The sequence below is a fragment of the Vibrio antiquarius genome (assembly GCF_000024825.1).
Taxonomy (GTDB): domain Bacteria; phylum Pseudomonadota; class Gammaproteobacteria; order Enterobacterales; family Vibrionaceae; genus Vibrio; species Vibrio diabolicus.
This window is the reverse complement of sequence record NC_013456.1, coordinates 1,728,483-1,786,153: the sequence shown is the minus strand read 5'-3', so window position 1 is coordinate 1,786,153 and position 57,671 is coordinate 1,728,483. Positions and strand designations below refer to the sequence as shown.

Below are 57,671 nucleotides of genomic sequence, written 5' to 3'. Positions count from 1 at the left end.
AATGTACCCCCAAGAGTAATAGAAAAAGAAAAGCCACATTATAAAACAACAACTTATATAAAGATTAAGAATCCCTCTTAAATGCCTTGTTAGTTTTTGCTACTCAACACCTACAAAAACTTCTCTATGAGGACTTCGTCTACGTATTCCCCGCGAACTTTTGCATGCTTCTTCGCAGTACCTACAATTTCAAAGCCTTGTTTAAGATAAGCTGCCAAAGCTCGCTCATTATCACTACGGACGTAAGCAAATAGCTTTTCATAGCCCTTTTGCTTTGCAACTTCGAATGTCGAGTTGAAAAGCTCTTTTGAAACACCTTGACCACGAGCATTTTCACTGACAAACGTACCAATTATGCCCACGTGGTCAAAAGCTTTTGTGTATTGTGCGAACGGCTCAATATTTTGGAAACCAATAACCGTTGAGTCACTTCCGGACAACGCAACTGTAAACACACCGCGCTCAGGAAATTGAGCAATAAACTCTTTTTCTTCTTCAGGGGTAAAGGTTGTGTCCAATACTGTGTATAAGCCTTCAATAATGATGGGATTGAGGACATTTGTAATGCCTTCAGCATCATCGAGAGTCACCTGACGTACAACTAAACTCATGCAACTTAACTCCTATTGTAATTGGAATTGCTTTGTACATGAGTTCAAGATTTCCGGCAACAACTAACGCCCAATTAAGGGGTGAACAACGCCTCCACCCAACCTAAAGCACTGTGCCATAAACACTAAATTTGAAGTAGAAGCAAAAATGCCAAGCGTTGTGAATCCCTCTTAAATTGCTTGTTATGTAGCGATGCTCGCTAGGATGCAAACCAAGAATGCAGGCACCCCAGATATAAGTAGCTTGATGCAAAAAACTGTGTTTTCTGAAAACCGTTCTTCATCAACTTCATCCGCTACAGTACGGTCAACCATAGAATCTGTAACCGTATCAACTTTGTCGTCGGACTGCCCTATACCACCTAGAGGCGGGTACATGAAAAATAAGGCGGTTGTTCCCCATAAAAGCATTACGATGAAAAATGCGTAGTCCGACACAAACTTAAGTCCAAAGAAGCCTGTAGACATCTCAAGACCAACAACTATTACGACTGCTATTACATTCGCAACCAATACAAATCGAACTAAACCAAGCATTTATACTCCATTTCTTACCTAGCTACATAACGCCTTGTTAAGGTGTGAGGCACGCAATACTGAAGCTCCTGCATACCACCTTAACCACCAAAACTAATGCATAGTAAAAATGCCACGCGTGCCGAATCACTCTTGAACAATTTGTTATGTTGTAATTTTTGCCAAGTTTTTAAATTCATCATGTGTAACACTTGAGTTAAAGAACGAATGTTGTGGGAAGTTATTCCTTAGCAATTTGTGCATTTTTTCTTGTAGTTCAATAAGCGAGCTACCGAACTCTTCTAAACCATTCAAGCGCTCGGTAAGATATATTATATTCTCATCATCACTATGTTCTTTTTGATTTCTTTGCCAACGAAATATCCCCTCAATATAACGATTGTAGTTAAAAATAGCATAATAAGAATCCACATAGACGTGTGAATCAAGCTCAGAGATAAAGATGTTCGTCTCCAAATCAACTTCGACTAACCAATCAGAAATGTCACCATCCAGTAATTCTATATCGCCCGCTTGCTTATCAAATTGTTCAAGATAATTTTGCTTTATGCAGCCGTAGACTTCCAACATACAACTTAACTTGAACATAAAGTTATTTGAAGAATTAACAGCCGCATTAATTTCTTTAGATTGGTGCAAGTAGTGCTGCTGGAGAACTGTCAAAATAGCCACAACCACACCAATTGATGAAAGAAAAATACCTAAACTATTTAGCACCGACACAAAACTTTGCTTTGTATCTAACGAATAAACAAGAATGATAGCCATCAGATAAAAGCCGATAAAGATGGAACATATTTCCCTCAGATATAACCCTATTCTTTTAAGCAATGTGTGATATCCCCCATGATTACAACATAACGCCCAATTAAGGGGTGAGCCACGCTACCACGATACTCAATTTAGACGCCGTAAACACTAAACTTGACCCAAACCAAAAATGCCAAGCGTGGGGAATCCCTCTTAAATTGTTTGTTATATTTCTCGAAGTGCGATCTTTTTGATTACTTCATAACCTAGCTGACGAACTTCAGGTGTTGCAAAGATTTTCTTTAGGGCATTCGTGATTTTTGCTTTATTGAAACGCAGCCAAGCACCTTTAGGAAAAGATTTGGCATTAGTTTCAGCTTTATTCAATGCAGATTCTAATACTTTAATTTTTTCTTCAGAGATATCACATTCTTCGCGAATGGCTCTAACTCGCTCTTTTAGGCTATGAAGGCTATCTTTGAGTTTTACTAGTTCAGATTCATCAAAACGTTCATCGGAGTCGAACATTTCCGTTGGAAACATCTCCTCGATCTGTTCAGACAGCTTAACATCGCATGAAGGCTCTTCGGCATATATAACCAGTAATTCACGTTCGATGTTATTACACCATTCTTTTAGGTCATACTTGATATGGCTAAGATCTGAAATTTCGTAGATATCTGTTGCCTTTAATTCGCCTGGAACTAGAGTCACTTCAATTGATTGAACTTTATCCGTTGTATATTTAGTTTCATCTCCACTAAGGGTTCTAAATGTCGCTGAGTAAATATCTTTCGGAATTGGTTTAGTTACTTTGGTTTCTTTTTCGTACTCGATTTCACGCACAACGACTTGGAAAGAGTCATAGTGAAGAAAAGAAATGGAGAACAAGTAATTTTTGTTCTCAGAGCTAATCTCAAAGTCATCAGCACTAAATGATGACTCCTCTAGAGTAGACTTTAGCTCATTAATAAAACTATGATTTAATTGCACTTTACTCTCCTGAAATATAACGCCTTGTTAAGGTGTGAGGCACGCAATACCGAAGCTGCCGCATACCACCTTAATCACTAAAACCAACGCATAGTAAAAATGCCACGCGTGCCGAATCACTCTTGAACAATTTGTTATACGATTTCTCACAACGAGCGTTGAAACAGACCTTTTTGGGCTTTGAAACCTAATTTTTCAAACAGAGCTTTAGACCGAAAGTTACCTTCATCAATGTCTGCATACAATTTTTCAATGCCCACAGATTTTGCGTGAGAAAATAATAAACTGAGAGCTTCCAACATATAGCCTTGTCGCCAATATGCTGAATTAAGTAAGCATCCAACCTCACATGAACGACCACAATCACTAAAACTATGTAAACCGCAAGTTCCAATAACTTTGTTGGTCGATTGCTCTAAAACTGCCCATTCCAGCGATTCACCCGACTTTTCTAATTGGACGACGCTTTCTAGCATCTGAAATATCAAATCTTTCGATGGAAAAACCGGATCTGAGGCAAATTCCATTGTTTGAACATCACCATAAATCTCAAACAGGTCTTCAGAATCTTCCATTTGAATTGACCTCAATACAACCCTACTTCCGTGTAAATCAGGCTTCATTTTTCTCCTTAATCGTATAACGCCGCGTTAAGTAGTGAGCAACGCGACCACCCGACCTAAAACCTTACACCGTAGACACAAATGCTGAGTCGAAGTGAAACCGCCAAGCGTTGCGAATCTGCCTTAAACGCTTTGTTATGGTGATTTATTTTAGACTTGCTTGAATGATAAGTAACTCAATTTCATTGGCCGATGTATTAACCAAACCATGAGTGCCAAAACGTTTATTAACTATCATATCTCCTGAAGTCACTTTTCTTTCCTCACCTTCAATGGTCATAGTGCCTTCACCTTTCAAAATGATATACATTTCTTCATCGTCTCCGTGAGTATGCTCACCCATAGAACTTCCTGGTGGCATAACTACACGGATAGCGAAATCCCAAGCACCATCGAAATCTTTACGCCTAAATGCACGATAGATATCAATTGAACCTTCTCCATCATGGCTATTTTCATCGACTTCTTTATCACAAGTGTAAAAATTACGTATCATTTTTTCCGAATTCCTTTCTGATTATTTTCAGCAGATCTGTAAAGCGCCATAACGCCGCATTAAGGTGTGACCAACGCTACCGCCAAACCTTAACCATACCACCGTAAACACGAAACCCAACCTTTAACTGAAAGTGCCAAGCGTTGGGAATCACTCTTAAATGCTTTGTTATAAATATTATGCGAATAGGTCTTTAACAATACCCCAAACCCCAAATGCGATGGATGTTATTAAAGCAATGCTAGCAACCCACATAGCCTGACAGTGTCTTCTTTGATCTTCAGATTTGAACTTATTGTCAACGAGTTCCTTTAAAGAAGCACTTGGTAATATAAAATTACCCAATGTTGTATTAACGAATTTACTTAAAGATGAAGGAAGCTCGACAGTGGTTCCATTGCTGTGCTGGTTACCTATCGCTATTTTATTAGAATTGGTACTACCTACGAAAGAAACGTAACCATTTTCTTCTAATTCCGTTAATAGCTGAACTAGAGTTACTGTCTCTATTAGCCCATTTCTACAAACTTCTTTATCAAGTGAGTCAACTGATACGTATGTTTTACCTGCTGTTGGGTCAGCCAAGATGCTTTTATTGCTATTGTGACCAAAAAATTCATTTTCTAAAAATAAATCTAGCAAAATCATACCTTCATCTCGAAGTGTCTTTGATTTAACTAACTTACTAAGAATGGCTTTCTCTTCCTTGCTGAAGGTTCTCATTAAAACTCCTAAATATTTATAACGCCCAATTAAGGTGTGAGGCACGCAATACCGACGCTTCCGCACACCACCTTAACCACTAAAACCAACGCATACCAAAAATGCCACGCGTGCCGAATCACTCTTAAATTGTTTGTTATAAAGCGGACTCTACGTTAAACGCCTTTTCGAACCACACTGAGCTTATGTACTGCCCATGTTTCTTCGCATATTCATTGAAAACTCCGACTTCTCTGAAACCAAACCGTTTATGTAATGCAACTGATGCGTCGTTTGGTAATGCAACACCCGACAATACACGATGGACACCATAGGCACGAATTGATGAGAACAACTGAGTATATAGTTTAGAACCTAAACCTTTCCCCTTTGCTTCTTGTGCCAGATAAACGGTCACTTCTACGGTGTCGTCAAAAGCTGAAATTGCTCTGTACTGTTGGGAACATGCAAAACCTAGCAACACGCCGTTTTCTGTGGCTACATATAGTTGATATTTGGTAGTGCTAGAAAACTGAGAAAACCATTTCTGACGATTTTCCAGAGTAAATGGAACTTCCTCAAAACGTGAATTGGTGTGTTCAATATAAAAATTAAAGATGTCTGTGATACCAGCAACATCTTTAATTTTACCTGTTCGAATTTCCACGAAATTTCCTTTTTCTTCGAGCTTTATAACGCCCAATTAAGTAGTGAGCAACGCAATACAAAAGCTTCCGCATTGCGCCGTAAACACAATACTCACTGCAAACCAAAACTGCCACGCGTTGCGAATCTGCTTAAATTGTTTGTTATGCGATTTTTCGGCAATGCTAAATTGGCTAACGAAAACATTATCTTAAACACGGAAAACTACAAACGCGCAGATGACTTTTTGTGATTCAAGAACCAACGAACTCAACATTTTCAGGAAAGGCGAACACGAGCGCGGTACGCTGCCTTAAAGCGAAGATTTGGCTTTTACTTGAGAGAAACTTAACGAGCCAGGACTTCCGCAAGTATCGGCTTTCCATAAACTTGCCCTTTCCACACTTTAAGCCCGAAAAACCTTCCACGACCAAATACGATTTTTAATGAGGCAACTTCACGAACTTTGGCATGTCTTACGGTTTGAGTGATTCAAGGATTTGAGCCGAAAATACTGATTTGCCGAAACCAAAAAACGAATGGCCAAAGAGATTAAATTTAGAGAAACCTAAAAATTAGCCTTGTCGCATAACGCCTTGTTAAGGTGTGAGGCACGCAATACCAAAGCTTCCGCATACCACCTTAACCACTAAAACCAACGCATAGTAAAATTGCCACGCGTGCCGAATCACTCTTGAACAATTTGTTATGCGTATGGTTTAACGCCTAAACTCTTTATCACTTCATGACTGTGCATTACACGTGAGACTGCGCTCTCTGTCAGCCACCAATTATCCCTGCGAGTGCTTCTATCGTTTACAAAGTAACCATAAAGATCCAAGCTTTGCGGTAAGACGTTTTTAAATAGGTGCTTTGCCCGTTTTATGTGGAAAGCCGTTGTCAGTATTGCCACTGATTTTTTCGCGACTTCACTTTCTACGATAATCTCTGTGGAAAATTGTGCATTCTCTACTGTATTTTTTGCATGTGGCTCTAAGATAATATCCGATTCTGAAACACCATTAGTCAAAGCATACTCTCTCATCGACTCAAATTCGGGCTTTCGATCTATTGCCAAGTTGCCACCTGACAACAGAAGCTTGGAAACTTTTTTCTCTTTGTACAGTTGTACAGCAGTTGGCATCTTGTATTGAGTTGCTTTGTAACTACCAAGAACAACAAGTACTTCTGCATGTTGGAACTCATCTTGGTGTTTCGGAAAAACCACCTGCGTAATACTCTCGATTTCGTTTTTATTCAATCCTATTCCCTTACACGATTGAGTGAATACGCATAACGCCTTGTTAAGGGGTGAGCAACGCAATATAGAAGCCACCGCATACCGCCTCAAACACTAAAACCAACGCATAGTAAAAATGCCACGCGTTGCGAATCCCTCTTGAACAATTTGTTAGCAGTTTAGTCGCAGTGCCCCTTGATGTTACCTACGAACATATTTGCCCCATTAAAAGCCCCAAAACCATTGATGGACTTTGTATATACAGCTTTTTCTGAATCTGGATATACAGCCCACGTTTCGATAGTCGATTCGCCACTATTGCTAACATCAGCGCAGATTAATGTAGCTGCGCCAGCTTGAAAACAACTCATGTTATTTGGAGAGACGCTACTTTCATCACCTTTAAATTCAACAATGAATTTTTGAGATGAAATGCCATCTTTGCCTATTTCAAAACTTTCGATTTGACGTGTAGAAAAGCCTTTTAGGTCGCCAACAACATAGCAACTAGCTTGACTGGTAAATGATACTAACAAAAAAACAAAAGTGAGATACTTCATAACTTCTCCAAACTGCTAACGCCCAGTTAAGGGGTGAAGCACGCAATGACCGAGCCGCTGCATAGCACTTCAACACCGAAATCAACGCATACCAAAAATGCCACGCGTGCTGAATCCCTCTTGAACTGTTTGTTAACTGGATTTGCAAAGGTGGAGTGCTTGCTCTACCGATTTTGCGATAATTACACGCTTATTGCTTGTAAGTGTATTGAGTTTGTCCATTATTACGGGTTTCGAATTTTGAGGATAGTCCCATAAAAATTTGATGAATTCGATATCAAACCTTTCATCGCAACCTTCAGCTAAATCTGGACGCTTACTACTTAATAATGTTCTCTTTAGTGCTCGATAGATACAGGTATATCGGTTTACATCTAAGAATATTACTGTGTCACAAGCTTCAAACCTTATATCAAGGGTGCTCTGATAATTACCATCGATAATCCAACACTCGCTTTCACAAAGACTTTTTTGAATTTTGAGCCAGTCATCTTTTGGAGTTTTAACCCAATTTGGTTTCCAATATAGCTGATCGAGATGATGAACAGGCAAATTCAACTCTTTACCTAATAGTGCCGAAAATGTGGATTTACCCGAACCGCCGGAACCAATGACCGCAATTCTTTTCATCGGACTTACCTCGTCATCAATCCAGTTAACGCCGCGTTAAGTGGTGAGCAACGCAACCACCTTACTTAAACCATTGTGCCGTAAACACTAAAGCTGAATCAAACCGAAGATGCCAAGCGTTGGGAATCCGTCTTAAACGCTTTGTTAGTGTTGTAACTCCAACCATACTTTACATTCGTTAAATATAAAAAAATCCCGCTCTGAATCAGATGCGTAGAAATCATGAAATGCCCCATAAATCTTATGTATACCTATATTATCGCCTACAAAGAACTCAATATTTTCATGTAAATCAAATCGAGAAATATCGCGTAAAAGTAACTCAAATTGCTGACTAGGGTTGGCGCTTCTGTAAACTATTTGAGATATATGGTATCTAACTAAAAAATCTATAGCAGCTTCGAATGACGGTTTCTCATGCCCTAGAGATTTAATCATCACTTCAAACATCTCTGACACTACTTCCCATATAGGTTCAGCATCATATACCGCCAAAATTTCATCCGTATATACTCCAGACTTCAATTTGCTCTCAGCAAAAGCTAATAAGTCTTCGGTAGAGAGTCGCCCCGCTACATAGCGAGAAATAAATAAATCATCTTGCTGCACAAATTTTCCTTTCAACACTAACGCCCTGTTAAGGTGTGAGCAACGCAATACAAAAGGCTCTGCAAAGCGCCGTAAACACTGAACTCAACGCATAGTAAGAATGCCAAGCGTTGCGAATCACTCTTAAACAGTTTGTTAGCATGTTGTTTCCGCTACAAACTCATTCACTTGAGAGCGTGTTGTGAAACGTACTTTAGAACCGTGAAAATCTCTGAACAATTGCTGATGGAACTGTCGTGAACTTTTGGATTCGCGAACCGAGTATTCAGAAGCCCATTTTAATAGTTCACGAAAATTCTTCTCCGCCTGTTCCTCATTAAGTTGCTTCGAGCTCTCCGAACCACGAGCATAAAGAGAACTTTCACATTCAGACCATTCCAAATCCAAAAACAACAGCATGTCAGCAGAAAAAATAAGCTGTTCGGCTAAAGCACCAAATAATCCCTCAACTACCCAGTTGCATTGAGACTTTATACTAGCAATTTCATTTTCGATTGCTCCGGTGGAGCGTTTTTGATTATAGCCACCTGGCTCCCATACAATCGAGTCCAAGTTAACTTCTTGCAACTGAAGTTTTCGGGATAACTGTTTCGACAACCAACTCTTGCCTGAGCCAGAATTACCGATGATGAGAATTTTCTTCATATTACTCCCGCATGCTAACGCCGCATTAAGGTGTGAGCAACGCTGCCACAAAACTAAACCATACCACCGTAAACACAAAACCCAACGATGACACCGAAAATGCCAAGCGTTGGGAATCACTCTTAAATGCTTTGTTAGCAGTATATCTTACGAGAACTCGACTTCTTCAGCTTGTTTTTCATAGATATGTTTCTGCCTCAAAACGGATACTTGGATTACAGCAGGGATTGTTACACGGTATGCAGCACCAGCAACATCAACAGCAGTCCATAGACCAGTAATAGCCCAACCAATTGGTCCAGTCAAAACCGCCATTGTTCTAGTAAGCGCTGCATTACCCGCGAACGTCAAACCACGACCAATTAATGCTTTAGCCACGGCATTTACGATAATTAGTGTTAGCTGATATGACTTGAAACCTCCGGCACGAAATACCGCCTGAAAAACACCAACCATTGCTTCTTTCGTTATGCCTGAAGTATTTTTTACACCCGTACTCAATGCCAATTCTTTGAGCTCTTCCGGAGACATTTTTTCAATAGCCTCCTCGAGAATTTTCATTAACAAATTTTGCTCAATCTTTTCGACACTAGAGTTTTTATTGTAATTTACTTTCATCTTATCGCAGACATCAGTCAACACTTCCTTATACTCGACGCCTTTACCACCACGTAACAAAGTCACAAAAGTGTTGGCACCGAAGCATTGTATTTCTGCAGCTATTTCTTCCCAGTACATCGAATGATCTGGATAGTGTCTTTTATATTTAGCGTGCTGAGTTAGTTCTTCAGTAAAACGCTCCTCACCATCTTTATCATGAGTTAAACAATAAACTAAGTCACTAAGGTCTTCTGATTTAATTGCTCCTAAGAACTCTAAGTCACTATCATATCTGTAAGCCATTTTTTTTCCTTTATTACTATTTTACTTATTACACTAACTTGTACTGCTAACGCCCTGTTAAGGTGTGAGCAACGCAATGCCGAAGTCACCGCATACCACCTTAAAAACTAAACGCAACGCATAGTAAAAATGCCACGCGTTGCGAATCACTCTTAAACAGATTGTTAGCACTCTTGGACTCATTACATCGACGGCCCAAAGTCGTCGTCTCTACTAGGAGGCTCAACTTTCTTGTTTTGTTCTGCGGGGATATCTGATAGCCAATGCTCATGAGCCGGTGCGCTTCTTAAAATATCAGTGTTCAGCTCTGGCTCAATATTTGGGTTCAATGAAACTGCCGAATTTACGATAACTAGTGGCGAATGAGAGGTATTGAATGAGTCTCTGACTGCTTTAACTGCATTTGAGTCAAAATTTAAGTTTCGGCCAAGTAAGTTGTCACCGAGGGATTGAGCCCAAAAGCGACCAAGATGATGTAAGTATCTACCACTTGTTTTGATGAAAGTTTCATCTGCAAGTTCACGTACGAACTCAATAGGGACATCAGAAATGTATGCCCTTTTTTCATGATAATCAACATCATACAGGAGCATACTAGTACACTTGCTCAACGCTAATCTATTCAACTGTTCTTTTTTAACAGAAATGAAGCCTCTCGGGTTCAGGCTATCATTGTAAAACTGACGCTTTGCTTCATAAAACGCAACACCATCAACATACTTGTCTTGTGTCAGCCAAATCCTAACAATAAATGCGATATCACCATTCTTTGTTTCTAATTTACCTTTCAGTTTATAGCCTTCCCATTTCGCTCGATGGTTCATCCCCTCCCATGACAGGTCACGGCCAAGACTTTCTAATTTCTCTAGTAACCTAGTGGTAATTTGGTTTTCACTCCAAGCATCTAGGTGTCTATTGTTAAAACAACCAACTAGAGCTTCATTCCCCTTCTCATACACATTACGAACCCAATCTTCGTATTTCATTTCACCTCCATTTGTGTGATGTAACCTTTTGAGTGCTAACGCCGCATTAAGGTGTGAGCGGCGCTTGGCTATACTTGAGCGAAGCGAAACTGCCAAGCGTTGCGAATCACTCTTAAATGCTTTGTTATGGCACATTTGCTTCTATTAGCTTCAATGCCAAAGCAGCCTCACTGCGGACAGCACGATACATTTTGACATGGCTCCATTCAGGCGCAGACAGAATTGAACGTAAAGTAAATTCGTCAGATTTACTAATGCCCATACCTAGAATTACGCAGTCTATTGCGGCGCTCTTGAAACTTTGAAAACCATTCATCTCTGATATTACACGCACCTCGTTTTCGTATTTCCAACTTTCATGCTTTATAGTCAGTGCAGCTTCAAGCAACGCCTGACCCAGCATACAGTGGTTAGCAAAAACATTGACACTGTTGAATCTTGATTTTGATTGCAGATCTTCGAGGATCTTTTTAAATGGGTGTTCGCTCTCATAGAGTACTTCCATAACCCAAATTGGCCAGTCATAACCACAAAAATAATGAGTTATGTCTTCATTGAAACCAATACAGATACCAGTATGAGATTGCGCATAATGCGACCACATTAAAATATCATTGGGCTTTCTGCTGAGGCTGTAAATACCATAATTTTTCAGCCGTTCTTTAACGTAGGATTCATGTAAATCAAAATCATCTCTAGATGGAGTAGCACCCAACTTTCTCAATTCTTGCATGAAACTACTTGGAAGCAACTGAGCGTCGAACGGATCGTTGAATTGGCTCGAAACAGGTAAGTAAATCTGTTTGTTTAGAAAGATCTCAAGAGTGTACTTCGAGATATCTCTATATTTAAACAAAAGGTTATCCAAAATAAACTCCCGTGCCTTTGTGCCATAACGCCCTGTTAAGGTGTGAGCAACGCAATACCGAAGCTCCCGCATACCACCTTAAACACTAAAACCAACGCATAGTAAAAATGCCACGCGTTGCGAATCACTCTTAAACAGTTTGTTAAATTTCGAATTACTGCCGAGCTTCATGAGCTAAACCTGACTCTTCTGCTGCCAGATTAAAAATATTGTCCGCTTCTTCATAAGCATCACTCAAGTCAACACCGTGCTCTCGAAAGCAAAACAACAATGTGCCAATAGCGCTACTAGCCATAAAGTAAAGAAACGATAAACTATTAAACTTCTGTTTATTTTGCTCAGCGGCACTATCCAAATCCGTGCCGGGAACAAATATGCCTAAATGGAAAAGAGCGCCATACAACGTACCGTGTAATGCTTCGGAAGCATCAGCGTATATCATTAGGACGTGAAGCAATAAATTTTTCCCCGATTTCTTGTCCAAGAAATCAGCTCTTTTATCAATGTTAAGTTTTGTCCAACGCGGAATTTCACGCCCATTTGGACTAGTAAAGCGCTCAACCGCTTTACTGTAATCTTCAGACAATTGATAGTTCTCGTTTGCGAAGTTAAGTCTTACTTTCTCCACACCGTCAATCTCGATTTTCCGTGATAAGCTTCTGGCGGCTTTGTTCTTTGTGTATTCGACAAATGAGGAATATTCCTCTTCTGATGAGTACAGCAAGTAACTCAAATTTATAACCCTTTCCAATAATGCACGAGAAATTACATAACACCGATTTATTCGAGAATGAGTCGCCAAAATATCTAACGAAATCGAATCTTCAATGATTGCAGCGAGTAACGGATATAAATTAATTGGTCTTTCAAAACCACAATTTCTAATATTAATTTCATGAGTATGAAGAATTTCTATGTGCTTCTTAAAGCACTCTCGCCATAGAAGCATCCCCTCTTCAGTTTCCATATCTTTAAATTGTGCCATCGATACCTCATCGAAATTTAACGCCGCGTTAAGGGGTGAACAACGCAATGACACCTAACTCAAACTATTGTGCCATAAACACAAAAGCTAAACTTTGAACCAAAACTGCCAAGCGTTGAGAATCCCTCTTAAACGCTTTGTTATACCACTACTCAAAGTTTTTCACTGAACTCCCCGCACTGCTTACACTTGTAGCCATGCTTGTAAAAGAACAGTGGAAAACCCAGTAAAATAAATACTAAGAAAGCTGGGCGCTTACCTTTTGTAAATGAAAATAGCTCTGTGCTACCACAGTTAGGACAAACATCTTTTGCTTCATCAACGGCAACTTCATTTTCCAATGATTCTGAGAAGTCACTACTAAGTATTTGTTTCGCTTCCTCTGCATCACTCTCGGACACCATCAGACGGACACCGCCCATGGCGTTTGAATAAAGCCACTGAGTATTCACCGTGTGCTCATCAGCAATGTAACTTTCTATTCCGGCACTATCTAGGCTCGCTTTCGCAATATGGGCTTCATGAGGAAAAGAAAACCTTGCCACTACAATCACATTTTACTCCTTGTGGTATAACGCCTTGTTAAGGTGTGAGGCACGCAATACCGAAGCTTCCGCATAACACCTTAACCACTAAAACCAACGCATTGTAAAAATGCCACGCGTGCCGAATCACTCTTGAACAATTTGTTATGAGACATTTTTTCGCAATAGATTCTTTCTGTGCTTTTGATACTGCCTACTTTTAAAAAACCAATCACTGCCTGCGAGAAATACCGCGCCAATGACAGTAACTAAATAAAGACGGTACGAAATAAAAGGCGACAGGTTCAAGTAAAAATCGTTTTGAACAAATGCAGTACCAAATATAAATGGTACACAGAAAGCTAATCCATGAGTAAGACAGTGCCTTAGAAAGCCTCTCTTTTGAATCTTGAGCCACTGAACCTGTTTTTTCCGTTCCATCTATTCCACTCTATTCTGCATTTTTTATGGTGGCTCATAACGCCGCATTAAGGTGTGAGCAACGCTACCACGAAACCTAAACATAGCACCTTAAACACAAAACCCAACGATGGAATGAAAAATGCCAAGCGTTGGGAATCACTCTTAAATGCTTTGTTAGGCGCTTACCGTTTACGCCACTTGGGTAAGGATAACCTACCTTTTCTTGCGTCTGGAAATAGATATTCCGGGGCAAATCCTGTGTACCAATTAATTTGCTCTCTACAATGATTACGAAACTTTGGGTCACTCCATAAAACGTACATTTCCGCTTTAGTTAACCTATCTATTTCTTTCTTATCTTTATTGATAATGTAACCGGTGTAGGGGTTTAACTTTGTTTTCCCATTTTTGTTGTTTAAGTGGCCATGGGGTACTGATGGAAAGCAATCCGCGTCGCCAATAGTAAACATCCACTTTTTCAGTGCAAGTAAGCTTAGGCTTTCATCACGAACGTCATTCTGAGACGTAGAAGTTTGGCTTGTAAGTCCATTGACTTCTTCTAACTGACGCATCTCAGCTTCGGTGCTATCTTCTGTAGAAGTTAACCAGTCAATAGTTTCAAGCCTCTCTGCATACTCATTTAGTCCAATTAAGCCATGTTGGTAGCTTAGATCAGCTAATAGTAAGAGTGTTGTTTTCATTGCGGGCCTTTATTAAGAACAGTTCTATCGGGCGATCATACTTAAAGCCAACTCAATAAAAATCGTATACATCACAAAACCGCTTGGCAATGTTTGAACGGTTATATTATGAACTGCCGCCTAACGCCCTGCTAAGGGGTGAGTAACGCAATACCGAAGCCGCCGCATACCACCTTAATCACTAAAATCAACGCATAGTAAAAATGCCACGCGTTGCGAATCCCTCTTGAGCAGTTTGTTAGTCGCGAGGCACCGAGCGACAATTTTAAGCCAAACTAAACTTTGCGAACAACAAACTTTATGTGTTTTGATGCACTTAAGTCAGGCGTAGTCTCAAAGCGGCTATTCAATGAAACCACATGGAACAGCCAACGCCGCAGAAAACGGACTGACAACACCAAAAAAGCGCTTTTGGAAAACCCATTTCACAGTGCGGACTTTCAACAAAGTCACTGAAACCAAGTGGAACTTACAACACCAGAGAAAACGTCATTTCAGCGAGTAAATCTGCTTTTGTACCCAACAAACTCACCGAGCGGAGTTGCAACCAAAAACAGACTCTCGATTGCCCTGTTCTGTCAGCACCAAAGAACAAAAAATCCGCTTGGACACTTGCAAAACTTTGGACTTAAAACAGCTGAAACTGAGTTTTGACCATCGATGAAGAACCTGTATAGCAAACAATCATCAGCCAAATTTTAAGCTTAGAAACATGATTTTGATTGCTAGCTTTTTCTGGCGACTAACGCCGCGTTAAGGGGTGCAGGCACGCAATACATAAGTTTCTGCAAAGCACCTTAAACACCAAACCCAACGCAAACTAAAAATGCCACGCGTGCCAAATCCCTCTTAAACGCTTTGTTATATGCGGGGTTGACGCTGAAGTGAAATACTCACAACGCTATGGTTTGGCTCACATTCAATATCGACCACTGACCACCCTAGCGATTTGTATAACTGCGCGACATTTGTATAAGCATATAGATTATTTTGAAATAGTTCTGATACTTGATTAACACCATGATTAATCAGTTCGCTAGCAATACCTTGACCACGCCACTCTGGAGAGACAAATACTGCATTAAGCCAAATTACTTCTGAGTTACCGTGAGGCTCTTGATAGCGAGAATAAGCCAAACCACCGATAACTTGATCATTTCTAACAGCAACCAGAATTGGCGGAAGGTCTGCTTCTGATTTATAAGTATTTGCGAACAAAAAATCAGACCACTCAGTTTGAAACAGTTTTTCTAGTGCAATCCAATACTTAGTATTTTCATCGCAATTTCTGAATTCTACTTTGTTCATATTGGATTATTTCCTTAAAGCATATAACGCCGCATTAAGGTGTGAGCAACGCTACCACGAAACCTAACAAGACCACCGTAAACACCAAACCCAACGATGGAATAAAAAATGCCAAGCGTTGGGAATCACTCTTAAATGCTTTGTTATGCCCGTGCTCTTAAAGCATGCTGGACAGGAACTCTTTCGTCGGTTCAGGTAGTAAATCTTGCGGCTTATCCCCACCAAAAGTAGCTAAACCACTCTTACCTTCGATAATTCCAGATTTAACTACAGAACCAGATTTTACATCCACAACAACCATTTTTACTTTTACCTTGTCAGACTTTGCCGACCATTCTGTCGCTCGGTCTTCCCAGTGCAGAATTGTTGGATACACCAAATAGTCAAATTTTCGTGAAGACGCAAAGTTTAACGCAGTGTTGTAGTCTTCTGGTTTTTTAGCAATAACAACGTTATTTAGCGTTGCTACAAGCTCACCTTTTATGGTTTGGCTAACCATTTGCCCAGAACCCGGGTAATAATGACTTCCATACTGCCCATCTTGCGATAAGGCGATATATACTGCATTACTAGCGTTCAACTGAACATTGCTATCCGTTTTAGTTACATTCAATGAATGAGAATCAGCACAGCCAACGATTGCTGATAGAACGGCAGACAACAAGAGTATTCGTTTTTTCATTTTTATTTCCTATTACTAACATTCATCACAAATGATAGTAAAAATCTAGACTTGTAGGGCATAACGCCCAATTAAGTAGTGAGCAACGCAATACAAAAGCGACCGCATTGCGCCATAAACACAAAACTCACTGCAAACCAAAACTGCCACGCGTTGCGAATCTGCTTGAATTGTTTGTTATGCGAATTTTCGATAACGCCAAATTGGCTAACGAAAACATTACCTTAAACACGGAAAACTACAAACGTGCAGATAACTTTTTGTGATTCAAGAACCAACGAACTCAACATTTCCAGAAAAGTCCACCACAACCACGGAGCGCGGCCTTATAGCGAAGAATTGGCTTTTGCCTACGAGAAACTTAACGAGCAAAAGTTTCAGCAAATACCGGCTTTCCATGAACTTGCCCTTTCCACACTTTGCAATCGAAAAACTTTCCGCGCCCAAATACGATTTTCAATGAGGCAACTTCACGAACTTTGGCATGTTTTACGGCTTCAGTGATTCGTGAATTTAAGCTGACAATGTTGATTTGCCGACACCAAAAAACGAATTGCCTGAGACAACGTAATTGAAGGAGTATTTAAGATTTTACCCTGTCGCATAACGCCCTGTTAAGGTGTGAGCAACGCAATACCGATGCTACCGCATACAACCTTAACCACTAAACGCAACGCATAGTAAAAATGCCACGCGTTGCGAATCACTCTTGAACAGTTTGTTAGGCATTTAATGCCACGTGAGCTATGCCTTGTTAAACATTGGCCTTAATTTATAAATCAACTCATGCTCTAAAAACATTAATTCGCGTAAATCATTTTCCAGCCAAATCGCGACTTTAATGTCAAAGCTTGGAATTAGCTTACCCAAATGGTATTCACCTATATATCCAAGATCTATTTCATATTCTCCGTCTTGAAAAAAGACATCTTCAGAATACTTATCGATATGGTTATCGCTGGTTTTCCAATGACGATATAAACGTTTATTCAATTGCTTAGTTTTACCAACGTATAATGGTGCAAAATCTACAACATCACCGGCAAGTCGGTAGCTATCAAAAAAGAAATAACAACCTATATTTGATCGCAATTTTTCATCAGAAAACGGATAAGAAAAACTTTCCAGAAACCTATCCATATGATCGAGTGAGCTTGCTCTGATAAAACAATCTGGAAGTCTTACTAATTTTGACAGAAAGTAATCTTTTTCATCTTCAAAAAATTCTTCTTGATACCAAACCGAATTTTCCATACATCTCCAATATATGCCTAACGCCGCATTAAGGTGTGAGCAACGCAGCCACCAAACCTAAACCATTGCGCCATAGACACGAAACCTAACCTTGAACTGAAAATGCCAAGCGTTGGGAATCACTCTTAAATGCTTTGTTATATTTATGCTTCTACGAAGCTACTCGACACTTTATTTTTTAGTAAAGTTGCTAATAATTTCAGCATCACTTTTTTCTCGTTCACTGCTCGGTGAGTAGCAAAAACTAACTGTATAATCACCTTCGAACTTTTCGTATAGCTTAGGTCGAAGTAACCTAGATTTGTTATCGTTGAATATTGATCTTGTCCCACCATCTGGGTTTCTACGGACGCTGTAGCAAAATATTTTGTTTGGATCTTCGCTATCACTTTCAGAAAGTGATTTATTCATAGCTGTTTTGAATAAATTACTTTTTGATAAATCTATTTTATCAGGTATGAAATTAGCAAAGTACTCATTAAACTGGTGTAAGATACTGCCTAGATTTTCCGCCCACTCTATACCAAAATATTCTCTCAGTGTACGAGCGTCAGTCAAAAGCTCCCGAACATTAGCTTCTACCTCCAAGTTGTCGTCAATATCGTTCGCCTTTAGGAACTCGACTTTTAGGAGAGCATAACGATTTAGCTTAACTTCATGCTCTTGGTATAGCTTAACTAGAACCACATAATCTATGTTTTTATATTCAAATGGAAAAGCTTCGACTACCCAACCTTTTTCTTCCATATCTGATTTAAGTAGTTTGAAATTCTGAAAAAAATCCATACTAAACCTTAAGCAAGTGTTTGTTATAGTTAGTAAAACGTAGAAACCAGTTAAAGTACAGCCTCAGAGCGTTGTACATGCGTGACTAGCTTCACACACGTGGCTTGGTACGAAATAAATATAACGCCGCGTTAAGTGGTGAGCAACGCAGACCACTGCACCTAAAGTATTGTGCCGTAAACACTAAAAATGAAGCAAACTAAAAATGCCGAACGTTGGGAATCCGTCTTAAACGCTTTGTTATAGCGCATCTTCCGACGCGCGCATTACCGACAATACTTTCGATAGTACGCTTGGAATACCCGTACCTTTTAAGTAATTAATACTCGTATTTCGACTTGTGGTTTCATCAAACAATTCGTGAAACGAGCTTTGTTTTTCAATGACAACAGCAGGCAACTCATAACCATCTTCGTTGAATTGGTCTGCTGTAATATCAATGATATAGCCATTGCACACCAACCATGCATGGGACTGGTTGAAATTTTCACCTAGCCCACTGCCACAGACATATTCACTGTCTAAGTTGTGGTACTGCAATAAATACAAGCCTAATAAATCTGTGGCATCTCCACAGCAACCATTTGGAAAGCCAGAAGAGTGATAAAAGCTAGTCATGCTATGAAAGTCTGATTTCTCAAAACTAGCCAAAATATCTCTAATTTGATGAATCTCTTTCTTCACTTCTATATTCAAACTAAACTCCAATATTGCCTAGCGCTATAACGCACAATTAAGGTGTGAAGCACGCGACCACTTCACTCAACTTGACCACCGTAAACACAAAACTCAACCCAAACCAAAAATGCCAAGCGTGCTGAATCACTCTTAAATTGTTTGTTAAGCATTATTTTGAGAAGCCATCGTTGAATTGTTGGTGGATCTTTGACAGTTCAATCTCTTCTAGAGGCACATCTGCGCCGGGCATTGCATTACCCTTATAATTTATATTTCCATACGGAAAAACATATGGATTTTCTTCGGTAATTTCAGAAAGATTGATGTCAATTAACAGCTTTGATTTTGGACATCTCGTACTTCGAAAACCATTGCCATTTACATAGGGCATCTTTTTGATTGCTTGAGCCAGTATATTGTTAGAACAACGTAAAAACTCACTATTAACAAATATGTACGACTGGTTTTCTAAAGTTTCTCTGCCAACAAAAGCTATAAAACTGATGTTTTTGTACAGTTCATTGAACTCAAAGACAACAGGACGATTAAGCCCAAGTTGCTCAATATCATTAAACTGACATTTTCCACTGGATAATAAATCGAGCAGCTCTAATGTAGTTATCGATAACTGGAAAGCTCCAAGGTTATGCATTGTATTCTTGTGATGTTCAGGAACGCGTCCCTATTACAAGCATACTTCTTGTTGATTTTTATTAATTTTCTTTTGACACCCTGAATCAACGGCTTCACTTGCTTACTTAACTCTACAGAGCGAGTTTGCCCGACTGACATTTTAGACTGTATGCGAGCTATTTCTTTATCGAGTTCAATTTCTGTCTTAGTTAACAAACCACCTTTCGGACCGCTAACGTCGACAAACAATATGTCTTCAAGAGAGTCATTTACATCGTCTGAGATTACATAATCAGGAGTATGATAGCTCTCAAGTTGTGACATTTTTCGAAGAGAAAGGTAACGGCTGTTTCCTCCATTTTTTATCTCCTCCTCATAACGTTCTATATCTGAGTCTTTTAATCTAAATTTCTTTAGCAAGTATTCACCTGCAAACTCTTCACTATTCATTGAAACCTCATGTTGAGCAAACACCATAATGCTTAACGCCGCGTTAAGTGGTGAACAACGCAACCACTAAACCTAAGCCATTGTACCTTAAACACTTAATTCAACTGGAAGTAAAATCGCCAAGCGTTGTGAATCCGCCTTAAACGCTTTGTTATATTGATGCCGCCAAAACCAATTTATTGATTTAACTGGGATGCGAACAACAGTAGCGAAAAAATAGCAAAGCTGTACCTGAGATCATTTCTTAGTTTTATCAACCTCTTATTATTCAGTTGATCCAGATCTTTACCGAAAAGCATCGGGACAAATAAGAACATACCAAAATGGAACACTACGAACGGTGGAGCCCCTCTAGAACGCCAATGCTCATGCTCCATTTCATTCCATTAATCATAAAAACTCTTGCTGGATTTTATGAGCGGAAACATTGAAACCAACACCGCACAAACCATCAGAGTGTTAAATAACTCACCCATTTTAATCCCTGAACTTGAAAAACAATATAACGCCCTGTTAAGGGGTGAGCAACGCAATACCGAAGCCGCCGCATACCACCTTAATCACTAAAACCAACGCATAGTAAAAATGCCACGCGTTGCGAATCCCTCTTGAACAGTTTGTTAGGGCGCAGAGCCTATTGATACACGCTGACTTCTATTAAGTTTTTATCAAGATCCAAAAAATAGACCGATTGGATTGCACCGACAGCTCCTGATTTTTCGACTGGACCCTCTATGATTTTGACATTTTCTTTGACTAAATGGTTTACCACTGATGTCAACGGCCAATCTGAAATTAAGCAAACATCACCTGAACCAACATTAGCTACATTTCGCGGTTCTTGGCCAAGAAACTGAAAGTTAATCTTTTGATTTCCGAACGTTACAGCCTTACGGCCATTGGCAAAAGTCACCTCTTCCATGCACAAAACCCGTTTATAAAAGTCCACTGATTTTTCTATGTCGGAGACTGTGAGAACAATATGATCTATGTGATGAATCATCATTTTACTCCTTGCGCCCTAACGCCCTGCTAAGGGGTGAGCAATGCACTGCAAAAGCCACTGCACACCACCTTAATCACAAAACTCACCGCATGCTGAAAATGCCACGCATTGCGAATCCCACTTAAGCAGTTTGTTAGTTTTTCTGCCGCCTAAGCTCAAACTCTTCAAATCGATGGCCAAGAGAATATATGTAAATCAATAAAGCTTCGGTCAAATCGAGGCAGTCTTTAGCATCCTCTTTACTGACATTGGCAGTGATTGCGTGAGCAGCATCATTGCCCAAGGCACGAATGCCATGCGCCCAAGAGAGCAAGCGTGCATCAATGTGCCCCGCCTTGTGAAGACTTTCTAGTCTATCGTAAAAATTATGTCCTTTCGCTGAGTACAGTTGACACATGATTTCTAGTGCTCGACGACACATTAATGCACAAGGTTCATATAATGATGCTGAAAAACACTTCGTTGCTTGCTCGTAAGCGAGGTTGATCTCGTTAGGTAAGTTCACCAATTCAGTAGATTTAAGTGCCGGGTATAACAGCTCTTCTTCTACCACTTCTTCAAACTCTGCAGGGATTCCCATTAATTTTTTTCTTATGAAAAACGGATGATCACACTTTTTACACAATGAGACTAGGTAGTAATCAGAATGGTAAATAGAATCAACTTCATCTAGTGGGTTTTTGGCTTCACTCTGAAATCGACCTACCCCCTGTAGCACTACATTACTTACAACCATCATATTGCAGTCAGGACAAAATACATCTATGAACTCTTTACTCAAACTTTAGCTCCGATTCCTATTAAAAAACTAACGCCTTGTTAAGGTGTGAGGTACGCAATACCGAAGCTTACGCATACCACCTTAACCACTAAAACCAACGCATACTAAAAATGCCACGCGTGCCGAATCACTCTTGAACAATTTGTTATACGAATTTCTCCTTCAGTGCCAACACTTGTTGTTCAAATAACTCACAATCTGACTTTGAGTATGACTTAGCGACATTAACCCATTGAACGCCCGTTTCATCTATGTGGCGAAACTCGACTTGAAGCGCATATTTAGAACAACGAAGAAGAGCAAAAACGAAACCTACAGCCGTCAAACTAAGAACTAAAACTTGTAGCCATTGCGGTGCCTCTTCAAAGCTTGGAATGGCTAACCAAACAGCCCCTGAAAAAATAAACACCCAGAATAACACTTGACCTAAATTATCAAGAAAACTTAACTTTTTAACCCTAGCATTGTTTATCTTAGACAAAGGATATGAATTTTTCTTAAACCTGAACTCTTTTGAATCCAAGCTAAAATCAGTACTCTTGTACATAAATTCCCTCTATTCGTATAACGCCCTGTTAAGGGGTGAGCAACGCAATACCTAAGCCGCCGCATACCACCTTAATCACTTAAACCAACGCATAGTGAAAATGCCACGCGTTGTGAATCCCTCTTGAACAGTTTGTTATGTAGCGATGCTCGCAAGGACACAAACCAAGAATGCAGGCACGCCAGCTATGAGCAGTTTGATACAAAAGGCTGTATTTTCTGAGAACCGCTCATCATCGATTTCGTCCGCAACACTACGGTCAACCATTGAGTCTGTAATCCTATCAACCTTGTCGTCAGACTGCCCCATACCACCCAGAGGTGGATACATGAAAAATAAGGCTGTCGTTCCCCATATAAGCATTACGATGAAAAATGCGTAGTCCGATACAAACTTAAGTCCAAAGAAGCCTGTAGACATCTCTAGACCAACAACTATTACGGCTGCTATTACATTCGCAACCAATACAAATCGAACTAAACCAAGCATTTATACTCCATTTCTTACCTAGCTACATAACGCCGCATTAAGGTGTGAGCGACGCTTGGCTATACTTGAGCGAAGCGAAAACGCCAAGCGTTGCGAATCACTCTTAAATGCCTTGTTAGAACAATAGAGATCGCGGACTAAACAATTCTTTATGCCAGTCTAGCTCAGAGTCTTCGATGTAAGCTTCAATACCGTACTTTGTCATAATTTCAGATACAACATCTTTAAACCAAGGAGTTGCATTGGGAGCAAATATGATTTCATCTATAAAGTCTTTACTGACAGGTAAAGTAATCCCAAAATTTCTATTTCGCTCGTATGGTTCGACAGTCGTTTTATCGACAACACAAAGTCGAATTTCCTGTTCGTGACGATACGCAGGATGTTTATAGAAAAAGTCATCAAGCTTGCCGTCAAACAAATATTCGCACTCTCTTGAGGAACTTCGTGCGCACTCCCTTTGATACAATGGCTTAGGGTACTCAGAGAAACTAAAGTACGAAACAAAATTTAAGCGACAAGGATATGATTTGTATTTTTTTGAATGTTCAATAAGACCTTGAAGTTTGGCTGTTGTAGTCTTGATCATAAGTGACTCGGCATTCGAGCCATATAAGTTCCACATAGCCATAGACTCACCAGTAGATTTGTACCAACAACTCGTATAAATCCACTCTTTAGCCCAATCATTTTCCATTTTTGGGGCAATTCCCTGTCCATCAGAGTTGAACATAACAGATGCAAGCCCCTCTAACTCATCTTCAAATAATGATGTTTTAGGTATAAACAGACCTTTTGTGATCAGACTAATAAACTGGGGCAATTGAATATACCTTGCGATTTCCATTAATATCCTACTTCTATAATTAAACTATGTTCTAACGCCGCATTAAGGGGTGAACAACGCATTCCACCCAAACTAAACCATTGTGCCGTAAACACTAAAGCCAATTCAAACCAAAACTGCCGAGCGTTGTGAATCCCTCTTGAATGCTTTGTTAGTTGCCAAACCTAAAGCTTTGATTTGAAGTCGATTGCCGTTTTGCCAACACTTGCTTTACGTATTTTTGAAAACTCAAATCAGGCGCAGTTTCAAAGCGTTTGTCACTGAAACCACTTGGAACACGCAACGCCGTAGAAAGCGAACTGACAACACCAAAAAGACCTTTTGGAGAAACAATGCCACAAAGCTGACTTTCAACAAGTAAATCAGCTTCTGAAACGGCAAACCAAACTAGAAAAAGATCGAAACTCAATTCCGCAAGCCAAGATCCCGAAGTTCGAAGTGCATAATCGAGCAAAGCACACGAACGATTAGACCTAAACACTCTGTTTTAGCTGCGATTTTCTCGTTGGCAACTAACGCCGCATTAAGGTGCGAACAACGCTAAGCACCTACACTAAACCCTTACACCTTAAACACTAAAGCCAAGTTTAAACTGAGATCGCCAAGCGTTGTGAGTCACTCTTAAATGCTTTGTTATGCGTGATTTTTGACGTACTTTGTCATTGCTGTCTCTGAAACTGATAGACCATCGATTCTATATTGATCTTTGAACTCTCCGACAACACTGAAACCTGTTTTAAGATAGAGGTTCTTTGCCGGAATATTTTCCGATAATACACAAAGATCGAGCCAATCAATTTCTGCTTTTTCTTCGCAGAAGTTTATGACTGTATCAATCAGCCTTTGACCAAGGCCTTGCTTGCGACAAGTGGCATCTACGCCCATGCCAAGTAAAACTCTGTGAGAACGGCTTTCATCGCCATGGTAGCGAAGATCAATGTGTCCTTTGATACTTCCAGAAGTGTCTTTTACAACCCAGAGCTTTCTCCAACCTAAATCGCCGAACTGATGTGAAAAACCTTGGATAAACTTATCTTTTGTTGTTTCTGGAATTTCACTTTCCTCTCTGGAAATTGGTTGGAAAAGAGGAACTTCGCCATTACCATTTTCATACAGCTGATTTTCAAGATACGCAAAGAATGAATCTAAATCCGATTTTTCAGCTTCTACTACTTTCATCTAATACTCCATCGATTACGCATAACGCCCTGTTAAGGGGTGAGCAACGCAATACCGAAGCCACCGCATACCACCTTAACCACTAAACGCACCGCATATTGAAAATGCCACGCGTTGCGAATCCCTCTTGAACAGTTTGTTATGCGATAACTGTTGAGTGCGCAGAGATAACCTGCCAGTTACCCTTTTGCTTTGTCCAAACACGAGAAAATGCAAACTCACCGTTTGCTACAGCCCCATTATAACTGCCTTTGATTTCCGCGTTTACGTAAACCAAAACGACATTATTCTGAGGCACTACGTGAAGATCATGGAATTGAATTGACTTAATAGCTAGTAAGCCAGAGCCATGCAGTGCTATATCGTCTTGTTTAGAAGTTCGATGACCAAGGTGATTAACAAATACCAAGTCATCAGACAATAAGTCTTGCAAGGCAATCATATCTGAATTGAGCATTGAAGTTTTTAACTTCTCCTCTGCTTCAATTATTTCTTTAACTACATTGCTTTCCATACTATCAACTTCCTCATATCGCATAACGCCCTGTTAAGGGGTGAGCAACGCAATACCGAAGCTACTGCATACCACCTTAAACACTGAACGCAACGCATAGTAAAAATGCCACGCGTTGCGAATCACTCTTAAACAGTTTGTTATGTGAATTTTTACAGACGTATTGTGCGAACTGGGTTGCTATTGTTCCATGTTACGAATTTAGCCAACTCATCGGAATCAATATGGCAAGGATCCCTGAAATAGATATTAATTCGTCCTTCAAGCTCTTCATGTGGCTCAACACCAACAATACTCCCTATTAAAGCAACACCTTTGGCATTCGTTAGTACCACAAAAGAAGAATCTCTAGCATTACTAATACTGGCTTTAAAACCATGAGCTCTAAGCTTAAATGTGCTTTCTTGAATACTATTTTTTTCTGTCAGGTCATCATTTAGCCGTACAACAACACAATTTTTATTACGCTCACCAAAAATAGGCTTCGCTAGTCGACGTTCAACCTCTGCCAACAAAGGCTCTTTCCTTATTTTATTCACTCTTTTTCCTTTTCTACAATTTCCATTTTGGGTAGGAATTACCAAATTCACATAACGCCCTGTTAAGGGGTGAGCAGCGCAATACCGATGCTTCCGCACACCACCTTAAACACTAAAAACAACGCATAGTGAAAATGCCACGCGTTGCGAATCCCTCTTGAACAGTTTGTTAGGGCGCAGAGCCTATTGATACACGCTGACTTCTATTAAGTTTTTATCAAGATCCAAAAAATAGACCGATTGGATTGCACCAACAGCTCCTGATTTTTCGACTGGACCCTCAATGATTTTGACATTTTCTTTGACTAAATGATTTACCACCGATGTCAACGGCCAATCTGAAACTAAGCAAACATCACCTGAACCAACATTAGCTACATTTCGTGGTTCTTGACCAAGAAGCTGAAAGTTAATCTTTTGATTTCCGAACGTTACTGCCTTACGGCCATTGGCAAAAGTTACTTCTTCCATGCACAAAACCCGTTTATAAAAGTCCACTGATTTTTCTATGTCGGAGACTGTGAGAACAATATGATCTATGTGATGAATCATCATTTTACTCCTTGCGCCCTAACGCCCTGTTAAGGGGTGAGCAACGCAATACCGATGCCGCCGCAGACTACCTTAAACACTAAACGCAACGCATAGCAAAAATGCCACGCGTTGCGAATCACTCTTAAACAGATTGTTATGCATTTACACTACCGAAGACCGCTTTACTTCCCAGTACTTAAGCTCTGCGTCATCAAATTTTTGTTCGAGCGCATCTAGGTCATGCTTGATTTTGAAATTTCGTTCGTCGTCAGTGATAGGAAGTAACCAAGCTACGTGAGCGTGGGAACTATTTAGAGGCATTATTTCCAAGTCCTCTCCAAATGGATACGGCAACGAAATTAGCCAGTTTTCACAGTTAGAACCCTCAAGCCAAGGCTCACCAATAGGCAAGGTATGGCCAAAACCCAAATTATGATTCGAATGGTAATAAGTTACCATTGCCAGCATTTCAACTAGACGATTTGACTCGATCGGTGATACGACAACAAACTCGTGAAGAGCAGAATCACTGTGTGTAATCTCTGATGCACCTACTGAGCAATACACCCACATATTAATTTGAGGGCCAGGTGCAAACCTGACAACCTGAAAATCGGGTACAATTTTCTTAATTGGCCCAAGCTCCCAAGACAATATCTCGAAATCATGACCTTCAAAGAACTCTGCGTAATGTTTAATAATCTTTTCTTTAGTAGACTTCATAATATCCTTGATGCATAACGCCCAATTAAGGGGTGAACAACGCCTCCACCTAACCTAACGCATAGTGCCATAAACACTAAGTTTGAAGTAGAAGCAAAAGTGCCAAGCGTTGTGAATCCCTCTTAAATTGCTTGTTATGAGAACATTTACGGCATATAAAACTTCTTAGCTTTCTCTTTTTTGTCTGTCCAACAACTGCTTATATTACGTTCTCTACAGCGACGATACGCGGCTTCACCAAGTAACTCTTTTGTTTTAAAAAGGTTGGACTCCGTGACGTCATCACCTCTTGCTGTATTATCACGCCACCCTAAAAAATACTTCTTATGTGCCTCTTCAATGTCATTGGAGTATTGCGCAACTTCGTGTGGCTCAGCTTTTTGACGTAAATATGCCTTATCAGGAATGCGACGATTAAAATCTACAAAAAACTTACTAGGACTAAAAGGGTTCTCAGGATCATATTTCAGTCCTAACACTCTACATAGTTCTCGATATACTGGCTTGTCTAAGTGTGTAGAGATCTGAAAGCCTCTTTCCATAGGGATTTCAAAACTAAAGTTTTCGCCCTTAGCTCCAAAAAGAAGCAGAAAATTACTAGAATCAATAAAAAAGAAAACATCAAACACACCTTGATTGAGTGAGAATTCAAACTTGTATCGTTCAATGCCTTGCTGTTTCATGCTTTTATATAAAGGAATAATTCCCTCAAGTTTCATAAACTCTCCTAGTGATAGATCGATAATTAATGTTCTCATAACGCCCGCTTAAGTGGTGAGCAACGCAATACGATGCCTCCGCACACCACCTAAATCACTAAATTTGCCGCAAACCACAAATGCCACGCGTTGCGAATCCGTCTTGAAGCGTTTGTTAGGCGAATAGCCAAGTAATCCGATAAACTATTGTAAGTGTAAAAACTGATCTCGAACCTCCAAGCCTTGTGGAAATTCATTTTTAGCCGCAATAAGTACTTTTAATGTATGAGGTGCAGAGACATCATCTTGCACACTTTTTACGATATACCCTGATTGTTCAAATTCTGTATTAGGTTCGCATTTCCAAGAGTCAGGTAGTTGAGTGTGACATGCCGAACTAAACAGCTCTTTAACTAGTTTTTCAAAGTTAACTTCAGCTTCTGATAAAAATTCAGGGTTACTCTTACCTAAGGTTAGTTCAAGCATTGTGGCACTTTCATGAGAACCGTAGATATAGTAAGCAACCACATTTCGCTCTAATGAATCTGATGTTATAGAAACTTGCGGACTACTTAATACTTTCCCATATGTGCAATTATTTGACTTTGTAAGATGCAAACCTTTATTAACTAACAAAGCTCTTACATCGTTAAATTTCCAACTCATTCGTCTCTCCTTAAGTTTAAATTTTCCATTTCGCCTAACGCCCTGTTAAGGGGTGAGCAGCGCAATACCGATGCTTCCGCACACCACCTTAAACACTAAAAACAACGCATAGTGAAAATGCCACGCGTTGCGAATCCCTCTTGAACAGTTTGTTAGGGCGCAGAGCCTATTGATACACGCTGACTTCTATTAAGTTTTTATCAAGATCCAAAAAATAGACCGATTGGATTGCACCAACAGCTCCTGATTTTTCGACTGGACCCTCAATGATTTTGACATTTTCTTTGACTAAATGATTTACCACCGATGTCAACGGCCAATCTGAAACTAAGCAAACATCACCTGAACCAACATTAGCTACATTTCGTGGTTCTTGACCAAGAAGCTGAAAGTTAATCTTTTGATTTCCGAACGTTACTGCCTTACGGCCATTGGCAAAAGTTACTTCTTCCATGCACAAAACCCGTTTATAAAAGTCCACTGATTTTTCTATGTCGGAGATTGTGAGAACAATATGATCTATGTGATGAATCATCATTTTACTCCTTGCGCCCTAACGCCTTGTTAAGGTGTGAGGCACGCAATACCAAAGCTTCCGCATACCACCTTAACCACTAAAACCAACGCATAGTAAAATTGCCACGCGTGCCGAATCACTCTTGAACAATTTGTTATGCGTATGGTTTAACGCCTAAACTCTTTATCACTTCATGACTGTGCATTACACGTGAGACTGCGCTCTCTGTCAGCCACCAATTATCCCTGCGAGTGCTTCTATCGTTTACAAAGTAACCATAAAGATCCAAGCTTTGCGGTAAGACGTTTTTAAATAGGTGCTTTGCCCGTTTTATGTGGAAAGCCGTTGTCAGTATTGCCACTGATTTTTTCGCGACTTCACTTTCTACGATAATCTCTGTGGAAAATTGTGCATTCTCTACTGTATTTTTTGCATGTGGCTCTAAGATAATATCCGATTCTGAAACACCATTAGTCAAAGCATACTCTCTCATCGACTCAAATTCGGGCTTTCGATCTATTGCCAAGTTGCCACCTGACAACAGAAGCTTGGAAACTTTTTTCTCTTTGTACAGTTGTACAGCAGTTGGCATCTTGTATTGAGTTGCTTTGTAACTACCAAGAACAACAAGTACTTCTGCATGTTGGAACTCATCTTGGTGTTTCGGAAAAACCACCTGCGTAATACTCTCGATTTCGTTTTTATTCAATCCTATTCCCTTACACGATTGAGTGAATACGCATAACGCCGCGTTAAGGTGCGAGCAACGCAATACAGAAGCCTCTGCAATGCACCGTAATCACTTAACCCAACGCATATCAAAAATGCCACGCGTTGTGAGTCGCTCTTGAACGCTTTGTTATGTGTATTTATACATTTCTATATCTTTACCGTGCTGAAAATAGCCCCAAATTCTAACACCACACTCTGTGAGAGATATTTTAGCATTTTGCTCTTTACATATAGCAATGACCTTATCCCTATGATCTAGAACTTCTGGCTCCAGCAAAACGCCTCTTGAATGAGAGATACGAGCATCAATATCAATAAAATGTATCGCTCGAAAGTTTCCCCATATTTGTGCCAGTTCACTGGTATATTGATAGCTAGAGTCACTTTCCGGCCATGTTGACCCGTCAATGTAGGTAACTCGGTAGCTTAGTAGCTCATCGATATCGCTCAACGCTGCAAGCAAATTGTTCCACTTAGTGTTATTCATAACACCAAAAAGACCATTACTATCAATTAGTTTAATGATATTTGACTTTAAATCTAAACGCATAAATTCCCAATACACATAACGCCTTGTTAAGGTGTGAGGCACGCAATACCTAAGCCACCGCATACCACCTTAACCACTGAACCTAACGCATAGTAAAAATGCCACGCGTGCCGAATCACTCTTGAACAATTTGTTAGCTTTCTAGCCAACGAAGTACGCTGAATCATTTTCTGCAAACAAACAATCCAACGGGTAAGGCAGCTCAAGCCTTGGCATATTTCCTTTTGAAAACCATTTAAGGCATACCGTTTCATCATCAAGTGCGGATTGAGAACAACTTTCTACTACACATTTGAACATGATAACTGTGTATTCAACTTAATCACCATTTGGGTATGTAAAACCAAAACCCTCACCGCCGAATACACCAAGTAGGCGATCTACTTTTACAGCCAAACCTGTTTCCTCGCGAACTTCCCTAATCAATGCTTGCACTGGCGACTCTTGAGGTTCAATCATTCCGGCTGGAAGGCTCCATGTGCCATCTGATTTTTGCTGAAGTAGTAGCTCTTTGTTTTCATTTAAAATGACACCCGCAACGCCGGGGATAAGAAGTGGCATTGTTCCAATCTTAGAACGAACCTCTTTGATATAGTCACTTGAGCTCAATTTTCCTCCTTGAAAGCTAACGCCCTGTTAAGGGGTGAGCAACGCTATACCAAAGCCGCTGCATACTGCCTTAACCACTAAAACCAACGCATAGTAAAAATGCCCCGCGTTGCGAATCCCTCTTAAACAGTTTGTTAGGCATTTGCACCCACCGACTCCAATAAAGTACTAAATCTATTACTGAAATAAGCACCAACCTGTAAAACCACACTCTGATAATTTGAGTTTTCTACGAGAATATCGTAGGACATGATTTTCATAGAAGAAGGATGAATTAATTTTGAACTTAATTTGTATATGAACAAGTAGTCGTCAAGATAACCATACTTTTCGGCTAAGTTTCTCACTTGAAACGCCCCTTTCGATTCAAACGGGCTTTGTTTTAATGCTTGATCCTCGAACAACTGAATGTCTTTCAGCTCTCTAGTATCTAACCCCTTTTTCTCCATTAACTTTATAAAACCATCGCGGACTTCTTTTGAATCTTTATGGGATTGTCCATACCAACTGTATAAAGCCTTTTGATCGGAGGATATGTGTTTTGAAATTAGGTAGATTTCAAATATATTTCGTACAGCGAGACTGGAGAAAGTAAGGTCGTTGAACGAAGCTAGTAGACGATGTGTTTCCCTATGAGCTTCTCTATACAATCCAAGCATTGCGCTACTTTGAGTCGAGTAAGGCAAATTTGATAGGTGAGTAATTGCTGCTGTCAAATTGCTTTCCAAAAGCTCAATACACTCTTTCGTATTTGAATGATTCACCAATTCTTTCTCCTAATGCCTAACGCCGCATTAAGGTGTGAGCAACGCTACCACGATACTAAAACATTGTGCCGTAAACACGAAACCCAACGATGGAATGAAAAATGCCAAGCGTTGGGAATCACTCTTAAATGCTTTGTTAGTTGCTTTTGATACGCTTGAATTTATTCACCAAAAAGTATAGAGACCACAAAACTGAATAGCTTAAATACCAGGTATATTATAAAGCCCAATGAACATAGACTAATGACCCCCCAAGCACCAGAATTTACGTTATAAACAGCCACATTTACGGATTTAAAAAAAGATTGAATAGGAGGATATTTTAAAACTTCCTGGCCGCTTTTGAAAATTATATTGTTACTACCATTTTTATTTACGTCCAATATTAATGGTACCGTTAATGCTCCAACTACAAAAATAAGAATAAATAACATCACCTTACTCCTTCGTAATTAAAACCAAGACATAAACACCAAGTAATGCCGCGCCTAATACACTGCTTATAAATGAAAGAAAGTATTTACCATCGGGATTATCATGTTTAATAGCTGCCGCTAGCTTACCAGTAAGAATCATACTAACAAGAGAAATAAGTAATAACGAAAAAAATTGACATAACCTTTGACTAATTGGCTCAGTTGCAAAAAATGTCATATGTTTAATGATAGCTATATTATCTAAACTAGGAAAATGATCGACAGACGATGTTAGCTGTAGTGAAAATGCTGTCAATATAGAACCAAAAGTTAACACACAATTATCATACCCAAATTTATAAAAAAGAAATTCACCTGCAACCACATCTCCTATGAGAGACTTGATAACTAAGCCAAGTGTGGCGACCATTAATATCAATGGAGCTTTATCAGCTAATGGGTCCATCCAACCTAACTTTGAAGCTAGCATTGGGAAAACAACCATTAATAAAATTGTCATCATGATTCCGGCAAGTAATTTATATATATTATTATTTACCATTAAAATTATCTCCTTATAATTTAGCTAAATACCCTTTGGCAACTAACGCCGCATTAAGGGGTGAACAACGCCAACCACCTAACCTAAACCATTGTGCCGTAAACACTAAAGCCGATTCAAACCAAAACTGCCAAGCGTTGTGAATCCCTCTTGAATGCTTTGTTAGTTGCCAAACCTAAAGCTTTGATTTGATGTTAATTACTGCTTTGCCAACACTAGCTTTACGTGTTTTGGAAAACTCAAATCAGGCGCAGTTTCCAAGCGCTTGTCACTGAAACCACTTGGAACATACAACGCCGTGGGAAACGAGCTAACAACACCAAAAAGCTCATTTGAGAATGACAATATTACAAAGCTGACTTTCAACAAGTAAATCGGTTTCTGAAACGGCAAACTAGAAAAGGGAGAATCACAATTTCCGCAAACCAAAGCCCAAAAATTCAAAACACAAAACCGAGCCAAATACACACAGACATTAACCCTAAACATTCTGCTTTAGTTGCGTTTTTCTCGTTGGCAACTAACGCCCTGTTAAGGGGTGAGCAACGCAATACCGAAGCCGCAGCATACCACCTTAATCACTTAAACCAACGCATAGTAAAAATGCCACGCGTTGCGAATCCCTCTTGAACAGTTTGTTATGTGCGTGGTTGAAACCTACTCTACACTTGGCTCTGGTAAAACTGGTGGAGTACTGTCCATATAAGTTAAAAAGTTTTCCCATAACTCATGCGTTCTTTGCTTAGTTAACTTAGTTTTGCACGATATCGCCATAATTCCACGAATAGTTCCATCACGCCATTGCGTATAAACCGAATCACAGTGAGAGGACACATATGCTTGCCAATCTTGTTGAGCAAGCTTAATTGCTGCGATCAGTTCTGGGTCATGAGAGTTGTGCTCAACGCTAGTGTTTAGATATTTGTCTAATTTAACTTGTGCTGACTCTAGTTCAATAGCGGCACATTGGTTTATCTCGATTGTGGTCATCGCATTATTACAGTCAATGGACTCTTCTTCAGCAAGAGCACCAAATGAAAGACTAGCTAATATGATGATTAGACACTTATTCATCGTTTTCTCCTAAAGCACATAACGCCGCGTTAAGGGGTGCCGGCACGCAATACAAAGCCCTCTGCAAAGCGCCGTAAACGCTGAACCCAACGCATACTAAAAATGCCACGCGTGCCAAATCCCTCTTAAACGCTTTGTTATGTGCGTTGTTAAACGTTGCCACAGCTCGACGTATTGAACGAAAACATACGCACCTCATCACGAGGAAACCACCCTAGTTTTTCATAGAAGGCTTGAGCGTTGATATTTTCATTGGCAACGAAAAGGTGTGTTTTGGCTATACCGATTTCTGATAATGCGTCTACAGCACTTGATATTAGTGCTGCACCAATACCTTGACCACGACAACTTGAATTTACAGCTAAATGTTGGACATAACCCCTGCGACCATCTGTACCGACCAATATTGCACCCACAACATTGTCACCATCTAGTGCGACAAAACTTAGGTTGGGATTGCGCTCCAGGTATTTGCCTATGTTTTCTCTGGAATCTGCATCTCTCAACAACATTGCTTCAGTTTCTGACCATAACTCAATTACTTGCGGGTAATCTGAGATATCCATTTCTCGTATCACTACTAATTTTCCCTCCAAGCAAATAACGCCGCATTAAGGGGTGAACAACGCCACCACCCAACCTAAGCTATTGTGCCGTAAACACTAAAGCTGACTCAAACCAAAACTGCCAAGCGTTGTGAATCCCTCTTGAATGCTTTGTTAGTTGCCAAACCTAAAGCTTTGATTTGAAGTTGATTTCCGCTTTGCCAACACTAACTTTACGTACGTTGAAAAACTAAAATCAGGCGCAGTTTCAAAGCAACTTTCACTGAAACCACATGGAATTTACAACGCCGTAGAAAACGGACTTTGAACACCGAACAAACCTTTTGGAAAGACAATGCCTCAGGGCTGACTTTCAACTAACAAAGCGGCTTCTGAATCAGAAAACCCAAACCGAACAAGAAGCCAAAGCATGATTTTCACAAGCCCAAATAACTAGAAATTGAAAGACGAAAACCTAGCCAAAAACACACGAACATTAGCCCTAAATATTCTGCTTTAGGTATGTTTATTCTCGTTGGCAACTAACGCCCTGTTAAGGGGTGAGCAACGCAATACCGATGCCGTCGCATACCACCTTAATCACTTAAACCAACGCATAGTAAAAATGCCACGCGTTGCGAATCCCTCTTAAACAGTTTGTTATGACTGTAGCCAAAGAGGGAGATCAATTGGTTTAGGCTTTGAATTGTGGCTAGGTTTATAGGCTTGAATTAAAAGCATTTCGAGCAATAACCTACTACTTTCCTCTGGCTCTTGAACAAAACGCATTTCCGACCACTGTTCCCACCAACCTTTATCTTTATGAGGGGAAGTCTTGTCGTGTAGCCTCGCTTTCACTCTTCGACCAGTCTGACCTACATATAAACAAGTGCCCTCTGTGTCAAAATACGCATAAACAGCACCAGTCCCATTATCACCCAAGCCATTTCGTTCAAAGAATACCGTTCTGTCAATACCGCTTGAGTTTTGAATAAACCAATCTTTAGATAGTGATGCTGTGTGTTCAACTGCACCTACAAGTTCTTCAAGTAATGCGCTTTTCATAAATTCCCTTGAAAGTCATAACGCCGCATTAAGGGGTGAACAACGCTACCACCCAACCTAAACCATTGTGCCGTAAACACTAAAGCCGATTCAAACCAAAATTGCCAAGCGTTGTGAATCCCTCTTGAATGCTTTGTTAGTTGCCAAACCTAAAGCTTTGATTTGAAGTTAATTACCGCTTTGCCAACACTAGCTTTACGTGTTTTCGAAAACTCAAATCAGGCGCAGTTTCCAAGCGCCTGTCACTGAAACCACTTGGAACATACAACGCCGTAGAAAACGAGCTAACAACACCAAAAAGCGCCTTTGGACAAACAACGTTACAGAGCTAACTTTCAACATATAAATCGGTTTCTGAAATAGAGAATACAACCACAAAAGAAACCAACGCACGATTTTACAAACCCAAATAACTAGAAATTGAAATACGAAAACCGAGCCAAAAACACACGAACCTTAGCCCTAAATATTTTGTTTTAGCTGCGTTTTTCTCGTTGGCAACTAACGCCCTGTTAAGGGGTGAGCAACGCAATACCGAAGCCGCCGCATACCACCTTAAACACTAAAACCAACGCATAGTGAAAATGCCATGCGTTGCGAATCCCTCTTGAACAGTTTGTTATGTGCGTGGTTGAAACCTACTCTACACTTGGCTCCGGTAAAACTGGTGGTGTACTGTCCATATAAGTTAAAAAGTTTTCCCATAACTCGTGAGTTCTTTGCTTAGTTAACTTAGTTTTGCACGATATCGCCATAATTCCACGAATAGTTCCATCACGCCATTGTGTATAAACCGAATCACAGTGAGAGGACATATATGCTTGCCAATCCCGTTGAGCTAGCTTAATTGCTGAGATCAGTTCTGGGTCATGAGAGTTATGTTCAAAGCTAGTGCTTAGATATTTTTCTAATTTAACTTGTGCTGACTCTAGTTCAATAGCGGCACATTGGTTTATCTCGATTGTGGTCATCGCATTATTACAGTCAATGGACTCTTCTTCAGCAAGAGCACCAAATGAAAGACTAGCTAATATGATGATTAGACACTTACTCATCGTTTTCTCCTAAAGCACATAACGCCGCGTTAAGTGGTGAGCAACGCATACCACTGCACTTAAAGTATTGTGCCGTAAACACTTAAATTGAAGCAAACCAAAAATGCCAAGCGTTGTGAATCCGTCTTAAACGCTTTGTTATGTGAGTTTTTTAACTTTAACACGAGACCGCTCTTTATTAGAAAGTTCCAAGCTTTTCAGCTGTGCTTTCCTCATAGAGTCCTCAACGGGATATACTTCGAGCAGCCAATGACGAAAACCGTAAAAACCGAGAAATAAACCTATTGCAGAGAAAATGGCGCAACCGAAAGGTAGAAATTTCCGATCATTCTCAATTATTTCTATTTTCCGTTCTTCAATCGCAATACGATAATCTTTGTCAGACCCAGACAACTCAGCATTTGATGAAATAATCGAAATTTTTTCCAATGATTCAAAAACAGAGTCATTGAATCGGTACGTTTGATATCCGAGAAAATAAAGACTTAGGATAAATATCACCGAGCCAATTATAGCCATCAATTTGTAAGGGTTGTCCGTTGGGATGCTCAATGTAGAGTTCATAATACTCCTTATTATCTCCTAGCACATAACGCCCTGTTAAGGGGTGAGCAACGCAATACCGATGCTACCGCATAACACCTTAAACACTAAACCCAACGCATAGTAAAAATGCCACGCGTTGCGAATCACTCTTAAACAGTTTGTTATAAGAATTGCCACAGTTGAGCCATTTCGTTCAGGGTCCAAATGATATTTTGTGTCATTACACCTAAAAACAGAACAAAGCCAATTAAGTAAAAGAATGAACAAACTGCGCGCGCACTTTTATTTATAGCAATGCGTTCATTAAAAACTGCCCAAAACTCACTTTTTTCTTGCTGTGTCGCATTATGAGATTTGTTTGGGCTTTCTTCTTCGGTAAAGGTTCGTTTATGGCTAAATTGTGCAGCATTTACAAGCTGCTTTACTCGCTTATCAGTTTTCGCTTGATCCGTAGCCTTATAATTACTGATATCATGCCTTAGCTTCCCTTGAGATCGAAAGTCACCATAATTTCGAAATTCTTTCGCTATTGACGGAGCAAAGCATAAAAATACGACATTCCCTAAAACAAAACTTAGAGCTGACAAGTAAAATAATTGCCAAGAAAAAGGCAAAACTAAATCAAAGGTTAACGGCTGCCCTGCAACTGTGATAGTTACAGTATCTCCTAACTTTGAAAGGAGTTTAACAGCGATCGGAACAACGACTAACCATACATATGTTGACTTTACTAATCTCACATCTTCTACTGATTTCAACACAGCCCATGATGGGATTTTTTCTATCACAGCTACCTCAATATTTCTGATTCTTATAACGCCGCATTAAGGTGTGAGCAACGCTACCACCAAACTAAACCACTGCGCCTTAAACACGAAACCCAACCTTGAACTGAAATGCCAAGCGTTGGGAATCACTCTTAAATGCTTTGTTAGGCGCTTAACCGCATATCGAACGAGCTTCTTGTCGATAATGAAGTATATTTTCACACTCAGCACTGGTACAACTCAAAACTCGCTTGAGTTCATCCTCAGAATACTTTTTAGTAAGGTGATCTATCATTCTTAATGAAGTATCAAAATATCTACACTTTGTATTTTCCTTGTCAAGATAGTTGCTAAGTTGAAGCTCAATATCGTCCAACTTAGAAAGTGCTGCGACCTTTTCTTCTTTAGCTTTTTCAACTTTTTCTTCTGCGCTTTTCTCTGCTTTTTCCAATCGTCCACGAATATCCGCTATTAGCTTATTATTGTTAGTAATTCGAGATATTTTAAGTTGCTCTTCATTGTATTTTGATGAAAAGTACTCTTTTTGGAACCTTTCGAGCGGTTTTATATCTGTCTGCCAAAATCCATCCCAATTCCATAACATTGTTGAAGCGATAACCAACCAAAATATTAGGGTTGCCAGCGTTGATAAGAACCCACCACTTTGTTCCTTTGTCTTAATATCTTCATCAGCTCCTTGATTTGAAGATTGATTTTCGTCTACCACTACATACTCCTTTTAAACGTCATTGTGATATTTGATAATTTTTGGCGCCTAACGCCGCATTAAGGTGTGAGCAACGCTACCACGAAACTTAACCATACCACCGTAAACACCGAACCCAACGATGGAATGAAAAATGCCAAGCGTTGGGAATCACTCTTAAATGCTTTGTTATGTGACTAGCGCCTTTGATAGGCAAATTGACCGTTTTACACTAACGTATTTTCCATATGCACCTGACTCTGAATAAGAGTTACGTTTATAGAAGTTCACCGCTTTTAAGTTAATTCTACGTGTAGACAGAACGGCTTTTTTATAACCTTTTTCAACCGCATAACATTCTAGTTGTTTGAGTAAATAACCACCTGCGCCAGGTTTATTTGAGTACATTCGCTTTAATTCACAGACTTCATTTTGATGGTGCCTAAAAACCCACACGCTACAGCAACTTTGTTTAGGTAGACCACAATACATCCATCTTTCGACGGTTCGAAAGCATCAGATGAAAACGAGCTTTCGCCAGAATCATTAGTGTTCTGGCTAAGTGACGAGTTCAATTCAGCCACGAGTGACTGAAAATCAATGTTGCTTGGTTCTACTTTCTTGTGTTCGAATCTCATACCTGTCACATAACGCCCAATTAAGGTGTGAGGCACGCAATACGGTGCTTCCGCATACCACCTTAACCATTAAAACCAACGCATAGTAAAAATGCCACGCGTGCCGAATCACCCTTAAATTGTTTGTTAGGTATTATTCGTCATTGTCAGATTCATCATCAAATAACTGACTTTGTTTTAACCAATAGGACTTAGGAAATTTCTTATTGATAATTTCTTCGATTGCTTCATCAGGTACCCCATCAGCTTTGAGATCTGAAACCATCTTGCTACGTGTCATATTACTTGCAAAGTTACTGAATGACTTCTTATATTTTGCATGCTCGATGACTCTGCGGTCATTTTCGATATTTCTAACTCTCTTCTCCATCGCTCGAGTTGAACTTAAAATTTCCAACAAAATATCATCTTCACTTCGCTTCTGTGCGTGAGCTGCTTGAGGTGTCAACTTTAGTATTTGTTGAAACTCTGATTCGAACTTTGGCCAATAAGTTTCAAAAACCAGCTCAAGTGTTTTTTCTTTTAGCCCTCTATCTTTTAGTGAGTTGTTTAATGTTCTTACTAGTTCCCATAATCCTTCTTGAGACGGGAAAGTATGGTTAAATTGTGATAATGGAGTACCAACATCTGTAGGCTCTAGATCGACAAGAAATGTACATACTCGGTTATTACTCAGACCCTTTGCTAAAGCCCCTGCCTCAAAGAGTATCCAAGGCTTATTTTTATTTTCCTGGGTTAAGCAAATTATACCAATTGTAGTATTCTGTAATTGATCATTAATTTCTGAAAACCACAATGAGCCTCTATCAATATCTTTACTAGACATCCAAGGGTCTACAGCTTGAATTACACACTGTAACCATGTATCAAGCAACTCCGCAACGGCTTTGCTTCGCTCACCTGACCAACTTAAGAATACATTCACTCTCATTTCCTCATCATTATTAATTGTTGTTCCAATATAATACCTAACGCCTTGTTAAGGTGTGAGGCACGCAATACCTAAGCTTACGCATACCACCTTAACCACTAAAACCAACGCATAGTAAAAATGCCACGCGTGCCGAATCACTCTTGAACAATTTGTTAGCCCTTTTTCAAAAGGTTAAGACTTGTATACGACAACCAAACCACCAAGATTGCCATTAAGTTTAGAGAAACTGTTACTTCATTAACATTCACACTTATCGGTACTTCAACTCCAAAAGAAAAGGCTAAGGAAAAGTTAGGTGTCTCTATGTCTATAATCTGAATTAAATAAAGAACGATCATTAACTTAAATACCCAAAGCTTCTTTTTTAACAACCCGTAAAAACTAGATAAATTCAAACTTAGCATCACTAAAACAATTGCAAATGTGAGAAAAAGACTCGAAGAGCTCAATTGATTTACTTGGGCAAGCAAGGTAAATAATAGAAACAGAGTAACTGCAACAGATATACCCTGCAAAAACAGCAAGAACTTTGTTCTTTTTAAATGATTTTCAAACAATTTTTTATATTCTCCTTGAGGGCTAACGCTTTCTATACGGCAATTTGCCTCCTTTCTGGCAAGCTACCGCCCTCTTTCTGATCAAAAGCGCTATAAATCGTAGCACCTATATGCATGAAACAAATAGAAAAACAGTATGAATATGTGTGGTCGCGCGCGCAATTAGACGGCGCAATGCACGCTAATTGCAAAAGAGGTGATAGATTTAAAGGGCTGTATAAATAAACAGGTCAATTTTATCATGAAAAGTCAGTTTTTACTTAGTGTAAAAGAGCACATGCTTACTCGTCATTATGCGAATAAAACCATCGAAAGTTATCTATTTTGGATAAAACGCTTTATCACTTTCCACCAGCTTGCCCACCCTTCAACACTAGCAGAAGATGATGTAGTTCAGTTCCTGAGTTACTTAGCGGTAAAAGAAAAAGTTGCGGTAAAAACGCAAGCTTTGGCACTGAACTCAATATCATTTTTATATCGTGATTATTTCAAAACTCCACTATCACTTGATATGAGATTTCAGAAATCCCTGACCGAAAAGAAACTTCCCGTTGTATTAACTAGGGAGGAGATCCGACGATTCGTTCAACATATCGACCCGAGGTATAAACTCCATATTCAGCTGCTTTATGGCTCAGGGCTTCGAGTCATGGAGTGTTTGCGCTTAAGAGTTCAGGACATCGATTATGATTATGGCGCAGTTCGTGTTTGGCAAGGAAAAGGAGGTAAAAATCGTACCGTAACGTTAGCAAAAGAGCTACATGAGCCGCTTAAAGCTCAGGTTAATTTAGCAAGAGATTACTATTTTAAAGATAGACACATGCCTGGTTATGCGGGTGTATACATCTCTGAAGGTTTACGACGTAAATACCCAAAAGCGGAGCTAGATTTTAACTGGCACTTTTTATTCCCATCAACAAAGTTAAGTACAGATCGGGACACCGGAGAGCTCAGAAGGCATCATATCAATGAAAGTGCAATACAAAGAGCGGTAAAGCGCGCTGCAACGGATGCGTGTATCGAGAAAACAGTAACATGTCATACACTCAGGCACAGCTTTGCCACGCATTTATTAGAGTCTGGTGCAGATATTAGAACAGTACAAGAGCAGCTTGGTCACACCGATGTAAAAACCACCCAGATTTATACTCACGTTATCGAGCGCGGGGCTGGCGGCGTGTTGAGTCCATTATCCAGCCTTTAGAAAAACAAAGCCACCTCGAAAAGGTGGCTTTGCTGTATAACTCGCTATTGACGAACACCGAGTTTCACATTGCCTTTTGAATCAAACCAAAGCGCTTGTGAACGGCGACGTCCAATCAATATTGGACCATCGTCATAAAAGAGAAAGTTCTTCCAATGCTTTTTAAAAATCGACCATTTAGTTTCGATGACATTGTACTTCTCGTAGCAAAAGTAAACGGTCACATCGTCTTGCCAATCGATATGTGCTTCTACTTCCGCTGGCATATCCGGATCATCTAACTCCCACGCAGCCATCCAATCAACGACTTCCGACCAATTCGCCTCATTCATTGGCCAATCTTGGGAGCTAAGTCGATCCATATCAGGGCTTTGAGCACTAATATTTTCTTTCCAAAATTGTGCTGAACGAGCTTGGCTCATCGGCTTAATAAAAGCCAAATCTTCTTCTGGCACAGGCATCGACTGATGCGTAAAAATCCATTTTCTTTGGTATTCATCCAAAGGCAAATAAGACATTCAGTCTCCTTTATTACGATTTCAGCCAACCTTTCTCTGTGGCTTCTTCTATCAACTCTTTCGCTTTGTCCCATAAGGTAACAGAGCCAAATTTAATTCGTTTATTAATAGTAAGTGCTTGTTCACGAGAGACGCCATGCTCCTTCCAACTCTGACCATTATTATGGCAGTTCAAGAGCATTGGAATTAACCGATCGAGTGCTTTTGCATACTTAGCATCATCGGTCTGCGCGGCTTCAAATTCATGCCAAAGCGCCAATAACTCTTGCTCCTGATCGCTGGGTAACATACCAAACAAGCGCTCTGCGGCTCTAACTTCTTTTTCTGCTTGCTCTTGAGACGCGGCAGTATCATAAACAAAGGTATCACCCGCGTCGATCTCTACTACGTCATGTATCAATAACATTTTCATCACTCGGCAAATATCTACAGGCGCATTCGCATGCTCTTCCATCAATATTGCCATCAGTGCGACATGCCAACTATGCTCACCACTATTTTCGAGACGCCCTTCAGCACTTTTAACTCGGGTTCGGCGCAAAATACTTTTGAGTTTATCGAGCTCGATTACAAGTGCTAATTGCTTTTCCAATCGCTCCATACTATCGCCCTTCTTGTTGCCAATTCGGATTAATAAGTGACGTTAGAACGTGGTCTTGCCATTCACCATTAATCAAAAGGTAATCTTTTGCATACCCTTCTCGGTTGAACCCTACATGCTCTAGTACAGCTTCACTACGTTTGTTGTGAGGCATGTAGCCGGCTTGAATACGATGCAACTTCTGAACGTTAAACATGTAGTCGCAAGCCATAGTTAATCCACGACGCATATAACCATGCCCTTGTGCTTTTTCAGCGAGAGAGTATCCTACGTTACAAGAATAAAAAGGGAAACGACTCAAATTGCTAAAGGATATCGTACCTAGCATTTCACCCGAAGAGGCTCTGACCAAGAGGCAATAATACCCCAACCCCATTCGATGCAGCTCATTGAGCTTGATAAGCTTTTGCAACCAACCGTTAACTGAGAAAAAAGCCTCTTCACGTTTCGGCTCAAACGGTTTCAGGTATTCTCGGTTCGCTTGAAAATACTCGGCAATCATATCTGCGTCACCGATTTCAGCGGTACGAAGAAGCAAGTCACCGTCCAACTTATGAACGGCGATAGATGAGCTGTTATCTTCCATTACAAATGATTAATTCCGTCTTTTCGTTCAATTCGATTAATTCTTGCGGATACCGTAATCACGCAGTTTATTAGCGATTGAGGTATGCGATACATTTAAGCGCTTAGCAAGCTTGCGGCTTGATGGGAATGACTGATACAAACGTTCCAGAACTTGAGATTCATAATCACGCATGATCTCATCCAATGAACCGTCGATGTTAAGCGTTGCACTACCAGCGCCGACTGACTGAGGCTGAGGTAAATTGAAGTGCTCCGCGTTTAGTATACCACCATCCATTTCTGTGAGCGCTCGAAGAACCATGTTATCCAGCTGGCGCATGTTTCCTGGCCACTGATAATTTGCAAGGGCATCAACTAGACCATCATCAAACTCTGGCTTATCAATACCAAGCTGTTGAGCATGTTTCGCCACAAACAAATCAAGCAATGGCGCAACGTCGTTTGAGCGCTTACGTAACGGAGGAATGCTGAGCGTAAGTACGTTGAGACGATAATACAAATCTTCACGGAACATACCCGCTTCAGAAAGCTCGGCAAGGTTATGTTTTGTTGAAGCGATGATGCGAACATCGACATGCATCTCATCTTCTGCACCAACACGACGGAAATTACCATCCTGTAGAAAACGTAACAGCTTGATTTGAAGATGCGAGCTCATTTCACCGATTTCATCAAGAAATACCGTACCGCCGTTTGCTTGCTCAAAGATGCCTTTGTGACCTTGTTCGTGGTTAAACGAGCCCGGAGCATGACCAAAAAGTTCGGTTTCTGCTACATCGTCAGGCATCGAAGCACAACTCAAAACTAAGAATGGCTTGCTCGCACGGCTAGAACGGCTGTGGCAAGCTTTAGCAAGCATTTCTTTACCGGTCCCCGTTTCGCCCTCAATCAACAGTGGTTGATCAAGCACAGACAGCTTCTTAGCTTGGTTCATTAGCGCTTTATGACGGTTCGATATACCAACAAAGTGCTCAAAACCCAGAGGATTATGCAGCGGTAGCGCTTCTTCAATTCTGGCAACTTGCTGACTAGAGCGAATCGTCATTAGAGTACTCGCTAGAGTCGAGTTTTGCGCTTCGTCTCGGATATAAACTGGCATCAACTCTAGAACATAGTCCAAGCCATCAATCACAAGGTTTTCCCGCGTTCGGCCATTAACACCTTCAGACCAACGAGAGAAACGAACACTTGGTAACAAAGCACCGATTTGAGTACCAATCACTTCTTGCTTGTGAAGGCCAAGCAATGAAAGTGCAGACATGTTTGCCATGTCTACGGCACCTTTAAGGTCGATGGCAAAGACCGGATCGGGCAAGTTATCAACTAGCGAGAGCAGCTCCGTATTGTGGCGCTCCATCGGCATAAACTGGATTTTACGTACGTCTTTCACCCCCGGAATACGGCGGATTTCAGCCATCAGCTCACTAAACGTATCAAAATCAATATCTGGGCAATTCAAATAGATAATACCGCTAATATCGATTTCGATACCACGCAAGTCGATGCTTTTAGACGCTAAAATATCGAGCAGTTCTCGGGTCAAGCCGAGTCGATCTTCACATAAGACTTCAAGACGCACTGAAAATATCCCAATTCACAACTGTCAGGAAAAGTTGACAGTAGTTTCTATCATGCTTGGAATCGCGTCAAGCAATCCTATCCATCAAAGTTGATATTCGTTACGGTTTAATCGTAATTGATGCAACTTTCGCCGCCACAGCCTTGCGTATGGTGCCCAATTTAACCTGACGGTCAGGATACCAAGGTAGTGGACGCAATAAGGTCATCGCTTTCAAGCCCAAACGTGCAGTGAGAATACCAACGCCTAGCCCCTGCCCCGCACGAGCGGAGACTTTGCCTGCAAGGTCCATCGACATCAAGTCCATACTGGCATCAATAGCTAGCTCACTGGCACCAGCCGCCGCCATATTGACAAATACCGCTTTTAGTAGCTTGATGCGAGAGGCATAACCTAGCTCTACCCCATATACCTTGGAGAGGTTGTCGATCATTTTGAAATTTCGCCACGCCACCAGCAACATATCAGCGGCAGCCAGAGGGCTCACCGCGACTAGGGCCGCACACTCGGTTGCGTGCTGCGATACGACTTTCGTTGCCAATTTGTCTTGTTGGCTCACAACCATCGAGTCATACATATCAAGGATTTCAGCATCACTATGAGCAGGGTTAATGCTGTTCTGCCAACGATCAAAGCCCGGGTTCTCTGCCATCACACCACTTTGTTCTGCCACTGTTTCGCAAAAGGCTTTCCCTTTCCCCACACTCTCACTATTAACAAGTGCTTCGGCTTCTTCTTGAACACTAAAATGATTTCGTAGTTTGCGCAGTTTCCAAAGCTCTTTACCCATCGCCCCTAAACCAAGCGAAGCGATCGCAGCAATAAACCCCGTCCAGCTTAAAGCCAGCCAATCAGAAGTTTGAATTGCGGTTATAACCGAGTCCACCGCTTGCCAGCCAACCAAACCAGCAAAGGTGGCAAATGCGCCAGTCGCAAGCCATTTTCTGCCCGGTTTTGGACGAATGACATGCTCGAGTTGCAATTCCTGTTCGGTCTCCTGGCGCTCTTCTTTAAGTTCAACAGGTACGAATGTTTCTTTTTCGCCGAATGTTTGCTGCGCCGTCAACTCCGGTTGATTCGATTGCTGCTCTTTTTCCATTGCCTTTTCAGAGAAAACTTGTTTTTGCTTCAACTCACTCATTTCAATTTATCTCCAATCAGGTAATCCAGTGCTTTGTCTAAGCGTATGTGCTTCACTGGCTCATCATTCGGTGAGGGCATTGGACGGAATGACGTAAAATCAAACCCGTTGTTTTGCCAATAAGCCGCATTTGGTAGCTTTTTCGGCACTTCTCCCGGAAACATCGTCATCGGCTCACCATCCAGCGTCGTACCCTGTAACGCCGGAATCGTCTTATCTCCAGAAGAAATAAATCCCGTCGTGGTTGATTGGATAGAAGCGATACTCATGCAACTCATCTCGATATTCTCGTAGGCTGCGGTTTGCCACGCTGGATGCACCATTTGTTGTAGCAAAGACACTAAATTGGGATGCTGATCGGGCGTTATGTGATCCGCTTTTGTGGCAGCAAACAGCACTTTGTCGATTTTTGGTGAGAATAAACGGCGCAAAAAGCTACTACGACCATAACGGAAGCTATGCATGATCTGCTCTAGCGCTTGGCGCATGTCGTAAAACGCTTCATCGCCGGCATTGAGAGGCTGCAAACAATCCACCAGTACAATCTGGCGATCGAAGGTCGCAAAGTGATGCTTATAAAACGCTTTCACTACTTTCTGTTGGTATTCCTGAAAACGCGCTTCGAGCATCGCCAAGTTGCTGCCCTTAAGCGCCTTGCTTTCCGAATCAGCACGACACGGGAAAAACTGTAGCACTGGCGCGCCTCCGAGCTCACCAGGTAATACGAAGCGGCCAGGCTGTACCCAATGAAGACCTGCGTCTTTACAGGCATGAAGGTACTCGGTGTATGTATGCGCAACTTTCTCGAGTAGTTTCTCGTTCACTTCAGCAGAAAGATCCACCTTTTCTAATTCAGACAGCCAAGCTTTGGCTAAATCGCCACGCTGGCCTTTAAGTGCATCAAACTGAGTTTGCGACCACGTCGCAAAGTCCATGTCCAATAAAGGCAGGTCGAGCAGCCACTCTCCTGGATAGTCGATAATATCAACATTTAAAATTGCGGTTTTACTCAACAGCTTTTTCGTGGTTTTATTTGGTTTGTACTTGAGCGCTAAGCGAATCTCACTCACATCTCGTGTTGGTACTGGCCATTGAGGTGGGGTCGCATGGATCTGGCTCATCGCTTCGTCGTAAGCAAAACGTGGCACCATCATATTCGCTTGAGGTTCACGCTTCGCTCCAATAAGACGCTTATCTCTGGCTGCAGTCAAAAGAGGCAAATTATCATGGGTAGCGGTATGGAGAAGCTGATTCACTAATGACGTGATGAATGCCGTCTTACCGGCACGAGAAAGCCCGGTGACGGCAATTCGAACATTGGAGTCCATACCTCTGTTGATAAAGTCATTGACTTCTTTCTTTATTCTTTTCATTGCGCTTCTTTATCTTGCTCCGCTCTAAAACAACGTTATCAGCCACTTCGGGTATTAATCTATGAATACTTACCTTTCAATACTGAACTCTATGAGTCTAACTTTATATACCTTAATAAAAGATGAACAAAACATTCGCTTAAAGCAGGATGAAAAAAGAAAAGCCCCTGAGTGGTTCAGAGGCTTACTTAATCAACACTAAAGCATTAGTGACCCTATTTATGCTGATTACTGTGTTGAACAGAAACCTGCTTTCTTTGAGTCTAGTCGTCTTCGATTAATTTATAGATAACAAATAGAGCGATTTCTAAAATCAGCCACAATACACACGTGATGGTCACGTACTTCTCATCAAAGATGCTGATGCCGTGAAGGATCAAGTCGTAGCCAACAAAGCCACCTACCACTACAGCAAGAATAATTTGTAGAATCTGAATAAAACGAGGCATGCCGTCTCCTAATTATTGTTCGCATAACGTTTGATTGCTATGCCCTGAGGTTTATATCTACATTATATAGACAAAAAGTGCAGTTTTCGCTGCACTTTTGTCAAATGTTTGCTAGGTAAATCAGCACCTTGTCACATTCTCTCTACTGAGACAATGTAAGATTACCGTTTGCCTTACGCTTCCATCTCTTGGATTTTCACTTTCCAAGTGTCAGGACCGATTTGGTGCGCGTTAACGCCATTTGAGTCGACAGCCACTGTTACTGGCATATCTTCAACTTCAAATTCGTAAATCGCTTCCATACCTAAATCTTCAAATGCGACAACGCGAGCTTTCTTGATCGCTTTCGCAACCAAGTACGCAGCACCGCCGACAGCCATTAGGTAAACCGCTTTGTGATTCTTGATAGATTCAACCGTTGCAGGGCCACGCTCAGCTTTACCGATCATGCCCATGATGCCGGTTTTTTCTAGCATCATATCGGTGAATTTATCCATACGCGTTGATGTTGTTGGGCCAGCAGGACCAACGACTTCATCACCAACTGCATCGACAGGGCCTACGTAGTAAATGAACTTACCGTTTAGATCTACGCCTTCTGGTAGACCTTCGCCATTATCTAGCATGCCTTGAATACGTTTATGCGCAGCATCACGGCCAGTCAGAATTTTACCTGATAGAAGAACGGTTTCGCCTGTCTTCCACTCTTGTACTTCTTCTTTAGTAATCGTGTCTAAGTTTACGCGACGCGTGTTTTCTCCCGCTTCCCAAGTAATGTCTGGCCAATCTTCTAGTTTAGGTGGCGTGAGCTCTGCTGGGCCGCTGCCATCAAGCGTGAAGTGTACGTGACGAGTCGCCGCACAGTTCGGGATCAAACAAACAGGCTTAGAAGCCGCGTGCGTTGGCGCCGTTTTGATCTTAACGTCGACAACAGTCGTCAAACCACCAAGGCCTTGCGCACCGATACCAAGTTTGTTCACGCGATTGAAGATATCAAGACGAAGTTCTTCTTCTGCGTTTTGTGGGCCACGGTCAATAAGCTCTTGAATATCGATGTGTTCCATTAGAGATTCTTTTGCCAATACTGCTGCTTTTTCAGCCGTACCGCCAATACCAATACCAAGCATGCCTGGTGGACACCAGCCCGCGCCCATTGTTGGTAGCGTTTTTTCTACCCACTCAGCAATATCGTCAGATGGATTTAGCATCACCATCTTAGTTTTGTTTTCACTACCGCCGCCCTTCGCTGCGATCTGAATTTCAACTTTATCGCCCGGAACCATGTTGATGTGTACGACAGCAGGCGTGTTGTCTTTGGTATTAATACGTTTACCGGCAGGATCCATAAGTACTGACGCACGCAACGGGTTGTCTGGGTTCGTATACGCTTGTCGAACACCTTCATCTACCATCTGCTGAACCGTCATGTCGGTTGAGTCCCATTGCACGCCCATACCGATGTTGACGAAACACGTCACGATACCAGTATCCTGACAAATTGGTCGGTGACCTTCTGCGGACATTCGGGAGTTAATTAGGATCTGAGCAATCGCGTCTTTAGCGGCTTGGCTCTCTTCGCGGTGATAGGCTTTTTCAAGAGCTTGAACAAAGTCTAGCGGGTGGTAGTAAGAAATATACTGTAGCGCATCAGCGACACTGCTGATCACATCCTGCTTGCGTATTACCGTCATTACATGCCTCGTTATAGTTATGCTTCCATTATTGGCTTGGCTTCAATCGTGTTTGTTGAGCTTATTGCTCTTTTGAGCTTCGTTTTTTATAAACAATTGTCGAACGGCTGATATCGACACACGAAACGCTGAAGTCGCCTACTTGTAAACCATCTCAAAACCCTATGAATAGAGGGAGTTTGGCTATACAGAGGAATATGATACTCTTGCTGCCCATGACATGCCATGCAGTGAACGATCTCTTTGTCACAAATTACACAAATGAACAACATGGACAATCAATTCATTGATTTTAAAGCGCTGGAATACGCACCAGAGTTTGCTCTTCACCTCTTTTCTCGCATTCAACACCAGCCTTGGGCGATGTTGCTGCGTTCTGCATCAGAAACGCATATCGATAGCCGCTTCGATGTGTTGGTTGCCAACCCAATTGCAACGTTAGAAACCGTTGCCGACAACACACAAGTTGAAACGCCATCGAATGCCTATTCAACTCAAGATGACCCATTTGCGCTGCTTCATCAGTTGCAAGAACAGTGGCTTCCTCACGTTGAGTTAAATAAAGAATTGGATTTGCCTTTTGTCGGCGGAGCGCTCGGTTACTTCAGTTACGATTTAGGTCGCCGCGTAGAAACGATGCCAGAAGTGGCAGAAAAGGACCTCAACACGCCGGATATGGCGGTAGGTCTGTATGAATGGGCCGTTGTTGTTGACCACCAGCTAAAAAAAGCATGCCTAGTTGGTCAGAATATCGAGCAAGCTTGGCAGTGGTTAGAAAAACAAGAAGCGGAGCAAAGCGTTGACTTTGCTCTGTCTGGTGATTGGCAGTCAAACATGACGAAAGAGAGCTACGCCACTCGCTTTGACAAGGTACAAGAATACTTGTTGAGCGGTGACTGCTATCAGATCAATTTGGCGCAGCGCTTTAACGCACCGTATCAAGGCAGTGAGTGGCAAGCGTATCTGAAATTGGAGTCCGCCAACCAAGCGCCATTCTCAGCATTTATCCGTATGCCTGAGTCTTCAATTTTGAGTATCTCTCCAGAGCGCTTTTTAGAGCTCAAAGATCGCGTCATTGAAACGAAACCAATCAAAGGTACTCGCCCACGCAGCGAAGATTCAAAACAAGATAACGCTAATGCCCATGACTTGCAGACAGCAGAAAAAGATCAAGCAGAGAACCTGATGATTGTCGATTTGCTGCGTAATGACATTGGTCGAGTTGCATCACCGGGGAGCGTTCACGTGCCAAAGCTGTTTGAAATTGAAAGCTTCCCCGCAGTGCATCATTTGGTGAGCACCATTCGTGCGAATTTGGATGAACAATACTCTCCTGCAGATTTGCTGCGAGCGTGTTTTCCAGGCGGTTCAATTACGGGCGCACCTAAAGTTCGCGCAATGCAGATCATTGAAGAGTTGGAGCCGCATCGACGCAGCGCGTATTGCGGCAGTATTGGCTACATTTCTCGCCATGGTCGTATGGATACCAGCATCACCATCCGCACTCTCGTAGCGGAAAATCACAAACTGTACGCTTGGGCTGGCGGCGGCGTCGTTGCAGATAGCGATTGTGCTTCTGAATATCAAGAAACGTTGGATAAGCTCTCAAAGATTTTACCAGCGCTGCAATAGTAGATTTCAACAGCGGACAACGTCGCTTTAATGCTATTGACGAAAACAATCTAAAACGCCTCCAGAACGGATAATGCCGCTCGTTTAACAGCGAGTGGCATATTTCTGTATCTCATCACCCTGCACAGCGACGAAGAAGAAGCGTGATACAGGTTCTTCTATTCAAGCACTTTATGGTCAAATTTGTTTCATTATCCGCTCAGCGTGCTGCTAATAGATTCTTAGTCTCGCCAAGGCTCGCTAGAATGACCTAAAAAACATCGTTAAATGATCGGCATTATCTCCAGTATGGAGCGTTTTTTGTGTGTTTTATTTACAGGTATTTTGGCTTTTAGCCGCTGGCTAACAAGAGTCCGTTTTTTTAAGAGGCAGCGTCTACTGCTCAAGCCACTTACACATGATCTGTTCAATATCGGTTGCGGTGTACGGCTTAGTGAGGATGTCGTCCATGCCTGAATCAATACACTTTTGACGCTCTTCGATAGTAGTGCCAGCGGTTAATGCGATAATAGGATGAGTAAAGCCACGTTCTCTCAGATACATAGTCGCCTCATAACCGTCCATTTCTGGCATTCGGCAATCCATAAATATCAGTTCGTACTCTTTGTTTTTCACCGCTTCTAAGGCTTCTTTCCCATTGGCTTTTAAATCAGGCGTAATGTCGAGTTTTTTCAGCATTTGAGTAACTATCACTTGGTTCATTCTGATGTCATCAACCACCAATATTGAGCGTCCTGCCAAATCACTTCGCTCTATGGTAGCTAATTCCCCCTCTGCTGCGCCTTGGGCTTGTCCCTCCTTTAGAGGAATAGAGACTTTAAAGGTGGTACCTTTGCGTTCTTCACTTTCAAAGCTAATCTCGCCCTGCATCAAATCCACTAGATTTTTACAAATCGCAAGGCCCAAACCTGAGCCTTCAAAACTGCGCTTCGCCGAGCGATCTACTTGCACAAATGGGTCAAATAATGAGGGCTGTGCTTCTATCGGGATGCCAATACCCGTGTCTTCAACCTCAAAATGCGCAATACCGTTTATCCACTCCACTCGCAGCACCACCCCACCCAAATGAGTAAACTTAATAGCATTGCCCACCAAGTTGACCAAGATCTGTGTAATTCGCTCCAAGTCACCAACTAAAAACTCGGGAATACCGAGCTTTTTATCGATGGAGAAATGAATTCGCTTTTCTGCTGCTTTAGCTGAAAATACGCCCATGATGGCTTTTTCAAGCTCTTCCCAAGCAAAGACCTTATCGATGATTTCCATCATACCGGCATTCATCTTGCTGAAGTCGAGAAGATCGTTAATGATGACCCTCAACAAGTCTCCCGATTGAGTCAAGTTGTTTAGGTAATGGCGTTGCTCTTCACCTAACTGTGTTCGACTTAGTAGTTCAGCACTACCTAATACGCCATTAAGAGGTGTACGCAACTCGTGGTTAATCATGGCGACAAACTCTTTCGTCGCTTTTTCCGATTCCTCTGCTCGCTTTCGCAGCTCCACTTCTCGCTCTAAACTCAAATGCCGGCCAATGACCCCATGAACCAAATCCGATACCAGCTCCATCTGTTTGGAAATAAACGATTGATCGATTTGATCCAACTGAACAGAGAAGATCAACTCCCCTACTGTTTGCTTGTCAATGATGATAGGCAAATGCAAGTTCTCCCCTTGCCAATTGGGGACAGTCTTAATCGTATTCTCATGGCGAAGCTGTAAATGACCAAAATGATGTCGGCGCAAAGAAGAAAGTTTTGTGGAATCAAGATGTAAGTAAGCCGCAGAAATGATTGAGTTCGAAGTGAGCTGCTCAATAAAACTGGCAATCATGGCTTCATCAAAGGTGCTCGACAAAAAAGTTCGACCAAACTTAATCAGCGTCGCGTCAACTTTCTCTTCGAACTCAAACTTGCGTAAATCCTTTTTTGATTTCAACTCAAGCTTTTTCAAAGCAACACTTAGCTGTTGAGTAGATTCATAAAGTTCGAAGCTCTTCTGCTCCAATAACCGCTCAGCTGCTTTTCTTGATTCGATTTCTCGTTTGAGTTTCCTTTCTAGCGAGGAACTTCCTGTCATATCGTTCTTATTGTGCCTCTAACCAAAAGCGGACCTGGCTACCATCTTCTGACTGGTTTTGGTGTTTGATATGAATAACTTCGCCAAAGTGCGCTGCGCAGCCTTTTATTAGACCTAAACATACGTGAGACATGCACCGCGCACTTCGATAATCAAACACCATGTTTGATTGAGTCTCGCTGATAAAATCAAACTGAGGAGGATTAGCATCTGGGTAGAGCTTTTTGACCTCGACATGAATAAAATCTTCAACATGGCGAACAAATTGAAATGTCGTTTCACACTGCTGCAAACTGGCATGACTAGGAATCGAGCGAAGTAAATTCAAAAAAACGCACTCTCCAAATACTTCTTGCAGTTGTTCAGGTGGAATGCCAGATACTTTACTGAGATTCACAATCAATTTAACCAAGTCTTTATGATCGTAACTACCAACCGCCGTATAAATCCCTTCGTCATTAGAAAGGTCGAGCACTTGGTCTAACACATCGAGACCAAACTTCTCTTCCACTAACTCCATGAACTCGGTGAAAATAATCCCTTTCATCAGTCAATACTTGCCCCATAGTGACGTCTTAAAATAAAGAATGGTTTATAACCTTATAAGTTTCAAATTATTATACCCAAGCAGAGTGAGACACATGACACAAAGCAGGGAAAGAACCAATGGACATGCTTTGGTATTGCCGTACTACTACTTTAATACCGTACCAACGGCGATAGCACCGCGCCTCTTGCGGCCATTGAGTATAATAAATAGTGGTTAGGCACAATAAATAAGGATTTGGTTTGGTTATCGACAAAACACAATTACTGCAAAACTTTCAATTTCGGCTTCCAACGGGTTACCACAAAGAGTCCCTCGCGCGACTGAAATGGATGAAAGGAAAATCACTGCGAGACGCAGCGGTCTTAATTGGTTTTGTAGAACGCCCGGAGGGGCTACAGGTCATTTTGACAAAGCGAGCAGCGCACTTGCGTCATCATCCGGGACAAATCAGTTTCCCCGGCGGTAAGTTTGAGCAGGAAGATCATCATCTAATCAATACGGCATTAAGAGAAACCAAAGAAGAGGTCGGTATAGAAGATGAACATATTCATGTATTTGGCCAGCTTCCAACATTGCCAACGATTAGTCAGTTTAATGTGACACCGTTTTTGGCCTTTATTTCTCCTGAGTATAAAACGCATATTGACCCAAATGAGGTGGAGTCTGTTTTTGAAGTTCCTGCTAACCACATTCTGAATCCGAAAAAGTTGTACAGCACCAAGTTTGACCTAAAAAACAGCAGTCATCGTGTATTTGCTATCCCATATAGACAGCATTTCATCTGGGGCATGACCGCACAAATCATCGAATCAATGCAAAAACATATCATTTCACATTAAAAACTTCTGATATCGGTATTTTTATGGATGCGATCATCATGCGCATCAATATTAATAAAACGTTGCTTCATAAACATTCATTCACATTAGATTAATTTGCCGTTTTCACCGCAAACGCTTGCGGTGAAATAAATTTATACAAACAGCCCTATCGATAAGTTTTTCTAATTTTACTCATTAGCAGAAATCACGAGTAGCACATCATTTTCGTGATAAAAAGCAGGTTTTTGACATATCATTCAATAAGCGTAAGCAATAAATGATTTAGATCTAATTTTCCTAGTGTAAAATCTTGCAAAATTACTCCCGACTTATTTCCTGTTCCCAAAATGAGTAACTAAAAAATGAATACAACTACTTCTGCGGTTTCTACCGCACAATCGTCTAGTAAGTTTTCTTACAAAGACTTTACCTGGTGTCTGTCCCTTTTTGGTACGGCAGTAGGTGCCGGTGTACTATTCCTTCCTATTAAAGCAGGTGCAGGTGGCTTTTGGCCATTAGTAATCCTAGCCCTAATCGCAGCACCAATGACTTGGTTCGCACACAAATCTTTAGCTCGCTTCGTTCTTTCTGCGAAAAACCCAGAAGCGGACATCACTGACACAGTAGAAGAGCACTTTGGTAAGACTGGCGCAAACCTTATTACGTTCGCTTACTTCTTCGCTATCTACCCAATCGTACTTATCTACGGTGTTGGTATCACAAACACGGTTGACTCTTTCCTAGTTAACCAAATGGGTATGGAATCTATTCCTCGCTGGCTACTTTCCGGTGCACTTATCGCTGCAATGACAGCGGGCGTAGTGTTCGGTAAAGAGCTTATGCTGAAAGCAACTTCAGCGATGGTTTACCCTCTAGTGTTCATCCTACTAGCGCTGTCTGTGTACCTAATTCCTGGTTGGAACACTTCAATGATGGAAGTATCACCTGACTGGGGTGCAATGCCAGCTATCGTATGGCTAGCAATCCCTGTTATCGTGTTCTCTTTCAACCACAGCCCAATCATTTCTCAGTTCTCTAAAGAACAACGTCGTGTATACGGTGATGACGCAGTTAAGAAAACTGACGCTATCACTGGTGGTGCAGCGATGATGCTAATGGGCTTTGTAATGTTCTTCGTATTCTCTGTTGTGCTTTCTCTGTCTCCAGAGCAACTAGCAACAGCACAAGAGCAAAACATCTCTGTTCTTTCTTACCTAGCAAACGTTCATGAGTCTCCACTGATCTCTTACTTAGGTCCACTGGTTGCTTTCGCGGCTATCACTTCTAGCTACTTCGGCCACTTCCTAGGTGCGCATGAAGGTCTAGTTGGTCTAGTGAAATCTCGTTCAAAATCGCCAGTAAGCAAGATCGAGAAGATGTCTCTTATCTTCATCGTAATCACAACTTGGATCGTTGCTATCGTTAACCCAAGCATCCTAGGTATGATTGAAACAATGGGCGCACCGATGATTGCGGCAATCCTATTCTTGATGCCTATCTTCGCAATGCAAAAAGTTCCAGCGATGGCTAAGTACAAAACTTCAGCACCTGTGCAAATTTTCACAGCAATCTGTGGTCTTGCTGCCATTAGTTCTGTAATCTACGGCGCTCTTTAATCATCCCTGCCCTAGCACGGCATGATTAATCCAAAAATATAACGATAAAATTAAGCCTCCCAACTCCCCTTGGGAGGCTTTCTTCTGAGGTAATCGATATGATTAGTGTTTTTGATATCTATAAAATCGGTGTTGGACCTTCAAGCTCACACACTGTAGGCCCAATGAAAGCGGGTAAAGAGTTTATTGATGATCTTCGTGCAATGGGAAAACTGCGCGACATCACTAAAATCACCGTTGACGTTTATGGATCACTATCACTGACAGGGAAAGGTCACCACACAGATATTGCTATCATCATGGGTCTTGCAGGCAACACTCCTGAGAAAGTTGATATCGATTCTATCCCGGGCTTTATCGCTCGCGTAGAAGAAACTGAACGCCTTCCTGTTGGCATGCACTGTCACACAGTATCGTTCCCACGTGAAGGTGGAATGAACTTCCACAAAACAAACCTTGAGTTACACGAAAACGGCATGCAAATCCACGCTTGGATTGATGACGAAAAAGCGTACTCAAAAACTTACTACTCCATCGGCGGTGGTTTCATCGTTGATGAAGAAAACTTCGGTAAAGAAGTTGAGAATCCAGTAAAAGTTCCTTACCCGTTTACAACGGCAGAAGAGCTTGTAAAGCAATGTCATGAAAGCGGCCTGTCTATCAGTGCGCTAACCATGAAAAATGAACATGCGCTTCATTCTGACGAAGAAACTCGTACTTACTTCGCAAACATCTGGCGCACAATGCGCGAATGTATGGATCGCGGTATGAACGAAGAAGGCATTCTGCCTGGTCCACTACGCGTGCCTCGTCGTGCGGCAGCACTTCGTCAGCAACTGCTTACTTCTGAAAAAACAACGAACGATCCAATGTCTGTTGTTGACTGGGTAAACATGTTTGCTTTTGCAGTAAACGAAGAGAACGCAGCAGGTGGTCGTGTTGTAACTGCGCCGACTAACGGTGCATGTGGCATCATCCCTGCGGTACTGGCTTACTATGACAAGTTTATTCAAACCGTAACTGAGAAAGACTACATCCGTTACTTCG

Annotated in this window: 70 protein-coding genes and 2 pseudogenes (1 of these 72 only partly in view); 6 read left to right on the top strand and 66 right to left on the bottom strand. The window is 41.2% G+C overall.

Translation table 11 applies throughout. The features are described 5' to 3' along the window. Positions 1-110: 110 nt before the first annotated feature. The 19 genes from VEA_RS08460 to VEA_RS08365 form a co-directional block, all read right to left on the bottom strand. Complete coding sequence (locus VEA_RS08460; RefSeq protein ID WP_012841702.1) at positions 111-611, bottom strand: GNAT family N-acetyltransferase; 501 nt, start codon at positions 609-611, stop codon at positions 111-113. 183 nt (positions 612-794) lie between these two features. Then, entirely contained in the window at positions 795-1,148 is a 354-nt protein-coding gene (locus VEA_RS08455; RefSeq protein ID WP_012841701.1) for a hypothetical protein, read from the bottom strand. A gap of 144 nt (positions 1,149-1,292) precedes the next feature. Continuing rightward, a complete protein-coding gene (locus tag VEA_RS08450; protein ID WP_230198175.1) occupies positions 1,293-1,916 on the bottom strand; it encodes a hypothetical protein in 624 nt (207 codons plus the stop codon). Positions 1,917-2,123: 207 nt separating this feature from the next. Beyond that, on the bottom strand, positions 2,124-2,891 hold the full coding sequence (locus VEA_RS08445; protein WP_006741460.1) for a hypothetical protein: 768 nt from the start codon (positions 2,889-2,891) through the stop codon (positions 2,124-2,126). 146 nt (positions 2,892-3,037) lie between these two features. Beyond that, positions 3,038-3,514, bottom strand: a complete 477-nt coding sequence (locus tag VEA_RS08440) for a GNAT family N-acetyltransferase (protein WP_024699537.1) — start codon at positions 3,512-3,514, stop codon at positions 3,038-3,040. A gap of 145 nt (positions 3,515-3,659) precedes the next feature. Continuing rightward, the gene (locus VEA_RS08435; RefSeq protein ID WP_012841698.1) at positions 3,660-4,010 is read right to left on the bottom strand and encodes a cupin domain-containing protein; all 351 of its coding nucleotides are present in this window, start codon (positions 4,008-4,010) and stop codon (positions 3,660-3,662) included. 177 nt (positions 4,011-4,187) lie between these two features. After that, complete coding sequence (locus tag VEA_RS08430; protein WP_041852932.1) at positions 4,188-4,733, bottom strand: hypothetical protein; 546 nt, start codon at positions 4,731-4,733, stop codon at positions 4,188-4,190. Between the two features lie 136 nt (positions 4,734-4,869). Next, positions 4,870-5,379, bottom strand: coding sequence for a GNAT family N-acetyltransferase (locus VEA_RS08425; RefSeq protein WP_012841697.1), 510 nt, complete (start codon positions 5,377-5,379; stop codon positions 4,870-4,872). 684 nt (positions 5,380-6,063) lie between these two features. Then, entirely contained in the window at positions 6,064-6,618 is a 555-nt protein-coding gene (locus VEA_RS08420; RefSeq protein WP_230198171.1) for a YdcF family protein, read from the bottom strand. 158 nt (positions 6,619-6,776) lie between these two features. Further along, positions 6,777-7,157, bottom strand: coding sequence for a hypothetical protein (locus tag VEA_RS08415; protein WP_012841695.1), 381 nt, complete (start codon positions 7,155-7,157; stop codon positions 6,777-6,779). Positions 7,158-7,289: 132 nt separating this feature from the next. Next, positions 7,290-7,787, bottom strand: a complete 498-nt coding sequence (locus VEA_RS08410; protein WP_012841694.1) for a DNA topology modulation protein — start codon at positions 7,785-7,787, stop codon at positions 7,290-7,292. A 144-nt stretch (positions 7,788-7,931) separates the two neighbouring features. Next, positions 7,932-8,396 (bottom strand): hypothetical protein, encoded by a 465-nt coding sequence (locus tag VEA_RS08405; RefSeq protein ID WP_041852931.1) that lies wholly within the window; start codon positions 8,394-8,396, stop codon positions 7,932-7,934. Between the two features lie 135 nt (positions 8,397-8,531). After that, positions 8,532-9,161, bottom strand: a complete 630-nt coding sequence (locus VEA_RS08400; protein ID WP_006741458.1) for a P-loop NTPase family protein — start codon at positions 9,159-9,161, stop codon at positions 8,532-8,534. A gap of 27 nt (positions 9,162-9,188) precedes the next feature. Further along, positions 9,189-9,944, bottom strand: coding sequence for a YaaW family protein (locus VEA_RS08395; protein ID WP_006741457.1), 756 nt, complete (start codon positions 9,942-9,944; stop codon positions 9,189-9,191). A gap of 182 nt (positions 9,945-10,126) precedes the next feature. Continuing rightward, positions 10,127-10,930 carry a hypothetical protein gene (locus VEA_RS08390; RefSeq protein WP_230198174.1) on the bottom strand — a complete coding sequence of 268 codons (804 nt, stop codon included), beginning with the start codon at positions 10,928-10,930 and terminating at the stop codon, positions 10,127-10,129. Positions 10,931-11,054: 124 nt separating this feature from the next. Further along, positions 11,055-11,798 (bottom strand): DUF2971 domain-containing protein, encoded by a 744-nt coding sequence (locus VEA_RS08385; RefSeq protein ID WP_230198173.1) that lies wholly within the window; start codon positions 11,796-11,798, stop codon positions 11,055-11,057. A gap of 154 nt (positions 11,799-11,952) precedes the next feature. Beyond that, complete coding sequence (locus VEA_RS08380; protein ID WP_012841692.1) at positions 11,953-12,783, bottom strand: DUF5677 domain-containing protein; 831 nt, start codon at positions 12,781-12,783, stop codon at positions 11,953-11,955. A gap of 152 nt (positions 12,784-12,935) precedes the next feature. Next, positions 12,936-13,337: a putative signal transducing protein gene (locus VEA_RS08375; protein WP_012841691.1), complete on the bottom strand. Its 402-nt coding sequence runs from the start codon at positions 13,335-13,337 to the stop codon at positions 12,936-12,938. 575 nt (positions 13,338-13,912) lie between these two features. After that, on the bottom strand, positions 13,913-14,431 hold the full coding sequence (locus VEA_RS08365) for a hypothetical protein (protein ID WP_041852928.1): 519 nt from the start codon (positions 14,429-14,431) through the stop codon (positions 13,913-13,915). 349 nt (positions 14,432-14,780) lie between these two features. Here VEA_RS08365 and VEA_RS24630 point away from each other — a divergent pair. After that, positions 14,781-15,085, top strand: a pseudogene (locus VEA_RS24630) (hypothetical protein). A gap of 207 nt (positions 15,086-15,292) precedes the next feature. Here the strand turns inward: VEA_RS24630 and VEA_RS08360 are convergent. The 37 genes and pseudogenes from VEA_RS08360 to VEA_RS08165 form a co-directional block, all read right to left on the bottom strand. Beyond that, the gene (locus VEA_RS08360) at positions 15,293-15,739 is read right to left on the bottom strand and encodes a GNAT family N-acetyltransferase (RefSeq protein ID WP_012841687.1); all 447 of its coding nucleotides are present in this window, start codon (positions 15,737-15,739) and stop codon (positions 15,293-15,295) included. Positions 15,740-15,896: 157 nt separating this feature from the next. Further along, the gene (locus tag VEA_RS08355; protein ID WP_023585555.1) at positions 15,897-16,421 is read right to left on the bottom strand and encodes a DUF4823 domain-containing protein; all 525 of its coding nucleotides are present in this window, start codon (positions 16,419-16,421) and stop codon (positions 15,897-15,899) included. Positions 16,422-17,165: 744 nt separating this feature from the next. After that, positions 17,166-17,675 (bottom strand): GIY-YIG nuclease family protein, encoded by a 510-nt coding sequence (locus tag VEA_RS08345; RefSeq protein WP_012841683.1) that lies wholly within the window; start codon positions 17,673-17,675, stop codon positions 17,166-17,168. Between the two features lie 171 nt (positions 17,676-17,846). After that, entirely contained in the window at positions 17,847-18,461 is a 615-nt protein-coding gene (locus VEA_RS08340; protein ID WP_006741452.1) for a DUF6037 family protein, read from the bottom strand. A gap of 240 nt (positions 18,462-18,701) precedes the next feature. Then, complete coding sequence (locus VEA_RS08335; protein ID WP_012841682.1) at positions 18,702-19,157, bottom strand: hypothetical protein; 456 nt, start codon at positions 19,155-19,157, stop codon at positions 18,702-18,704. A 151-nt stretch (positions 19,158-19,308) separates the two neighbouring features. Continuing rightward, a complete protein-coding gene (locus VEA_RS08325) occupies positions 19,309-19,791 on the bottom strand; it encodes a hypothetical protein (protein ID WP_041852926.1) in 483 nt (160 codons plus the stop codon). Beyond that, entirely contained in the window at positions 19,758-20,222 is a 465-nt protein-coding gene (locus VEA_RS08320; RefSeq protein ID WP_041852925.1) for a hypothetical protein, read from the bottom strand. The genes VEA_RS08325 and VEA_RS08320 overlap by 34 nt, the downstream gene beginning before the upstream one ends. 634 nt (positions 20,223-20,856) lie before the next feature. After that, positions 20,857-21,225 carry a VOC family protein gene (locus tag VEA_RS08310; protein ID WP_024701868.1) on the bottom strand — a complete coding sequence of 123 codons (369 nt, stop codon included), beginning with the start codon at positions 21,223-21,225 and terminating at the stop codon, positions 20,857-20,859. 136 nt (positions 21,226-21,361) lie between these two features. Continuing rightward, positions 21,362-22,009, bottom strand: coding sequence for a DUF4145 domain-containing protein (locus tag VEA_RS08305; RefSeq protein WP_012841679.1), 648 nt, complete (start codon positions 22,007-22,009; stop codon positions 21,362-21,364). Between the two features lie 145 nt (positions 22,010-22,154). Continuing rightward, positions 22,155-22,556 (bottom strand): hypothetical protein, encoded by a 402-nt coding sequence (locus VEA_RS08300; protein WP_041852924.1) that lies wholly within the window; start codon positions 22,554-22,556, stop codon positions 22,155-22,157. Positions 22,557-22,691: 135 nt separating this feature from the next. After that, the gene (locus tag VEA_RS08295) at positions 22,692-23,045 is read right to left on the bottom strand and encodes a hypothetical protein (RefSeq protein WP_041852923.1); all 354 of its coding nucleotides are present in this window, start codon (positions 23,043-23,045) and stop codon (positions 22,692-22,694) included. A gap of 115 nt (positions 23,046-23,160) precedes the next feature. Beyond that, positions 23,161-23,892, bottom strand: coding sequence for a DUF2971 domain-containing protein (locus VEA_RS08290; RefSeq protein WP_006741449.1), 732 nt, complete (start codon positions 23,890-23,892; stop codon positions 23,161-23,163). A gap of 151 nt (positions 23,893-24,043) precedes the next feature. Beyond that, positions 24,044-24,301 carry a hypothetical protein gene (locus VEA_RS23865; protein ID WP_012841676.1) on the bottom strand — a complete coding sequence of 86 codons (258 nt, stop codon included), beginning with the start codon at positions 24,299-24,301 and terminating at the stop codon, positions 24,044-24,046. Positions 24,302-24,525: 224 nt separating this feature from the next. Further along, positions 24,526-25,071: a GNAT family N-acetyltransferase gene (locus VEA_RS08280; RefSeq protein ID WP_012841675.1), complete on the bottom strand. Its 546-nt coding sequence runs from the start codon at positions 25,069-25,071 to the stop codon at positions 24,526-24,528. Positions 25,072-25,210: 139 nt separating this feature from the next. Beyond that, entirely contained in the window at positions 25,211-25,585 is a 375-nt protein-coding gene (locus tag VEA_RS08275; RefSeq protein ID WP_012841674.1) for a nuclear transport factor 2 family protein, read from the bottom strand. 152 nt (positions 25,586-25,737) lie between these two features. After that, positions 25,738-26,124, bottom strand: coding sequence for a hypothetical protein (locus tag VEA_RS08270; RefSeq protein WP_244265466.1), 387 nt, complete (start codon positions 26,122-26,124; stop codon positions 25,738-25,740). A 183-nt stretch (positions 26,125-26,307) separates the two neighbouring features. Then, on the bottom strand, positions 26,308-26,676 hold the full coding sequence (locus VEA_RS08265) for a VOC family protein (protein ID WP_017449638.1): 369 nt from the start codon (positions 26,674-26,676) through the stop codon (positions 26,308-26,310). A gap of 144 nt (positions 26,677-26,820) precedes the next feature. After that, positions 26,821-27,381: a suppressor of fused domain protein gene (locus VEA_RS08260; protein ID WP_010645278.1), complete on the bottom strand. Its 561-nt coding sequence runs from the start codon at positions 27,379-27,381 to the stop codon at positions 26,821-26,823. 146 nt (positions 27,382-27,527) lie between these two features. Beyond that, positions 27,528-28,100: a DUF6037 family protein gene (locus tag VEA_RS08255; RefSeq protein ID WP_041852922.1), complete on the bottom strand. Its 573-nt coding sequence runs from the start codon at positions 28,098-28,100 to the stop codon at positions 27,528-27,530. A gap of 183 nt (positions 28,101-28,283) precedes the next feature. Then, a complete protein-coding gene (locus VEA_RS08250; protein WP_041852921.1) occupies positions 28,284-28,745 on the bottom strand; it encodes a hypothetical protein in 462 nt (153 codons plus the stop codon). Between the two features lie 166 nt (positions 28,746-28,911). Next, positions 28,912-29,280: a VOC family protein gene (locus VEA_RS08245; RefSeq protein WP_041852920.1), complete on the bottom strand. Its 369-nt coding sequence runs from the start codon at positions 29,278-29,280 to the stop codon at positions 28,912-28,914. Positions 29,281-29,416: 136 nt separating this feature from the next. Beyond that, complete coding sequence (locus tag VEA_RS08240) at positions 29,417-29,971, bottom strand: YdcF family protein (RefSeq protein WP_230198171.1); 555 nt, start codon at positions 29,969-29,971, stop codon at positions 29,417-29,419. 150 nt (positions 29,972-30,121) lie between these two features. After that, positions 30,122-30,544 carry a DUF6678 family protein gene (locus VEA_RS08235; protein WP_012841668.1) on the bottom strand — a complete coding sequence of 141 codons (423 nt, stop codon included), beginning with the start codon at positions 30,542-30,544 and terminating at the stop codon, positions 30,122-30,124. Between the two features lie 141 nt (positions 30,545-30,685). Then, positions 30,686-31,153 (bottom strand): annotated as a pseudogene (locus tag VEA_RS08230) (NUDIX domain-containing protein). A 134-nt stretch (positions 31,154-31,287) separates the two neighbouring features. Then, complete coding sequence (locus VEA_RS08225; RefSeq protein ID WP_006741447.1) at positions 31,288-31,917, bottom strand: DUF5677 domain-containing protein; 630 nt, start codon at positions 31,915-31,917, stop codon at positions 31,288-31,290. 164 nt (positions 31,918-32,081) lie between these two features. Then, on the bottom strand, positions 32,082-32,354 hold the full coding sequence (locus tag VEA_RS08220) for a hypothetical protein (RefSeq protein WP_031846386.1): 273 nt from the start codon (positions 32,352-32,354) through the stop codon (positions 32,082-32,084). 4 nt (positions 32,355-32,358) lie between these two features. Further along, positions 32,359-32,898, bottom strand: a complete 540-nt coding sequence (locus tag VEA_RS08215; RefSeq protein ID WP_031846387.1) for a hypothetical protein — start codon at positions 32,896-32,898, stop codon at positions 32,359-32,361. Between the two features lie 657 nt (positions 32,899-33,555). Continuing rightward, a complete protein-coding gene (locus tag VEA_RS08210; RefSeq protein WP_012841665.1) occupies positions 33,556-33,972 on the bottom strand; it encodes a lysozyme inhibitor LprI family protein in 417 nt (138 codons plus the stop codon). Between the two features lie 149 nt (positions 33,973-34,121). After that, entirely contained in the window at positions 34,122-34,538 is a 417-nt protein-coding gene (locus VEA_RS08205) for a GNAT family N-acetyltransferase (protein WP_012841664.1), read from the bottom strand. Between the two features lie 639 nt (positions 34,539-35,177). Further along, on the bottom strand, positions 35,178-35,582 hold the full coding sequence (locus VEA_RS08200; protein WP_021454268.1) for a GIY-YIG nuclease family protein: 405 nt from the start codon (positions 35,580-35,582) through the stop codon (positions 35,178-35,180). Positions 35,583-36,220: 638 nt separating this feature from the next. Beyond that, positions 36,221-36,637 carry a lysozyme inhibitor LprI family protein gene (locus VEA_RS08195; protein ID WP_012841662.1) on the bottom strand — a complete coding sequence of 139 codons (417 nt, stop codon included), beginning with the start codon at positions 36,635-36,637 and terminating at the stop codon, positions 36,221-36,223. A gap of 138 nt (positions 36,638-36,775) precedes the next feature. Then, a complete protein-coding gene (locus VEA_RS08190; RefSeq protein ID WP_041852919.1) occupies positions 36,776-37,201 on the bottom strand; it encodes a hypothetical protein in 426 nt (141 codons plus the stop codon). Positions 37,202-37,344: 143 nt separating this feature from the next. Then, positions 37,345-37,971 (bottom strand): hypothetical protein, encoded by a 627-nt coding sequence (locus tag VEA_RS08185; RefSeq protein ID WP_006741446.1) that lies wholly within the window; start codon positions 37,969-37,971, stop codon positions 37,345-37,347. A 151-nt stretch (positions 37,972-38,122) separates the two neighbouring features. After that, complete coding sequence (locus VEA_RS08180) at positions 38,123-38,677, bottom strand: hypothetical protein (protein WP_012841661.1); 555 nt, start codon at positions 38,675-38,677, stop codon at positions 38,123-38,125. Positions 38,678-39,069: 392 nt separating this feature from the next. Further along, positions 39,070-39,294: a hypothetical protein gene (locus tag VEA_RS24500; RefSeq protein WP_230198170.1), complete on the bottom strand. Its 225-nt coding sequence runs from the start codon at positions 39,292-39,294 to the stop codon at positions 39,070-39,072. A 133-nt stretch (positions 39,295-39,427) separates the two neighbouring features. After that, positions 39,428-40,225: a toll/interleukin-1 receptor domain-containing protein gene (locus VEA_RS08170; RefSeq protein ID WP_006741445.1), complete on the bottom strand. Its 798-nt coding sequence runs from the start codon at positions 40,223-40,225 to the stop codon at positions 39,428-39,430. A gap of 155 nt (positions 40,226-40,380) precedes the next feature. Further along, the gene (locus VEA_RS08165; RefSeq protein ID WP_025624180.1) at positions 40,381-40,785 is read right to left on the bottom strand and encodes a hypothetical protein; all 405 of its coding nucleotides are present in this window, start codon (positions 40,783-40,785) and stop codon (positions 40,381-40,383) included. A gap of 241 nt (positions 40,786-41,026) precedes the next feature. Here VEA_RS08165 and VEA_RS08160 point away from each other — a divergent pair, with 241 nt between their 5' ends. Continuing rightward, positions 41,027-41,989 carry an integron integrase gene (locus VEA_RS08160; protein WP_012841657.1) on the top strand — a complete coding sequence of 321 codons (963 nt, stop codon included), beginning with the start codon at positions 41,027-41,029 and terminating at the stop codon, positions 41,987-41,989. 44 nt (positions 41,990-42,033) lie between these two features. On the opposite strand, the gene VEA_RS08155 is transcribed toward VEA_RS08160, so the two are convergent. The 8 genes from VEA_RS08155 to VEA_RS08120 form a co-directional block, all read right to left on the bottom strand. Next, positions 42,034-42,507 (bottom strand): DUF2947 domain-containing protein, encoded by a 474-nt coding sequence (locus VEA_RS08155; RefSeq protein ID WP_012841656.1) that lies wholly within the window; start codon positions 42,505-42,507, stop codon positions 42,034-42,036. Between the two features lie 13 nt (positions 42,508-42,520). Next, positions 42,521-43,108, bottom strand: coding sequence for an HD domain-containing protein (locus VEA_RS08150; RefSeq protein WP_006741443.1), 588 nt, complete (start codon positions 43,106-43,108; stop codon positions 42,521-42,523). A 1-nt stretch (position 43,109) separates the two neighbouring features. Beyond that, on the bottom strand, positions 43,110-43,694 hold the full coding sequence (rimJ, locus tag VEA_RS08145) for a ribosomal protein S5-alanine N-acetyltransferase (RefSeq protein WP_012841655.1): 585 nt from the start codon (positions 43,692-43,694) through the stop codon (positions 43,110-43,112). A gap of 36 nt (positions 43,695-43,730) precedes the next feature. After that, a complete protein-coding gene (tyrR, locus tag VEA_RS08140; RefSeq protein WP_006741442.1) occupies positions 43,731-45,275 on the bottom strand; it encodes a transcriptional regulator TyrR in 1,545 nt (514 codons plus the stop codon). 100 nt (positions 45,276-45,375) lie between these two features. Continuing rightward, positions 45,376-46,416, bottom strand: coding sequence for a YcjF family protein (locus tag VEA_RS08135; protein WP_006741441.1), 1,041 nt, complete (start codon positions 46,414-46,416; stop codon positions 45,376-45,378). Further along, positions 46,413-47,789 carry a YcjX family GTP-binding protein gene (locus VEA_RS08130; protein WP_006741440.1) on the bottom strand — a complete coding sequence of 459 codons (1,377 nt, stop codon included), beginning with the start codon at positions 47,787-47,789 and terminating at the stop codon, positions 46,413-46,415. Before VEA_RS08130 ends, VEA_RS08135 begins: the two co-directional genes overlap by 4 nt. Before the next feature lie 263 nt (positions 47,790-48,052). After that, positions 48,053-48,238: a hypothetical protein gene (locus tag VEA_RS08125; protein ID WP_012841654.1), complete on the bottom strand. Its 186-nt coding sequence runs from the start codon at positions 48,236-48,238 to the stop codon at positions 48,053-48,055. Positions 48,239-48,411: 173 nt separating this feature from the next. Further along, positions 48,412-49,929, bottom strand: a complete 1,518-nt coding sequence (locus VEA_RS08120; protein ID WP_005376905.1) for a fumarate hydratase — start codon at positions 49,927-49,929, stop codon at positions 48,412-48,414. A gap of 270 nt (positions 49,930-50,199) precedes the next feature. On the opposite strand from VEA_RS08120, the gene pabB reads away from it, so the two are divergent. Next, positions 50,200-51,561 carry an aminodeoxychorismate synthase component I gene (gene pabB / locus VEA_RS08115; RefSeq protein WP_012841653.1) on the top strand — a complete coding sequence of 454 codons (1,362 nt, stop codon included), beginning with the start codon at positions 50,200-50,202 and terminating at the stop codon, positions 51,559-51,561. Positions 51,562-51,936: 375 nt separating this feature from the next. Here the strand turns inward: pabB and VEA_RS08110 are convergent, their stop codons facing one another. After that, on the bottom strand, positions 51,937-53,637 hold the full coding sequence (locus tag VEA_RS08110; RefSeq protein ID WP_006741438.1) for an ATP-binding protein: 1,701 nt from the start codon (positions 53,635-53,637) through the stop codon (positions 51,937-51,939). 7 nt (positions 53,638-53,644) lie between these two features. Then, positions 53,645-54,184, bottom strand: a complete 540-nt coding sequence (locus tag VEA_RS08105) for a heme NO-binding domain-containing protein (RefSeq protein ID WP_012841652.1) — start codon at positions 54,182-54,184, stop codon at positions 53,645-53,647. A 242-nt stretch (positions 54,185-54,426) separates the two neighbouring features. On the opposite strand from VEA_RS08105, the gene VEA_RS08100 reads away from it, so the two are divergent. The 3 genes from VEA_RS08100 to VEA_RS08090 form a co-directional block, all read left to right on the top strand. Then, positions 54,427-55,026 carry a CoA pyrophosphatase gene (locus tag VEA_RS08100; RefSeq protein ID WP_012841651.1) on the top strand — a complete coding sequence of 200 codons (600 nt, stop codon included), beginning with the start codon at positions 54,427-54,429 and terminating at the stop codon, positions 55,024-55,026. Positions 55,027-55,370: 344 nt separating this feature from the next. After that, complete coding sequence (locus tag VEA_RS08095) at positions 55,371-56,624, top strand: aromatic amino acid transport family protein (protein ID WP_005396901.1); 1,254 nt, start codon at positions 55,371-55,373, stop codon at positions 56,622-56,624. Between the two features lie 98 nt (positions 56,625-56,722). After that, positions 56,723-57,671 carry the 5' portion of an L-serine ammonia-lyase gene (locus VEA_RS08090; protein WP_005396900.1) on the top strand. 413 nt of this gene lie beyond the right edge of the window, so only the first 949 of its 1,362 coding nucleotides appear in the window; the start codon lies at positions 56,723-56,725; its stop codon lies beyond the right edge, outside the window.

What these genes read in the sequence shown, in the direction of transcription:
- VEA_RS08460 (WP_012841702.1), bottom strand. Translation starts at nt 611, where the DNA reads ATGAGTTTAGTTGTACGTCAGGTGACTCTCGATGATGCTGAAGGCATT.
- VEA_RS08455 (WP_012841701.1), bottom strand. Translation starts at nt 1,148, where the DNA reads ATGCTTGGTTTAGTTCGATTTGTATTGGTTGCGAATGTAATAGCAGTC.
- VEA_RS08450 (WP_230198175.1), bottom strand. Translation starts at nt 1,916, where the DNA reads ATGGCTATCATTCTTGTTTATTCGTTAGATACAAAGCAAAGTTTTGTG.
- VEA_RS08440 (WP_024699537.1), bottom strand. Translation starts at nt 3,514, where the DNA reads ATGAAGCCTGATTTACACGGAAGTAGGGTTGTATTGAGGTCAATTCAA.
- VEA_RS08435 (WP_012841698.1), bottom strand. Translation starts at nt 4,010, where the DNA reads ATGATACGTAATTTTTACACTTGTGATAAAGAAGTCGATGAAAATAGC.
- VEA_RS08430 (WP_041852932.1), bottom strand. Translation starts at nt 4,733, where the DNA reads ATGAGAACCTTCAGCAAGGAAGAGAAAGCCATTCTTAGTAAGTTAGTT.
- VEA_RS08415 (WP_012841695.1), bottom strand. Translation starts at nt 7,157, where the DNA reads ATGAAGTATCTCACTTTTGTTTTTTTGTTAGTATCATTTACCAGTCAA.
- VEA_RS08410 (WP_012841694.1), bottom strand. Translation starts at nt 7,787, where the DNA reads ATGAAAAGAATTGCGGTCATTGGTTCCGGCGGTTCGGGTAAATCCACA.
- VEA_RS08395 (WP_006741457.1), bottom strand. Translation starts at nt 9,944, where the DNA reads ATGGCTTACAGATATGATAGTGACTTAGAGTTCTTAGGAGCAATTAAA.
- VEA_RS08390 (WP_230198174.1), bottom strand. Translation starts at nt 10,930, where the DNA reads ATGAAATACGAAGATTGGGTTCGTAATGTGTATGAGAAGGGGAATGAA.
- VEA_RS08380 (WP_012841692.1), bottom strand. Translation starts at nt 12,783, where the DNA reads ATGGCACAATTTAAAGATATGGAAACTGAAGAGGGGATGCTTCTATGG.
- VEA_RS08365 (WP_041852928.1), bottom strand. Translation starts at nt 14,431, where the DNA reads ATGAAAACAACACTCTTACTATTAGCTGATCTAAGCTACCAACATGGC.
- VEA_RS08360 (WP_012841687.1), bottom strand. Translation starts at nt 15,739, where the DNA reads ATGAACAAAGTAGAATTCAGAAATTGCGATGAAAATACTAAGTATTGG.
- VEA_RS08355 (WP_023585555.1), bottom strand. Translation starts at nt 16,421, where the DNA reads ATGAAAAAACGAATACTCTTGTTGTCTGCCGTTCTATCAGCAATCGTT.
- VEA_RS08345 (WP_012841683.1), bottom strand. Translation starts at nt 17,675, where the DNA reads ATGGAAAATTCGGTTTGGTATCAAGAAGAATTTTTTGAAGATGAAAAA.
- VEA_RS08340 (WP_006741452.1), bottom strand. Translation starts at nt 18,461, where the DNA reads ATGGATTTTTTTCAGAATTTCAAACTACTTAAATCAGATATGGAAGAA.
- VEA_RS08325 (WP_041852926.1), bottom strand. Translation starts at nt 19,791, where the DNA reads ATGCATAACCTTGGAGCTTTCCAGTTATCGATAACTACATTAGAGCTG.
- VEA_RS08320 (WP_041852925.1), bottom strand. Translation starts at nt 20,222, where the DNA reads ATGAATAGTGAAGAGTTTGCAGGTGAATACTTGCTAAAGAAATTTAGA.
- VEA_RS08310 (WP_024701868.1), bottom strand. Translation starts at nt 21,225, where the DNA reads ATGATTCATCACATAGATCATATTGTTCTCACAGTCTCCGACATAGAA.
- VEA_RS08300 (WP_041852924.1), bottom strand. Translation starts at nt 22,556, where the DNA reads ATGTACAAGAGTACTGATTTTAGCTTGGATTCAAAAGAGTTCAGGTTT.
- VEA_RS08295 (WP_041852923.1), bottom strand. Translation starts at nt 23,045, where the DNA reads ATGCTTGGTTTAGTTCGATTTGTATTGGTTGCGAATGTAATAGCAGCC.
- VEA_RS08290 (WP_006741449.1), bottom strand. Translation starts at nt 23,892, where the DNA reads ATGGAAATCGCAAGGTATATTCAATTGCCCCAGTTTATTAGTCTGATC.
- VEA_RS08280 (WP_012841675.1), bottom strand. Translation starts at nt 25,071, where the DNA reads ATGAAAGTAGTAGAAGCTGAAAAATCGGATTTAGATTCATTCTTTGCG.
- VEA_RS08275 (WP_012841674.1), bottom strand. Translation starts at nt 25,585, where the DNA reads ATGGAAAGCAATGTAGTTAAAGAAATAATTGAAGCAGAGGAGAAGTTA.
- VEA_RS08265 (WP_017449638.1), bottom strand. Translation starts at nt 26,676, where the DNA reads ATGATTCATCACATAGATCATATTGTTCTCACAGTCTCCGACATAGAA.
- VEA_RS08260 (WP_010645278.1), bottom strand. Translation starts at nt 27,381, where the DNA reads ATGAAGTCTACTAAAGAAAAGATTATTAAACATTACGCAGAGTTCTTT.
- VEA_RS08255 (WP_041852922.1), bottom strand. Translation starts at nt 28,100, where the DNA reads ATGAAACTTGAGGGAATTATTCCTTTATATAAAAGCATGAAACAGCAA.
- VEA_RS08250 (WP_041852921.1), bottom strand. Translation starts at nt 28,745, where the DNA reads ATGAGTTGGAAATTTAACGATGTAAGAGCTTTGTTAGTTAATAAAGGT.
- VEA_RS08245 (WP_041852920.1), bottom strand. Translation starts at nt 29,280, where the DNA reads ATGATTCATCACATAGATCATATTGTTCTCACAATCTCCGACATAGAA.
- VEA_RS08235 (WP_012841668.1), bottom strand. Translation starts at nt 30,544, where the DNA reads ATGCGTTTAGATTTAAAGTCAAATATCATTAAACTAATTGATAGTAAT.
- VEA_RS08220 (WP_031846386.1), bottom strand. Translation starts at nt 32,354, where the DNA reads ATGTTATTTATTCTTATTTTTGTAGTTGGAGCATTAACGGTACCATTA.
- VEA_RS08215 (WP_031846387.1), bottom strand. Translation starts at nt 32,898, where the DNA reads ATGGTAAATAATAATATATATAAATTACTTGCCGGAATCATGATGACA.
- VEA_RS08210 (WP_012841665.1), bottom strand. Translation starts at nt 33,972, where the DNA reads ATGAATAAGTGTCTAATCATCATATTAGCTAGTCTTTCATTTGGTGCT.
- VEA_RS08205 (WP_012841664.1), bottom strand. Translation starts at nt 34,538, where the DNA reads ATGGATATCTCAGATTACCCGCAAGTAATTGAGTTATGGTCAGAAACT.
- VEA_RS08200 (WP_021454268.1), bottom strand. Translation starts at nt 35,582, where the DNA reads ATGAAAAGCGCATTACTTGAAGAACTTGTAGGTGCAGTTGAACACACA.
- VEA_RS08195 (WP_012841662.1), bottom strand. Translation starts at nt 36,637, where the DNA reads ATGAGTAAGTGTCTAATCATCATATTAGCTAGTCTTTCATTTGGTGCT.
- VEA_RS08190 (WP_041852919.1), bottom strand. Translation starts at nt 37,201, where the DNA reads ATGAACTCTACATTGAGCATCCCAACGGACAACCCTTACAAATTGATG.
- VEA_RS24500 (WP_230198170.1), bottom strand. Translation starts at nt 39,294, where the DNA reads ATGAGATTCGAACACAAGAAAGTAGAACCAAGCAACATTGATTTTCAG.
- VEA_RS08170 (WP_006741445.1), bottom strand. Translation starts at nt 40,225, where the DNA reads ATGAGAGTGAATGTATTCTTAAGTTGGTCAGGTGAGCGAAGCAAAGCC.
- VEA_RS08160 (WP_012841657.1), top strand. Translation starts at nt 41,027, where the DNA reads ATGAAAAGTCAGTTTTTACTTAGTGTAAAAGAGCACATGCTTACTCGT.
- VEA_RS08155 (WP_012841656.1), bottom strand. Translation starts at nt 42,507, where the DNA reads ATGTCTTATTTGCCTTTGGATGAATACCAAAGAAAATGGATTTTTACG.
- VEA_RS08150 (WP_006741443.1), bottom strand. Translation starts at nt 43,108, where the DNA reads ATGGAGCGATTGGAAAAGCAATTAGCACTTGTAATCGAGCTCGATAAA.
- rimJ (WP_012841655.1), bottom strand. Translation starts at nt 43,694, where the DNA reads ATGGAAGATAACAGCTCATCTATCGCCGTTCATAAGTTGGACGGTGAC.
- VEA_RS08135 (WP_006741441.1), bottom strand. Translation starts at nt 46,416, where the DNA reads ATGAGTGAGTTGAAGCAAAAACAAGTTTTCTCTGAAAAGGCAATGGAA.
- VEA_RS08130 (WP_006741440.1), bottom strand. Translation starts at nt 47,789, where the DNA reads ATGAAAAGAATAAAGAAAGAAGTCAATGACTTTATCAACAGAGGTATG.
- VEA_RS08125 (WP_012841654.1), bottom strand. Translation starts at nt 48,238, where the DNA reads ATGCCTCGTTTTATTCAGATTCTACAAATTATTCTTGCTGTAGTGGTA.
- VEA_RS08120 (WP_005376905.1), bottom strand. Translation starts at nt 49,929, where the DNA reads ATGACGGTAATACGCAAGCAGGATGTGATCAGCAGTGTCGCTGATGCG.
- pabB (WP_012841653.1), top strand. Translation starts at nt 50,200, where the DNA reads ATGGACAATCAATTCATTGATTTTAAAGCGCTGGAATACGCACCAGAG.
- VEA_RS08110 (WP_006741438.1), bottom strand. Translation starts at nt 53,637, where the DNA reads ATGACAGGAAGTTCCTCGCTAGAAAGGAAACTCAAACGAGAAATCGAA.
- VEA_RS08105 (WP_012841652.1), bottom strand. Translation starts at nt 54,184, where the DNA reads ATGAAAGGGATTATTTTCACCGAGTTCATGGAGTTAGTGGAAGAGAAG.
- VEA_RS08095 (WP_005396901.1), top strand. Translation starts at nt 55,371, where the DNA reads ATGAATACAACTACTTCTGCGGTTTCTACCGCACAATCGTCTAGTAAG.